Genomic DNA, 47,799 nt, shown 5'->3' with positions numbered 1-47,799 from the left:
TTCGATGCTGTGAGTGCCCACACAGATTGCTTGATTCAAATTGTTAAAGAGCAGGGTCTGAAACTATAACCCTCACTGGGTTGCTTTGCAAGCCAGACCAGCAGCGCACTGCGCCGTGCTGATGGAGGCGCATTATAGGGATCTGATTCTTTCTGACAAGCAAAAACTATGTTTTTTTTTGAGAAAGACGTTCAAGTGTTTAATCCGCAACCAGATCGTGCAAAACACCGTCGCCACAGGGCTCATAAGAGGTCACTTTCGGCAGCACCCGGGCCGCTCAGACTAGGCTGCCGGCTCTATATAGAGTGGGTTCATATATGAGGGAGAGATGCGCAAATAGAAAAGGGCCCTGCCGGACCCTTTCAAATGTGTGCTGCTGACCAATCAGATGGAGAAGCTGGAGCCGCAACCACAGGTGGTCGAGGCGTTGGGGTTGGTCACGGTAAAGCGGGAGCCTTCCAGACCTTCGGTGTAGTCCACGCTGCCACCAACCAGATACTGCAGGCTCATGGGATCGATCACCATGGTCACGCCGCTCTTCTCGACCACGGTATCCCCGTCGTTGATCTTTTCGTCAAAGGTGAAACCGTACTGGAAACCGGAGCAGCCCCCCCCAGTGATGTAGACCCGCAACTTGAGCTCGGGATTTTCTTCTTCGGTAATCAAGGTCTTTACCTTGTTCGCCGCCGCATCCGTCATCTGGATTGGCAACGGGGCTTCTGCTACTGCACTCATTACTGACCTCACAACCATTACATCCACAAACATGGAAACCGCGAAATTATCCAATACCCGACCATTTAGTTCAAGTATTCACCACTCTCTTACTGCACCACGGGCAAGGGGGCTGGTTGAGTCACCAGAGGCTTGAGTACCTCGCTCCACTCCGCCAGCAACTCCTGGGCCGGCTGGCGCCCCTCCTTGGCGATGATGATCCTCACCCGATCCGGCACAAAGCCTGTTGGCAGTTGCCAGTTGCCTTCGAGCAGCTGGAAGTAGCGCAGGGCATAGCGCCCCTCCCCGACCTTCATGCCAAGCTCACGCCCGCTGAGGATCCTGGGCTGGTCTGCCAGACTGCCTTCGACCCTGATTTGTACCTGGCCTCGGAACAGCTCCCGCTTCTTGGCGGGCTGGGTCAGGGCCAGACGATAGTGATAGCGACCCGGCACGCTGGTTTCCTGCAGGGTCAGGTTGTCAATGGTCACCCCTACCTGATCACCGGTAGGACGCATGATCCGCTCGAAGAAGGCCAGCTGGCGCTTCTGCTCCTGAACCTGGGCTTCCTGATCCTTGAGGGTCTTCTGCAGCTGTTCGAAGGCCGCCTTCTGGGTCGCCAGCAAGGTATCCTTGACCCCCAGATCCGTCTTGAGCTGGCCTATGGCCTTGCTCTGCCGCTCCAGGGTCTCTTGCTGCACCGTCAGCAGACTGCTCTGGGCCAGCTCTTGCCGATTCCCGATGAAATAGCCGATGCAGGCCCCCACCGCCAGCACCACCAATACCTTCACGATTTGGGACATAAGGCCTCTTCTATTAGCACGCCATACCACGGCCTGTCTCCCTTCACTATACGCGACCTTGCCGGATTGATACGGATAAACAAGGAGTTAACTGGCAGCCACGCTGCCGTCTCCCCGCTTTTGACGCGCAGCAAGCCGTAAAGTTCGCTCCAGGATCTGGGAGTAGATGGGACGCCCTCCCAACCACTGCGCCACCAGGGTGGCTCCTATGGTGGTGATCATCATGGGCAGGATCAGCTGATAGTTGTCCGTCATCTCGGTCACCAGCACTATGCCGGTGATGGGGGCCCGCACTGTGGCGGCAAACAGCGCTCCCATGCCGGCGATGGCGAAGGCGCCGGGCTCTATGCCCAGATCGGGAAAGGCCGCATGGAACAGGTGGCCGAAGACCACCCCGAACAGGGTGCCGAGTGCCAGGGTCGGGGCGAAGACGCCGCCGGGGGCGCCCGAACAAAAACAGACGAGGGTGGCGATCAGTCGCACCGAGAAGATGAGGAAGAGGGTCGCCATCCCATAGTCGCTCCCCACCAGATGAGGGATCAGCTCGGTTCCCCCACCGGTCACCGAGGGGGCAAACAGCGACAGCACGCCGAAGGTACCCGCCACCAGCATGCCGATGGCGACGAAGCGGTGACGCTTGTTCTGGTGCAGGGCCAGATAGCCGTCCTGACAGGCGAGCACCAGCTTGTTGAACACGAAGCCCAGCACGCCGAAACAGCCCCCCATGAAGAGGAAGAGCCAGAGCGCCTTCAGGGCCGGGGCGTCGTAGTGGGGCAGGCTGATGACAGGCGCCTGCCCCTTCATGTTCTGCAGCATCAGGGTCGCCATGACGGCCGAGATCCCCACCGCCTTGATGGCGAGGAAGGAGTAACGGAACTGCGGCCGCATCTCCTCCATCACGAAGAGTATCCCCGCCAGCGGCGCGTTGAAGGCGGCAGCCAGACCGCCCGCCGCCCCCGCCGCCAGCAGGGCATGGCCATGTTCCTTCGGCAGGCGGAAGATGTCCGCCACCATCTTGCCAAGGTTGCCGCCGATCTGTACCGAGGGCCCCTCCCGCCCCAATACCATGCCGGAACTCAGGGTACAGATGCCGCCGAAGAACTTGACCGGCAAGACCCGCCACCAGCGCACCGGACGCAGCTCGTCCATGGCCCCCTCGATCTCGGGAATGCCGGAGCCACCCGCTTCCGGGGCGAAGGTGTGAGTGAGGAAGTAGCCGACAAACCCCAGCAGGGCGCTGAAACCAAAGCCCAGCAGACCGAGTTGCCACCAGGGACGATCCGCCAGCAGCAGGACTCGCTGCTGTGCCAGCCAGTGCACACCGGATTCAAACAACCCGCAGACCAGTCCGGCCAGAACCCCGACCAGGGCGGCCAGCAAGAGCACCAGCAGCGGCATCTTGTCCCGCCGGATCAGACGCTGCAGGGCAGGAGGGCGGCCTTGTGTGGTCGCCTCGCGAGGGGGGATAGCTTGTTGCACCATGGGTATTCACGCTCATCTAACGAGGGTCGGAAAACACCCGGCCTCGGCTCGGCTGCCCAGCACAGGGCCTTTCTGCTATAGTCGGCCCGTTTCATTTATCACGGGTGCAGACCGGGAGTCCGGGTGGCGAGAGCGCAAAGCATACTCCTCCCACCACAGCCTGCCGAGCCGCAATCGACCGCCTGCGCCCGGGTGACGACCAAAATCCCATTAAGGATGATCCATGTCAAAATCAGATCAGCTGTTTGAACAGGCCCGCCAGACCATTCCGGGCGGCGTCAACTCACCGGTCCGCGCCTTCAATGGGGTCGGCGGCACACCCCGCTTCATCGAGAGTGCCGACGGCGCCTACCTCTATGACGTGGACGGCCAGGCCTATGTGGACTACATCGGATCCTGGGGCCCTATGCTGCTGGGTCACAACCACCCGGCCATCAAGGCCGCCGTCATCAAGGCCGTTGAGAAGGGGCTGAGCTACGGCGCCCCCACCGAGATCGAAGTGCTGATGGCCGAGAAGGTGCGCCAGATAGTGCCCTCCATGGAGCAGGTGCGGATGGTCAACTCCGGCACCGAAGCCACCATGAGCGCCATCCGCCTCGCCCGCGGCTACACCGGCCGCGACAAGATCGTCAAGTTCGAGGGCTGCTACCACGGCCACGCCGACTCCCTGCTGGTGAAGGCGGGTTCCGGCGCCCTGACCCTGGGCCAGCCCAACAGCCCGGGCGTACCGGCCGACTTTGCCAAGCACACCCTCACCTGCGTGTTCAACGATCTGGACTCGGTGCGCGAGGCCTTCACCCAGTACGGCAGCGAGATCGCCTGCATCATAGTCGAGCCGGTGGCGGGCAACATGAACTGCATCCCGCCGGTGCCCGGCTTCCTGGAAGGGCTGCGCGCCATCTGTGACGAGTTCGGTGCCCTGCTGATCCTGGACGAAGTGATGACCGGCTTCCGCGTCTCCCTGCGCGGCGCCCAGGGCCACTACAACATAGATCCAGACCTCACCACCCTCGGCAAGATCATCGGGGCCGGCATGCCGGTGGGCGCCTTCGGCGGCAAGAAGAAGGTGATGCAATACATAGCCCCGACCGGCCCCGTCTATCAGGCGGGCACCCTCTCCGGCAACCCGGTGGCCATGGCCGCCGGTCTGACCATGCTGGACCTGCTGCTGGAGCCGGGTCTCTACGAGCAGCTGAGCGCCAAGACGGCGCGGGTGGCGGAAGGGCTGAAAGCGGCCGCCGCCAGGCATGGCATCCCGCTCGCCATCAACTACGTGGGCGGCATGTTCGGCTTCTTCTTCACCGAAGAGAGCGAGATCACCCGCTACGAGCAGGTGACCCGCTGCGACATGGAGCGCTTCAAGCGCTTCTACCATCTCATGCTTGAGGAGGGGGTCTATCTGGCGCCGAGCGCCTACGAGGCGGGCTTCCTGTCCCTGGCCCACGGGGACAAGGAGATCGAACACACCCTGGCCGCCGCCGAGCGCAGCTTCGCCAAACTGGCGGGTTGATCCCTGCCAGCATGAACCAAGGGCCCGCGAAGGGCCCTTTTTTGTTACCTCTGTCGTCTCGCCTTGCCAGAGCCCCCTTCTGGTGCAGCCCCCTCTCTCTTCTCGCCGGCGTTTGCCACTTGCTGGTGCATCCGCGGCCACACTGGCGGTCATAAAGCGGGCCCACTATTTGCACTGCCTGACTCAGGAGCCCACTTGACCGAGGTCCATATGGCAGAGATGAGCCCCATCGACGTGCTGCGGCGCTATCAGGAGTACGAAACCGAGTTGACCCCCCTGTTACTGGGGCTGCTCACCCTCCCCCAGGAGGCCCTCAAGGGCTATCCCTTCGTGCTGAGCGTGCAGAGCCTGGGTCAGAGCCAGGCAAGCGCGAGGCTCCTGCCCCCCATTCCGGCCCCGCAGGGGCAGTTGCGACTGAGGGTGCAGGGTCATGGCCGCGAGCTTGAGATCAATCTGCACCAGCTGATCGCCTGGCTGATGGGGGACAGGGAGCGGCGCCGCGCCATCCCCTGGTTCAGGGCCGTCTACGTGATCCTGAGCCTGGCGCTGTTTCTCATCGTGGGAACCCTGATCTGGCATGGCCTCGAGCAGCTCTATCTGCTGCTGTGCGGCACCCAGCAGAACCGGCTCGGCGCCTTCAGCGCCATCATCTTCCTGACCCTGGCGCTGGCGGTGTTCGATCTCGGCAAGACCATACTGGAGGAGGAGGTGCTGCTGCATAAGGACATCTTCCGCCACAGCGCCATTCGCCGCACCATCACCCGCTTCATCGCCGCCATCCTGATTGCGGTCTCCATCGAGGGGCTATTGCTGCTGTTCAAGGGGTCCCTCGGCCAGAACGAACTGCTCTGGCCTGCGGTGGGGGTAATGGGCTGCGCCGTGGGATTGCTGCTGGCGCTGGGGCTCTATGTCTTCCTCGGGGCCAAGGCCGAGGCCGCCCTGGTCGCCTCCAGTCAGCGGCCCCTGACCAGTGGCGGCGAGTCAGGGGCAGGCCTTCTGCCTCGGCGACGCAGTGGCTTCAGACGGGCGAGATAACTCCTCGCCCTGACAGGCATCCTGTGGATTGGAGACGGCTAGCGGGGAGCCTCACTCAGCTGCGCTTGTGCTTCAACCTGGATGTCGGGCTGACGGCGCGCCGCCTGCCAGGAGGCGTACATGGTCCAGGAGGTGTAGATGACAATCAAAGCCGCCAACCATATCAGCATCTCCATGTCCATGGACTGCACCAGCAACTCCGGAACCAGTACCACAGCCCAGTCTATGTAGCTACGAGCTGGCGGCACCGGCCAGCCGGGACTCGGGCTGACGGCGCGCAGCCTGCCAGGAGGCGTACATGGTCCAGGAGGTGTAGATGACGATGAAGGCCACCAGCCATTTGAGCATCTCCATGTCCATGGACTGTACCAGCATGGCCGCCAGTACCACGCCGATGGGGCCGAAGAGGGCCACCGCCAGCACGGCCCTGGCATCGAAGGCCCCCTTGCGGATGAAGGTGCCCGCCGAGAAGACGCTGAGCACGGCGGTGGACCCCATCATGATGGGGAAGGCCGCCAGCGGGTTCATCCCCAGCAGATAGACCAGCGTCATGCAGGGGGCGAACAACCCTATACCCACATTCATCAGCACCCCGAACAGGAAGTTGCCGAGCAGGGCTATGCCCAGCTTGTAGCCACTGAGCCCCATGGCCTCGCCCCCGAGCGGGAACAGACCCAGCAGGCCGGCGAAGATGAGTCCGGCCACCACCAGCAGGGAGACCGCCATCACCAGCCTGATGGTCTGGCGGTCGAACGAGGCCACATGACGGGCCCCCCAGGCGGCGCCCGCGGCGGCGGCGGCCATCATGCTGATGAGGGTGAGCGGATCCACCTTGACCACGCCGATGAAGATGAGGGACTGGGTCACGGTCGGCAGCACGCACTGACCGTTGAGGGTGCCCGGCAGCAGGCGATCGTCGATCAGCTTGAACTGCTTGTAGCAGGCGGTCTTGACCGCGAAGCTGCCGACCCCAAGGGTGTCGAGAAAGTTGGCGACGAAGCCGATGGCCGCCACCGGCCAGAAGGGGGTGGACTCCAGCTCGCCCCGGCGCCGCTTGTGCCACCAGGCGTGGATCAGCATGAAGATAAAGACCAGGGCGCAACCGATAAACAACAGGCGTAGAAAAGTGACAAGCATAGGGGGACCTCCAGCAACGGGCGGCGATTCTAAGGCAGCCCACAGAAAAGATCCTGGTCTGGATCACGCTTTCATCGAGTGCAAACGTTTTGCCCCGTCAGTTTCTGATGGTAAAGCTCGAATGACTCTGCCAATACTTGTCGTTGAGGGCACAAGCCCGCACTCATCGGGCGTAGTCCTGGTCATTTCGCGACGACCACAGCACCGATGGGCATAAGCAAAAGAAGGCGGTCACCCGCCTTCTTTTTATTGCCCTCCGTTACTCAAGCAACAAGGCGTTCCGGCGATCCAGCGGGGCAGCCTGGGAGCCAGGCGGTCGATCAGCCGATCCGACAATGGGGTCAACAGCAAGGGCGGCAGGCAGATGAGGGCGAGGCAGAGGGCGCCGACATAGACGTCCGTCAGCCAGTGGGCACCGGCGAGGATGCGGGGAGCCGAGAACAGGGGCACCATCAGCACGGCGATCACCGCGGCCCGGCGCGGCAGGTAACGCAGGGCAAAACCGGCGAAGATCATCAAAAACAGCGCATGATCACCGGGGAAGCTGTCGCCCGCAGAGTCCTTGGTCGGGATGGTGCTGAGCTCGGTCAGCCGCAGTGCCCCGTCCACCATCAGGGTGGGGCTAGGGCGGCTGACCGGCAGCAGGTGACCGAGCTGATTGATCGCCAGGGCCCCCAGCAACATGACGATCCCCATGGCCACCAGACGACGGCGCCCCTCGCCCCGGGCCCGGAAGAAGCAGGTGGCCAGGATCAGCCCCATGCAGCCCAGGGCGGCCAGATCGAACAGGCGATTGTTGGTGATGGCCACCAGATCGGCCCAGCGGGCGGATTCACCCAGCCAGCCATTGACCAGCTGGAAGGTAGCGAGATCCCAGTGATCCCAGGGGCCATGACCCGGCAGGGTGGCCCAACTGAGGGCAATCAGGCCCCCGATCAGATAGAAAGGTATGAACTTGCTCATGCCGAGCCTTCCTTCAAAAAGCGGTGATTCTAGGCCAGCCTCCCGGTGACTTGAATCACAAAAATGTAAGAATTCATGTAACAAACAATGCTCTATTGAATCTTGTTTATACCCGCCCAGCTACCCCCGGATGCGGGAGCGGCCAGCACCACCTTGGCGCGCCAGGGGCTTGCGGCTAGTATGAGGCTCTTTTTACTCAGGATGATGGCTATGCGCAGCTACCTTCGCATGATGTTGTTTGCCCTCGGTTTGCTGGCGGGCGTGCAGATACCGGGGATCGTCGATCTCTACTACCAGCGGCTGGATGCGCGCCTGCAGCAGGCCGGCCTCAGTCTGGCCCCCTTCCAGCGCACCGCGGATCAGCACTTTGGCGGCGATCTCGATGCCCTGGTCGCCCATTACGGCGCCAGCCAGGATCCCGTCTTCACCCAGGATGCCACCAGCCTGCAGCAACTGGTGAGCCAGCAGCGCCACCTGCAGCAGGAGCGCGCCTTCCAGGATAGGCCCTGGTACCTGCAAGCCTCCCACCTGCTGTTGCAGGCGGACTCCCAGCTCTGGCAGGACACCCTGCGCAACTACGGCTATGTGGTGCCCCTCAAGCAGTCCGCCATCTTCTGCGGCGTGGCGGCGGGACTGCTCGCGTCCCTGCTGGGGGATCTGCTGCTCGGCCTGCTCCTGCTGCCCTTTCGCCAGCGCCAGCCCGTCCCCCGTCACGCCCTGCGCTGACCCCTAGCCGTCTCAAGCAACAGGGGCCAGTGGCCCCTGTTGTCGTTCTCCTGCCGAAAGGGGCTACTCGAAGGGTTCGAGGTAGGCCTCGATGGCCTTCTTCAGCCAGGCCAGCACCTTGCCGTGATGGGCATTCTCCGACAGATAGACCCCGTAATCGCGCCACTGCAGGCTGAACTTGTGCTTCAGGGTCAGCAGCTCCCCCTGGCGCAGCTGGCTCTGGATCAGCGGTGAGGGCAGCACCGCCCAGCCGAGACCGTCCAGCACGGCATCCCGCATCAGCTCGAAGCTCGACAACCCTATGTGCTGGCCGCCGATGGGGAGCAGGCTCCTGACCGAGAACTCGTCCACATAGGAGAGGGTGACCTGGGTCTGATCGGTGAGATCCTGCTGCAGCACCCGTTTCAACCCCGCCAGCGGGTGGCTGGGCGCCACCACCATCAGGGTGCGGATGGGGTTGAGCACGTCTATGTTGAGGCCGCTACGCTCCTGATCCTCGGTGATGAGGCCGAAGGCGGCATCGACGAACCCCTCTTCCACCAGGGCTGGCAGCTCGGGGGGCGAGGCCAGCACCAGGGAGATGCTGGTGCCGGGAAACTGGTGGCGCAGCGCCCCCAGCATCTCGCGCCAGACCGGTTCCGGGATGGCGTCGTCCCGCGCGACCCGCAGCGCCACCTCAGCCCCCGAGGCGTGGTGCTCGCACTTGAGCTTGAGGCTGTTGGCCGCCTGCAGCAGCCGCCGGCAGTCGTCCAGCACCTGCTCCCCTATCTCGGTGAGTCGGCTCTGGTTGGCCCCTCGTTCAAAAAGGTCGACGCCAAGCTCCACTTCCAGGGAGGCGATCGCCGTGCTGACGGCGCTCCGGCTCTTGCCAAGGCGTCTGGCGGCATTGGCAATCGAACCACTGTCTGCTGATTCTACAAAGAGTTGTATCTGATAAAGCTTCATGGTCGCGCTCTGGTGGCAGCTTGTTCCATCTTCACCTTACGCCGCCCCCCTTCCCCAAGGCAAACCCGTAGCGCCGAAATTATCGACGCTCAGCGATGCCCAGGTCTGCCCCAGCTGCGGCTATCCTCTCCCTCGTCGCAGCAACAGAAGGAAACCCCATGTCATTCAGTCCCCTGCTTTTGGCCCGCCTCTTCCTGACGGGGGCCATCCTGACCGAGGTGGCAGGCACCTCCACCATGGCCATGATCCCGGAGAGTGAGACCGGCTGGCTCCACCATCTGCCGATGTGGCTGCTCATCGCCCTCTCCTACCTGCTGCTGGCCAAGGCCGCCAAAACAATCTCCATTGGTATTGCGTTCGCGTTGTGGGAGGGGCTGGGAATCGCCCTGATCACCGCCGTCTCCGTGCTGTTCCTGGGCTACGAGCTGAGTGTGCAGGAGTGGATCGGGCTGGCGCTGGCAATAGTGGGCATTGTTATGGTGACCCTGGGGGAAACCCATGCCGAGCCGCTTGATGCAACTACGGCCAAGGAGCTTCCATGCACCCGTTGATCATCGTACTGGGCGCCGCCCTGCTGGATGTGGGGGCCAACATGGCCATCAACCGCTCCCTCGGTTTTCGCCACAAGGGCTGGGGCCTGCTCGGCATACTGCTGGTGCTCAGCGCCTTTACCCTGCTCAGTGAGGCGGTGAGCACCGGCAGGATAGATCTCGCCGTGGCCTATGCCACCTGGGGCGCCATCGGCATCCTGGGCACCGCCCTCGGCGGCCTGCTGCTGTTTGGCGAGCGCCTCAAGCCCATCGGCTGGGTCGGCATCCTGGTGATGGCCGTCGCCGTGGCCCTGCTGACCACGGCCTGACCCCATGAAAAAAGCCGCCCGGTGTTCGCCGGGCAGCTTTCTTGCGCACTCATGCTGATGCAAAGCCCGCTCATGCCGGCTCCGCATCGACCTCGTAGAGCTCCAGCGGCAGGCCGTCCGGATCTGCGAAGAAGGTGAAGCGACTGCCGGTCAGCTCGTCCACCCGTACCGGCTCCACGGCCACCCCGTGGCGCTCCAGATGGGCGATGACGGGATCGAGCGCCTGCACCCGAAACGCCAGGTGCCGCAGGCCGCACGCCTCCGGCCTGGAGGGGCGCGCAGGAGGGGCGGGAAAGCTGAACAGCTCAAGCTGGCTGCCATCCGGCAGCGCCAGATCCAGCTTCCAGGAGTGGCGGGCCTCCCGCAGGGTCTCCGCCAGTATGGGCAGCCCCAGCACCTGGTGGTAGAAGTGGCGCGAGCGATCATAGTCGCTGGCGATGATGGCCACATGGTGAATGCCGCCGAGCAGGGGAAGTGTCATGACAATCCTTGTAAAACGGGCAGCCAGGGCTGCCCGTTTTCGTTAGTTGAAGAAGCCGCCGAACCAGTCATCCAGCGCGTTGACCGGGTTGGAGACAGGGCTGGCGCAGCTTGCCGGAGCCCCGAGCCCCGCCAGCTTGGCCGGCACCTGCAGGCTGCCGGGACAGTCGCTGGCGACCCGGGCGCCGCTCGCGCGGGAGAAGCTGGCCCAGCTCACCCCTTCCGGCATCTTCAGCCCCAGGCTGTTGACGCCGCGCTGGCTCATGTAGCCGCTGAACAGCTGCAAGGCACCGCTGGCCCCGGTCAGCCCGGCGGGCTGGTTGTCATCCCGGCCGACCCAGACGCTCACCAGTTCGTTGTTGTCCATACCGGCAAACCAGGAGTCCCGCAGCTCGTTGGTGGTCCCTGTCTTGGCGGCCATGGTGGCACCGGGGAACTTGGCGCCGAGCGCCCGGGCCGTGCCCTGGCTCACCGTCTTGGTCATGGCGAACAGGGTCAGCCAGCTGGCCTGGGGATCCGTCACCCGCTTGGCGGTCTCGTCATGCTGATAGAGCTGGCTGCCATCGCCGTTCACCACGGCGCGAATGGCCGACAGCGGCTGGGTCAACCCCTGGTTGGCGATGGGCAGATACATCTGGTTCACCTCCATGGGGGAGAGCGCCACCGCCCCCAGCACCAGGGACGGATAAGGCTGGATCTCCTGCTGGACCCCCAGCTTGTGCAGGGTGTCCACCACCTTGTCGAGCCCCACCTGCATCCCCAGGTTGACGGTCGGCACGTTGAGGGAGCTGGCGAGCGCCTCCATCAGCGGCACGCTCTGGCGGAACTTGCGATCGTAGTTCTGCGGCGTCCAGATCTGGCCATCCTGACCGCGGATGCGGATCGGCTGATCTTTCAGCGGCGTGCCCAGGGTCAGGCCGTTGGAGAGACCGGTGAGATAGACAGCCGGTTTCACCAGGGAGCCTATCTGGCGACGGGCATCCAGGGCACGGTTGAAGCCGGCGTAACGGGGATCCCGTCCCCCCACCATGGCGACCACCTCGCCCTTGTGCCAGTCGGAGACCACCATGGCCGCCTCCAGCTTCTTCTTGCCGCGCTGCTTCTCTATGGTGGCAAGGCCGGTCTGCACCGCCTGCTCGGCGGCGTGCTGGGCGATGGGATCCAGGCTGGTGAAGATCTTGAGGCCGGACTGCTTGAGCAGATCCGGGCCGAAGCGGTTCTGGATCTCCCGCTTGAGCAGCCCCATGAAGGCCGGGGTGCGGCCATAGCTCATCTGGCCCCGGGTGATGATGCCAAGGGGCTGCTTGCTGGCCAGCTCATACTCGGCCTGGGTCAGGCTGCCGTGATCCATCAGCAACTTGAGCACCAGATCCCGACGCGCCTTGGCCCGCTCGGGGAAGCGCCAGGGATCGTAATAGGAGGGTCCCTTCACCATGCCCACCAGCAGGGCCACCTGATCGATGTCCAGCTCGTTGACCGGGATGCCGAAGTAGAAGTAGGAGGCGAGCCCGAAGCCATAGACCCCTTGCGAGAAGTTCTGCCCCAGATAGACCTCGTTGAGGTAGGCCTCCAGGATCTCGTCCTTGCTGTAGCGGTAGTCGATAAGCACCGCCATATAGGCTTCCTGTAGTTTGCGCCACAGGCTGCGCTCCCGGGTCAGGAAGAAGTTCTTGGCGAGCTGCTGGGTGAGGGTACTGCCCCCCTGCACGGTACGACCCGCCAGCAGGTTGGCCGCCATGGCGCGCATGATGGCCACCGGGGAGACGCCGCCGTGCTGGTAGAAGTCCCGATCCTCGGTGGTCAGCAGGGTGACCAGCAGGCTGTCCGGCACCTCGGAGAGGCGTACCAGCAGGCGATCCTCCCGATCCTCTGTGTTGAGGCGATCCAGCAACACCGGGTCCATCTGGGCATAACCTAGCTGACGCTGGTTCTCCAGGGACTGGATCCCCTCCAGCCGCGCCCCGTTGAAGGTGAGGCGCAGGCCACGGGCGCCGTCGGCGCCGTCATGGAACTCGAACGGACGGCGGACCAGCTCGATGCGGTTCCCGCTCACGGCATACTCCCCCGGGGTGTGGGGCTGGCGCACCTGCTTGTAGCTCAGCATGTTGAGCTCCCGCAGCATCTGGGTCTGGGAGAGGCGCTGGCTGGGGTAGAGCTCCAGCGGGCGACTGTAGACCATCACGGGCAACTGCCACTTCTCCCCGTCAAAACGCTCGCGCACCTTGGTATCCAGATAGATGCCGAACACCACCATGAAGGCCGCCACCACCAGGGAGAGCTTGAAGCCCAGCCAGAACAGGGTGCGCCAGATGGTGCGCTTGGGCGCCGCCTTCTTGGGGGTACGCTTGCGTTGTTGCGTTGCCATAATTCCTCTTTGCTTTCCTTTCTACTTGTGATGTCGCATGCGCGAACGTCCGATCGGGCTTAACCAATCGAACCTGGATCCTGGGTTTCGCTTCGCCAGACAAAGGGATGCCCCCTCATCCCCAACCCTTCTCCCCTGTCGTTGAAAAAGGGAGAGGAGCAGGGAGCAAACACCAGGCTCGCTCGGTTTCCTCTCCCCCAGGGAGAGGGCGAGGGCCGTCTGCTGGCGTTGGGCTTCCCCATGCCAGCCCCCACCTACAACCCCATCTTCTTCTTGGTGACCCGGGTCGGCATGGCCTCCAGGGGATTGTCCGGCCAGTAGTGACGGGGGTAACGCCCCTTCATCTCTTTCTTCACCTGCTCGTAGGAGCCCGCCCAGAAGGCGGCGAGATCGGCGGTGATCTGCAGCGGCCGCTGGGCCGGGGAGAGCAGCTCCACCACCAGGGGCACCCGGCCATCGGCCACGCAGGGGGTGGTGCCCTGCCCGAACATCTCCTGGATGTGCACCGGGATCACCGGAGCCTGCCCCGGCTGATAGCGGATCCGCACCCGGCTGCCGGTCGGCGCGCTGAAGTGGCTCGGCAGCGCCTCGTCCAGCCGCTTTGGCAAGGGCCAGGGCAGGGACTGGCGCAGCAGATCCGGGAGGTTGAGCCTCTTGAGCTGCTCCAGCCGGGTCATGCCGCTCAGGGCTGGCAAGAGCCACTCCTCCAGCCGGGCCAGCAGACTCTCGTCGTCCACGGCGGGCCAGCCCTCGTCCGGCAGCCAGTCGCGGGCGCAGCGCAATCGGGCCAGCAAGCCTTCACTGCCCTCGTCCCAGGGCAGCACGTGCAGCCCCTTGCGACGAATGCCCTGCAACAGGCAGCGCCCCTTCTGCTCGTCCGACAGCTCGGTCAGCGGCCGCTGGCCGAGCACCAGTTCGCCGATCACCTGCTGGCGCTCGGCCCGCACCCGCTCCTCGCGCTCGTCCCAGTCGAACCACTGGCGCTCGCTGACCAGCTCCGGCAGCTGGCGCACCAGCTCGTCCAGCGCCACCGGCTCGGCGATGAAGATGCGGCTGCCGCGATCGTTCTGCCCCATCTCGATGGCGATCAGGGCCCCTTGTCCCTGACATGGGTGACCTTCTACCAGATCGCAGCTGATCCCACCACTGAGTTGATAGCGGCTACCGCCGCGTAGCTTGCCTATCCTGTCCGGCCAGGCGAGGGCGCACAGCAGCCCCAGCCACTGCCCCTGGGCGCCGGCAGGGCGGGCCCCCAGCCGTTCGAACCAGCGGGCGGCCCCCTGACGCAGGGCCCCCAGACGGCGATGGAAGAGCACGGAAAGGCGCTCAGATCCTCGCAGATCTTCTTCCAGCAGCGCCACCAGGAATGCCGCATCGGCGACAATCCCTGTCAGACCCTCGGCCTCCAGCTCCCGGGCCCGCAACAGCATGCGCGCCAGCCGGGGATGAGTGCCGAAGGCGGCCATGGTACGGCCGGCCGGAGTGAGTTGTTGCTCAGCCTCCGGCTTCATTGCGCCAAGGGCCACCAGCAGGCGACGGGCGCTCGCCACCGCAGGGGCGGGGGGCATGTCCAGCAGCGGCAGATCTTCTACCTTGGCCCCCCACTGGGCGGCGTCCAGCAACAGGCCGGTCAGCTCCTGGGTGAGGATGTCCGGCGGGCTCTGCTCGGCGAGGCGCTCCTGCACCTCGGCGCTCCAGAGCCGGTAGCAGACCCCGGGACCGAGACGGCCGGCACGGCCCGCCCGCTGGGTGGCGGAGGCCCTGGCAATCTGACGGGTCTCCAGCCGGGTGACGCCGCTTCTCAGATCGAAGGTGGCGCGCCGCTCCAGCCCGCTGTCGATCACCACAGAGACCCCCTCTATGGTGAGGGAGGTCTCCGCCACATTGGTGGTGAGCACCAGCTTGCGACGCCCCGCCGGAGCGGGCTCGATGGCCGCCTGCTGGGCCGCCATGTCGAGACGCCCGTAGAGGGGGGCGAGGCGCACGTCATCCGGCAGGCGCCCCTCCAGCCACTGGGCGAGCCGCTCTATCTCCCCCTGTCCCGGCAGGAACACCAGGGCGCTGCCGGCGTGGGCCGCCAGCGCCTCCAGCACCACTGCGCCCACCTGGGGCTCCAGCCACTGCTGGCGATTGGCGGGGCGGTAGTGGTAGTCGATGGGAAAGCCGCGCCCCTCGGAGCGGATCACAGGGGCGTCCGGCAACAGGGCCTCCAGCGCCATGCCGTCCAGGGTGGCGGACATGATGAGCAGCTTGAGATCATCGCGCAGCCCCTGCTGGCTCTCGATGGCGAAGGCCAGGGCGGTATCGGCATGCAGGCTGCGTTCGTGGAATTCATCGAAAATGACCAGCGACACCCCGCTAAGCTCGGGGTCTTGCTGCAACATCCGGGTCAGCACCCCTTCGGTCACTATCTCGAGCCGGGTCGCGGCACTGGTGCGACTCTCGCCCCGCACCCGCAGCCCGATGCGCTCCCCCACCTTCTCCCCGAGCTGGCGCGCCAGAAAGCCCGCTATGTTGCGCGCCGCGAGGCGGCGGGGCTCCAGCATGATGATGCGGCCGGGCAGCCGGTTTCGGCGCACCAGCTCCAGGGGCAGCAGGGTCGACTTGCCCGCCCCCGGGGGGGCCTGCAGTATCACGCTGGCGTGGCTGTCGATGGCATCAAACAGCTCGGGCAGCACAGAGACGATGGGGAGTTGGGACAAAACGGCGAAGACCTTCTGTGATGACCATGAAAACGGCGCCCATTCTGCCACAGCCAGCCGCCCACCGTCAGCAGCCGTGCCGGGGGCGCGCCAACCGGTTGGGGCAGACCCGGGACGTCCCCACCGGTACGACAGCCACGCCCGGACAGACGCGAGACGCGACCAGGAGACATCCGCAGACGAGCTGCCATAGAATGGCCCTTTCATGTGAGTACCACGAGGACCGACGCTGCGCATGCCCAGACTCTTCTTTGCCCTGCCCCTGCACCAGCTTGCCCCCGCCCTGATCGACTGGCGCGAACGGCGCCCCTGGCCCGGCCTGCCGGTGCCCGAGCGCAATCTGCATCTGACCCTGGCCTTTCTCGGCGAGACCGACGAGGCCACCCAGACCAGGCTGATCGCCGCCGCCGGGCAACAGCGCTGCCCCCCTTTCAGCGTCCATCTGGATCAGACCGGCTGGTTTGCTCGCGCCAGGGCCGCCTGGGTGGGGCCGAGCGAGTGGCCAAACGAGCTGAACGTCCTCGCCAGGGCCCTGCGTCGCCACGGCGAGAAGCTGGGGCTTGGCAACGGGGAACAGGGCTACCGCCCCCATGTCACCCTGTCGCGCAAGGCCGGCGAGGCCCCGGAGGCGCTGCCCGCCCCCGATCTTGTGCTGCAGGCGGAGAGCTTCTGCCTCTACCAGTCCGTCAGCACCCCGCAGGGGGTCAGCTATGAACCCATCGCCTGCTGGCCCCTGCGTGCCCGCATCAAAGAGACCAACAGCGAGGAGCTGACCCCATGATTTTCGATCCCCCTTTACAATCCGGTCTGCTCATCGCCCGCTACAAGCGCTTTCTCACCGATGTGCAGCTCGACAACGGCGAGGTGATCACCCTCCACTGCGCCAATACCGGTGCCATGACGGGTTGTGCCGATCCGGGCACCCGGGTCTGGTACTCCACCTCAAGCAACCCCAAGCGCAAGCTGGCACACAGCTGGGAGATAGCCCAGAGCCCGGCGGGTCACTTCATCTGCGTCAACACCGCCCGGGCCAACCAGATCGCCCGGGAGCTGATCGAGCAAGGGGCGCTGGCACCGCTGGCGGGTTATGCCAGGCTGCGCACCGAGGTGAAATACGGGGAGGAGAACAGCCGCATCGACCTGCTGCTGGAGGATGATCACAGGCCAAGTTGTTACATAGAGGTGAAATCCGTCACCCTGCTCGACGAGCGGGAACAAGCGGGCATGGGCTACTTTCCCGATGCGGTCACCGCCCGTGGCGCCAAGCACTTGCGTGAATTGATGGCCATGAAGGCGGCCGGGCACAGAGCCGTGCTGCTGTTCATGGTGTTGCACTCCGGCATCGCGAGAATGCGCCCTGCAGCCCATATAGATCCGCACTATAGTCAGCTTGTTGAGCAGGCGATGGCGGCAGGGGTTGAAATTTTATGCTATCGCCCCCATGTTGGGGTGCAGGGCATGGTGGCTCAAGATTTTATTCCATTTGAATCTGACCATCTGCTACCCGAGGGCTGAGAATAAATGCTGGAGTGGGTAACAATATTGACAAGGCTTGTTTGCCTCCCGTTGACCCTTCTGCTATAGATACCGCCCTCAATTTATGGATGGCACGGGTAGCGTGCTGAATTAGGAGACAGGGCATGCCAACAGGCGAAAACAGGAAATCTCTGGGCCCCCTGGCCATTGCGGGTGTAGAGCCTTACCAGGTAAAAGCCGGTGAGGAGTACATGAATGACCAACAAAAGGTACATTTTCGCAAGATCCTGGGAGCCTGGCGCAACCAACTGATGCAGGAAGTTGACCGCACCGTCGACCACATGAAGGATGAGGCTGCAAACTTCCCGGATCCGGTCGATCGCGCCGCGCAGGAAGAAGAGTTCGCACTCGAGCTGCGCACCCGCGACCGTGAACGCAAGCTGATCAAGAAGATCGAGAAGACCTTGCTGCTGCTCGAAGAAGACGACTTTGGCTACTGCGAACATTGCGGTATCGAAATCGGTATTCGTCGTCTGGAAGCCCGTCCGACTGCCGACCTCTGTGTCGACTGCAAGACGCTGGCTGAAATCAAGGAAAAACAGATGGCTGGCTGATGCCGCCCATCGACATGGACAAAAAAGGGAGCTCGCAGGCTCCCTTTTTTATTGAGCTTTTCCCACGACCATCCCAGAATGCAGCCTCAATGCATCGTCTACCCGAATTCCCATGGCCATGACTCCCTCCTCCCCTGTCCGACCCCATGTGGGCCGCTTCGCCCCCTCCCCGTCCGGTCCGCTCCACTTCGGCTCCCTGGTCGCCGCCCTCGGCAGCTTCTTGCAGGCGAGATCGCAACAGGGGCGCTGGCTGGTGCGCATCGAGGACATAGATCCGCCGCGGGAGATGGCCGGAGCCAGCGAGCTCATCCTCCAGACCCTGGAGGCCCATGGCCTCGGCTGGGATGGGGAGGTGATGTACCAGAGCCGGCGCCATGGACGCTACGACGAGATCATCGAGGGGCTCTACCGGGCCGGGGATCTCTACTGGTGCCGCTGCACCCGGCGCGAGATCATGGCGGCGGGCGGCTTTTACAACGGCCACTGCCGCACCCTGGGGCTGACCGCAGAGGGTTGCGCCGCCCGCCTGCGCCAGCATCATCCGGTCTACCACTTCGAGGATCAGCTGCAGGGCCATATCGCTGTGCCTGCGGCGCTCGCCGAGGAAGACTTCATCGTGCGCCGCCGGGACGGGCTCTACGCCTACAACCTGGCGGTGGTGGTGGATGACATGGACAGCGGCATCACGGAGATAGTGCGCGGCGCCGATCTGCTGGAGCCCACGGTGCGCCAGATTGCCCTCTACCAGACTCTGGGAGCAGAGGTGCCCGACTGGGTGCACCTGCCGCTGGCGGTGCTGGCGGATGGCAACAAGCTGTCGAAGCAGAACCACGCGCCGGCGCTGGCACAGGATGACGTCAGGCCCGCCCTGTGGCAGGCCCTCGCCTTCCTCGGCCAGTGCCCGCCGCCTTGCTTAAGAGAGAATAGCGTCGACGAGATCATCGCCTGGGGCATTGCCCACTGGCAGCTGGCCCGGGTTCCCCGCCAGCAGAAGATAGTGCTGGGGGCCAGATAGGCAGACCCCAAGAGCAAGAACCGACTGCCGCGTTTCTGATGTCACCGGGTCCGGATCGGGGAAGCAGACCGCAGCGTTTCTCATTTGGTCGGGCCTGAGCTATGATAGGCCGCTATTTTTTGGCCTCCCGTCAATTTGAAGTCATGAAGAGGTGTACCATTTTTTCCCAGATCGCAAACTTTTGCCGCAAGGTGCTCGGCAAGGAAGACGGCGAGCAGTCGATGGAGTCTCCCATTCCAGCCCGTGTCGCCGGTCAACGTCGAACCTTGAGCCGTGACCAGCACCCCATCTCGCGCAAAGAGATCAGCGAGAATGCGCTCAAGGTGCTCTACCGCCTGAACAAGGGAGGCTACGAAGCCTACCTGGTGGGTGGCGGCGTCCGTGACCTGCTGCTCGGGAAAACGCCAAAGGATTTCGACATCGCCACCGATGCGACGCCTGAGCAGATCAAGGCCTTGTTCAGCAACTGCCGCCTGATCGGCCGTCGTTTCCGCCTGGCCCACATCGTTTTTGGTCGTGACGTGATCGAAGTGGCTACCTTCCGTGGTCACCACCATCAGGTCAATACCAGCAAGCACGTATCGGCCCAGTCGGATGAAGGCATGCTGCTGCGCGACAACGTCTACGGCACCATAGAAGAGGATGCCGAACGTCGCGACTTTACCGTCAACGCCCTCTACTACAGCGCCAAGGATTTCACCCTGCACGACTTCGAGGGTGGCATCGAGGATCTTGCCGAGCGCAAGCTGGAGCTGATCGGTGACCCCGAGACCCGTTACCGGGAAGATCCGGTGCGCATGCTGCGCGCCGTGCGCTTCGCCGCCAAGCTGGAGATGACCATCAGCCCGCGCACCGCCGCCCCCATCCGGGAACTGGCGCCGCTGCTGCAGGACATTCCGGCCGCCCGCCTGTTCGAGGAGACCCTCAAGCTGTTCCTGGCCGGTGATGGTCTCGCCACCTACAAGCTGCTGCGGGAATACGGGCTGTTCCAGCCCCTGTTCCCCCAGGTCGCCGCCCTGCTCACCCCCAACGGCAACTCCCCCTACGAGCAGTTCATCGAGCTGGCGTTGATGGATACCGATACCCGGGTCCGTGAAGAGAAGCGCGTCACCCCGGCCTTCCTCTATGCCACCCTGCTGTGGGGCGCCGTCGAGGCCCGTGCCCGGGTGCTGGAAAACGAAAGCGGCCTGCCCTGGCACGACGCCTTCATGCTGGCCATCAACGAGGTGCTGGATGCCCAGGTGCGGATCATCGCCGTGCCGCGCCGCTTCACCACGGACGTGCGCGACATCTGGGCCCTGCAACAGCGCCTGACCCGTCGCCAGGGTCGCCACCCCGAGCGCGCCATGGAGCATCCGAAGTTCCGCGCAGCCTTTGACTTCCTGCTGCTGCGCAACCGGGTCGAACGTGGCCTCGGCGAGCTGGCCAGCTGGTGGGAGCGCTATGTGGCCTCCAACCCGGATGTGCGTCCGCAACTGCAACGGGAAGCGACCCGCCGCCCGGCAAGCGGTGAGCGAGCCCCGGCGGCCGAGCCGCGCGGAGACGGTGAGAAACGTGGCAGCAACAGCCGCAACCGCCGTCGCCCCCGTCGTCGCAAGCCGAAAGCGGCAGAATAAAGGCCACCCGATGATCGAGGTCTTCGTTGCCGTCGGATCCAACCTGGGCAATCCCGTCGCCCAGGCCAGACAGGCCGTCGCCGCCCTGGGCAGGCTGCCGGAATCCGCATTGCAACAGGCCTCGCAGCTTTACGGCAGCCGCCCCATGGGCCCTGCGGATCAGCCGGACTACGTCAATGCCGTGGTGCGGCTTCATACCCGGCTCGGCCCCCTGGCTTTGCTGGATCAACTGCAGAAAATCGAGCGGGAACAGGGACGTGTGCGCAAGGACGAGCGTTGGGGTCCAAGAACCCTGGATCTGGATCTGCTGCTGTACGGCGAGCAAGTCATCCAGCATGAACGCCTGATCGTTCCCCACTACGGCATGAAGGAGCGGGAGTTCGTCCTGCTGCCCCTTGCCGAAATCGCCCCCGCCCTGGTGCTGCCCTGCGGCACCCCGCTCACCGAACTGGTTGCCCGCTGCCCGCGCAATGGTCTCGAGATCCTTGCCGATGCCACGGGTGAGTAGACGAGTAGGAGCAACGTAATGAGCAAGATCACCATCACCGACCTGCAGAAGATGAAGCAGGACGGACAAAAAATCACCGCCATCACCGCCTATGACGCCACCTTCGCCAAGCTGTTCGACGACGAAGGTGCCCAGGTGCTGCTCATCGGTGATTCCCTGGGCATGGTGCTGCAGGGAGGGGACGACACCCTGGCCGTCAGCATGGATGAGATGGTCTATCACACCCGCTGCGTGGTGCGTGGCGCCAGCAAGGCGCTGGTGGTCACCGACATGCCGTTCATGAGCTATGCCACTCCCGAGCAGACCTACCAGAACGCCGCCCGGCTGATGGCCGCCGGCGCCCGCATGGTGAAGATGGAAGGGGGCGACTGGCTGTGCGAGAGCATTCGCCACCTCACCCGCAACGGTGTGCCTGTCTGTGGTCACCTGGGGCTGACCCCGCAATCCGTCCACGTGTTCGGCGGCTTCAAGGTGCAGGGGCGCGACGAGTTCCACGCCCAGGAGATCTACCGCCAGGCCCTCGAGCTGCAGGCCGCGGGCATCCAGCTGCTGGTGCTCGAATGCGTGCCGGTCGCCCTGGCCGAGCGCATCAGCAAGGCCCTGCGCATCCCTGTCATCGGCATAGGCGCGGGCCCGGCCACCGATGGCCAGATCCTGGTGATGCACGACGCCTTTGGCATCACCTCCGGCTATGTGCCCAAGTTCACCAAGAACTTCCTGGCCGAGACCGGTGACATGCGCGCCGCCATCCGCCTCTATGTGCAGCAGGTGAGCGAGGGTACCTTCCCCGGTCCCGAGCACTGCTTCAACTGATCCTGGCCTCATGAACCGCAACGGGGGCTCGGCCCCCGTTTCGCCTCCCTCTCTGGCCCTTTCAATTCTTGTTTTCTTGACCTATCCGAAGGTGAACTGTTGGTGATGTTGCTCGTGAACTATCCCGTGCCATCCACACGGGCCCTTTCAATCCCTGTTTCTTTGACCTATCCGAAGGTGAACTGTTGATGTTGCTCGTGAACTATCCCGTGCCATCCACACGGGTCCTTTCAATCCCTGTTTCCTTGACCTATCCGAAGGTGAACTGTTGATGTTGGTTGTGAACAATCCTGCCGCTCTGCGTGAACAGATCGGCCAATGGCGCCGCGAAAGCCGCGCCATCGCATTCGTGCCCACCATGGGCAATCTGCACCAGGGCCATCTCACCCTGGTCGATGAGGCCCGCAGCCACGGCGAGAAGGTGGTCGTCAGCATCTTCGTCAACCCCTTGCAGTTCGACAAGGCCGAGGATCTCGCCAACTATCCCCGCACCCTGGAGCAGGACTGCGCCGCCCTCGAGGCCGCCGGCGTGGATCTGGTGTTCACCCCGACCCCGGAGCTGATGTATCCCCACGGGCTGGCCAGCCAGACCTTCGTCGAGGTGCCGGGTCTCTCCGGCCTGCTGGAAGGGGCGCTGCGCCCGGGGCACTTCCGCGGTGTCAGCACTGTTGTCACCAAGCTGTTCAACCTGGTGCAGCCCGACGTGGCCTGCTTCGGCCAGAAGGATTACCAGCAGCTGGCGCTCATTCGCAAGATGGTGGCCGACATGGCCATGCCGGTCGAGATAGTCGGCGTGCCCACGGTGCGGGCCGAGGACGGGCTGGCCCTCTCCTCGCGCAACGGCTACCTGACCGCCGCCGAGCGGGCCCTGGCACCCGAGCTCGCGCGCACCATGAACTGGATAGCCGAGCAGATTGAGGCGGGGAACCACCACCTCCCCTCCCTGGTGGCCCAGGCCAGCCAGCGTCTCGACAACGCCGGATTCAGGACGGATGCCATCGACATCGTCGACGCCGACACCCTCGAATCGGCCAGCGCCGCCAGCAAGCGGCTGGTGATCCTGATGGCCGCGTATCTGGGCAAGGCCCGCCTTATCGACAATAGTGTCGTCACCCTGCAGGGCTGAGACACGGCAAGGAGACAAAGATGTCCAAGAAGGTTTATTGCATCGCCCAGTTCCTGCCCAAGCCGGGCAAGGAGCAGGCCCTGTTCCAGGTCTTGCAGGGGCTGGAGCCCAACACCCTGAGGGAAGACGGCTGCCTGCAGTACAGAGTCACCCGCCACATTGCCAGCCCCTTCGCCGAGGGGGAGAGCTTCCCCATCGTCTTCAACGAGATCTGGCAAGACATGGCCAGCTTCGAGGCCCACTGCCAGCGCGCCGAGATCAAGGCCTTCTTCGAGCATTACTGTCTGGCCGAAGAGGGTCTGGCGGCCAAGTGGAACGTCTGCGTCTACAGCGACGAGCCGGCGGACTATGACGCCCCTGCCCTCTGAGGCAGATCTCAAGCACATAAAAAAGGCGCCCGAGGGCGCCTTTTTGCTGGCCGGCTTGCGCCTCAGTGGCGCAGCCCGGTACCCCGGGAAATCAGCCACCAGGCCAGCCCGTAGAGGGCGACGATGAAGCCGATGATGATGAGGTAGGCGGTGCCGAGCGGCACGTCGGAGATGCCGAGGAAGCCGTAGCGGAACGCATTCACCATGTAGATGATGGGGTTCACCTGGGAGACCCCCTGCCAGAACGGCGGCAGCAGGCTGATGGAGTAGAAGACCCCCCCCAGATAGGTGAGCGGCGTCAGGATGAAGGTCGGGATGATGCTGATGTCATCGAACGACTTCGCGAACACGGCGTTGATCAGCCCCCCCAGGGAGAACAGGATCGAGGTCAGCAGCACGGTGAAGCAGACGCTGAACAGGTGGTGGACCTGCAGCGGCACGAAGAACAGCGACACCAGGGTGACGATGAGGCCGACACACAGGCCCCGGGCCACGCCGCCGCCCACGTAGCCGGCGATGATGATGTAGTTGGGCACCGGCGCCACCAGCAGCTCCTCCACGTTGCGCTGGAACTTGGCACTGTAGAAGGAGGAGGCGACGTTGGAGTAGGAGTTGGTGATGACCGACATCATGATGAGACCGGGCACGATGAACTCCATGTAGCTGAAGCCCCCCATGTCGCCGATGCGCGAGCCGATGAGGTTGCCGAAGATGACGAAGTAGAGGCTCATGGTGATGGCCGGCGGCACCAGGGTCTGGATCCAGATCCGGGTAAAGCGGCTCACTTCCTTGGCCAGTATGCTCTTGAAGGCGATGTAATAGGTCATGGGGTTCATGCTTTGCGACCCTCCTCTACCAGGTTGACGAACAGCTCTTCCAGCCGGTTTGCCTTGTTGCGCATGCTCAGCACTTTCACCCCCTGGGCGGAGAGCTGCTCGAACAGGCTGTTGAGGGACTGGCTCTTGTCCAGCTCCACCTCCAGGGTGTGCTCATCCTGCATGCGACCGTTGAATTCGGGCAGGGTCGGCACCTGGCTGCCGGGCACCAGATCCAGCAGGAAGGTCTCGCGGCCCAGCTTGCCGAGCAGGTTCTTCATGCTGGTGTTCTCGATGAGGCGCCCCTTGTCGATGATGCCGATGTTGCGGCACAGCATCTCGGCCTCTTCCAGGTAATGGGTGGTGAGTATGATGGTGACACCCTGCTCGTTCAGATCCTTGAGGAAACTCCACATGGAACGACGGATCTCGATGTCCACCCCGGCGGTCGGCTCATCCAGGATCAGCAGCCTGGGCTCGTGCATCAGGGCGCGGGCTATCATCAACCGGCGTTTCATGCCGCCGGAGAGGGTGCGGGCCGCCATGTCGCGCTTGTCCCACAGATCGAGCTGGCGCAGGTACTTCTCGGCGCGCACCTTGGCCTCGGCACTTGGCACGCCGTAGAAACCGGCCTGGTGGGTGACAATCTGGCTCACCTTCTCGAACTGGCTGAAGTTGAACTCCTGGGGCACCAGCCCGAGCTGGGCCTTGGCCAGCTCCAGATCGGTGTCGATGTCGTAACCGAACACCTTGACCTTGCCGGCACTCTTGTTCACCAGCGAACTGATCACGCCGATGGTGGTGGACTTGCCCGCCCCGTTCGGGCCGAGCAGGGCGAAGAAATCCCCCTGCTTGACGGTGAGATCTATGCCCTTGAGGGCTTCGACGCCCCCCTGATAGGTCTTCTTCAGACCGCTGATTTCCAATGCGTTCATTGCAACCCCTGTGATGGATGAGCCCATCTCGAGACAGAAAAGGCGGCTCGAGCGCCGCCTGAAGACAGTCGATGGCGGGCGGCCAAGCTGCCCTGCCACGTCCGAGCCTTGCTTACTCTTGCGGAACTACCTTGCCGATGAAGGGCAGATTACGGTACTTCTGGGCATAGTCGATGCCACAGCCCACCACGAACTCGTCCGGAATGGCGAAGCCAATCCAGTCCACCGGCACCTGGACCTCACGACGGGACGGCTTGTCCAGCAGGGTGCAGATGGCCAGGGATTTCGGTTCGCGCAGGGAGAGGATCTCGCGCACCTTGTTGAGGGTGTAACCGGTGTCGATGATGTCCTCGACGATCACCACGTCCTTGCCTTTGATGTCATCATCCAGATCCTTGAGGATACGCACGTCACGGGTGCTGTGCATGCCGGAGCCATAGCTGGAGGCAGTCATAAAATCCAGGGTGATGGGCAGCTGGCACTGACGGCAGAGATCGGCCAGGAAGACGCAGGAGCCGCGCAAGAGGCCAATCATCACGACTTCATCGGAGCCCTGGTAACGGGCGGTGATCTCTTCACCCAGTTTGGCGATCCGGGCGGCGACCTCGGCCTCGGAGATCATCACCTCGACGTTGTGTTTCATCACATACTCCAATAATGGCCAAAGGGTTATTGGCCGTTCATTAACATCAAAACCGATGATTCTACCACTCCAACCGGAAGGCGTCAGGCATACGTGATGCTTTTATCGGCTTATTTTAATTGATAGAGTTAGCAAGCCTTCGGGCATTATCGGTGACAATACTATAAACACCATAATCAATAACTATTAGATGAAAAAACTATGGAACCACGCGCAGAAATAAGACGTCGGACCCGGCTGTCGCCGGAGGCTCGTCGTGATCAATTGATGGAATGTGCCATCGAGGTATTTTCCCGTCGCGGCATCGGCCGTGCGGGACATGCCGAGATTGCCGAGCAGGCCAAAGTCTCGGTTGCCACCGTGTTCAACTATTTCAACACCCGTGAAGATCTGGTCGATGAAGTGCTGGCAGAGATTGAAGGCTTTGTGCAGCAGATCCTCGAACAGGCCTACAACGGCCAGGGCTCGGTCAGGGACAGCATCCACCGCCATGTGAAGCTGTTCGTTGACGCCGCCTATGACAAACCGGACCACGCCAGCATCTGGCTGGAATGGAGCTCATCGGTACGGGAAGAGGTCTGGCCCCGTTACACCCGCCTGCTGGACAAGGCGCTGGAGCGCATCGCCCCCCACCTGCAAGCGGCCATGGACAGCGGCGAGATCCAGAGCGTGCTGTCCGCGCAGGATCTGGCCCGCTCCCTGACCGGGTTCGGCTACGTCATGATGCAGATGATCAATCAGCCACAGCGCCCGAGCCGGGAAGAAGTGACCGATTTTCTGTTCAAGTACGTGACGGCCCCCCTCCAGGTGGTCTGATCCTCCCTGCCAATAAAAAGCGGCGCCGGACTGTTCAGGTCGGCGCCGCTTTTGTTTGTCTCTCTTTCGTCTCGCTGACTCAGGACTTGGCATAGCCCCAGCGACTGGTCAGCTCATGCTCGACACCCAGATGATCGAGAATGCGGGCGACCATGAAGTCCACCAGATCCTCGATGCTTTTCGGCTCATGGTAGAACCCCGGTGCGGCAGGCATGATGGTCACCCCGAGCCGCGCCAGTTTCAGCATGTTCTCCAGATGGATCGCGGAGAAGGGGCTCTCGCGGGGCACCAGAATGAGCTGGCCGCGCTCCTTGATCACCACGTCCGCCGCCCGCTCCAGCAGGTTGTCCGAGGTGCCGTTGGCAATGGCCGAGACGGTGCCCATGGAGCAGGGACAGACCACCATCTGTTTCGGCGCCGCCGAGCCGGAGGCCACCGGCGAGAACCACTCCTCCTTGCCGCAGGCGATTATCTGCCCCTCTTTGGCGCCATACTGGCGACAGAGATAGGCCGACAGCTCTTTCGGCGAGCCGGGCCACTCCTGCTGCTGCTCGGTCTTGAGCACCACTCTGGCCGCCGATGAGGCGAGCAGGTAGACCCGATAGTCCGCCTGCACCAGACACTGGAGCAGGCGCAGGGCATAGGGGGCGCCGGAGGCGCCGGTCAGCGCCAGGGTGATCTGCTTGTTCATGATGTGCCTTGCCTGAGGCGGGCGATCAGCTTGTCGTGAATGCCACCGAAGCCGCCGTTGCTCATGATCAGAATATGATCCCCCGCGCGGCTCTCGGCCACCAGGGCGCCGATCAGGGTTTCCAGATCGTCAAACACTTGCGCCGGGCGGCTCATGTGGGCTGTCACCTCCCCGAGATCCCAGCCGATGTTGGACGGCTGGAAGAAGAACGCCTGGTCGGCGCCGTCGAAGCAGCCGGCCAGCTCTTCTTTATGCACCCCGAGCTTCATGGTGTTGGAACGGGGCTCCAGCACCGCCAGGATCCGGGATTCACCCACCTTGGCGCGCAGGCCGCCGAGGGTGGTCTCGATGGCGGTGGGGTGGTGGGCGAAGTCGTCATAGACGCTGATGCCTGCCACCTCGCCCTTGAGCTCCATCCGCCGCTTGGGGGACTTGAACTGGCAGAGAGCTTTGATCCCGTGTTCCACCATGACACCGGCATGGCGGGCGGCGGCGATGGCCATCAGGCCGTTGTTGACGTTGTGCTCGCCGATGCACTCCCAGTGCACCTCCCCCTGCTTGCTCCCATCCAGCCACACCTCGAAGGCGGAGCCGTCATCGGCCAGCTTGACCGCCTTCCACTTGGCGTCGTCCTGACCCACCAGCTCCACCTCGCTCCAGCAGCCCATCTTGCGCACGGCGGTGAGGTTGTCGTCGGCCTGGGGGAACAGCACCCGGCCATTGCTCGGCACGGTGCGCATCAGGTGGTGGAACTGACGCTGGATGGCGGCGAGATCCGGGAAGATGTCCGCGTGGTCGAACTCCAGGTTGTTCATCACCAGGGTGCGCGGGTGGTAGTGGACGAACTTGGAGCGCTTGTCGAAGAAGGCGCAGTCATACTCGTCCGCTTCGATGACGAAGAAGGGGGCTGCGCCCAGACGGGCGGAAACCGGGAAGTTGCCCGGTACGCCGCCGATGAGGAAGCCGGGCTCCAGCTTGGCGTACTCCAGCACCCAGGCCAGCATGCTGGCGGTGGTGGTCTTGCCATGGGTGCCCGCTACGGCCAGCACCCAGCGATCCTGCAGCACGTGCTCCAGCAGCCACTGGGGGCCGGAGATGTAGGGCAGATTGCGATCCAGCACATACTCCACGCAAGGGTTGCCACGGCTCATGGCGTTGCCGATCACCACCAGATCCGGCGCCGGATCGAGCTGGGACGGGTCATAACCCTCGGTCAGCTCTATGCCTTGCTGCTCGAGCTGGGTGCTCATGGGGGGATAGACGTTGGCATCCGAGCCGGTGACTCGATAGCCCAGCTGTTTCGCCAACACCGCCAGACCACCCATGAAGGTGCCGCAGATCCCGAGAATGTGAATGTGCATACCGCTGCCTTTTCCAGTAAAGGGAGTGCGCATTCTAGGGTCTGTTGACCCGGTGGCACAAGCCGCGACCATGGCCAGAGCGCAGTCAGGTCCGGCGAGGCGACAGAAATAGGGCGAACTCAGGCGGCGCGACATCCACCAGCGTGCTCCCCTGCCCGCGAAATATGGTCATTTGACGGGACATCGCTATAATGTCGGCCTGCAAACTTGACTCCAACACTCAAAGGAAACGTCATGAGCCTGAACCTGGTACCGGCTGGCAAGAGCCTGCCTGACGACATCTACGTCATCATCGAAATCCCGCAGAATGCCGACCCGATCAAATACGAAGTCGACAAGGACAGCGGTGCCATCTTCGTTGATCGCTTCATGTCTACCCCTATGTTCTACCCGTGCAACTACGGTTACGTGAACGCCACCCTGTCCCTGGACGGGGATCCCGTCGACGTGCTGGTGCCGACTCCCTACCCGCTGCTGGCCGGCTCCGTCATCCGCTGCCGCCCGGTCGGCGTGCTGAAGATGACCGACGAATCTGGCGAAGATGCCAAGATCGTGGCCGTTCCCCACTCCAAGCTGACCAAGCAGTACGATCACATCCAGGATGTGAACGACCTGCCCGAGCTGCTGAAAGCCCAGATCCAGCACTTCTTCGAGCGCTACAAAGAGCTGGAAGCAGGCAAGTGGGTCAAGGTGGAAGGCTGGGGCGACAAGGCCGCCGCCGAAGCCGAAATCCTGACTTCTGCCGAGCGTTACGCTGCCAAGTAAGCGTCTCTCTCGCAAAAAAAAGGCGCCTTATGGCGCCTTTTTTATCGGCCGTTGCGGGGACTGGTCGGGGGGATCCCCCTGGATATAGAGGTCGCGCCCGTTCTGTCGATAGGGGCGGTAATAGTTGTCGCCACAGCGATATTCCCGCCCGGCGCCCCCCACCAGATCGCAGTTGACCGGCAGCACCTCCAGCCACTTGACGGCCTGCTGGAACCGCAACCACTCCTGCCACTCATGTTCCCGTGCCAGCTGATCCCGCAGGGCGAAGGTATCTGCCGTGGACATGCCCTGATTGACGATCACCTGACCCGCCAGTGCCGGCAACGAGAGCAATATCAGCAAACACATTGAAACAGGCTTCATGGTTATTTCCCGCATGACTTATTTCCCTGATTAAATTTAAAGCTGGATCAGATAATTACCAATATCGTCATCACTAAACCAATCCAAATTCCGTCGGCTCACCTAGTTGTTTAGTATCACCCAAGCAGGATGCACACCATGAAACTGGCACAAGGCCTGTTGTGGAGTCTACTCTTCGGCTCCGCGGCTATGGCCAACGAGGTCAACCTGAGCTGGCAGTGGCAATCCGCCGACGGTCAACGCAAGCACCTGCAACTGAGCACGGACGAGCGGGTCCTCTCGGCCAGCCGCCACGAGATGACCCTGCTCGATACCTCTCTCAACTACCCGCTGGAGACCCTCTACTCCTACATCAGCCCCAGGCTCTACAACAGCATCAACCAGATCAACCAGCACAGCCCGGAGACGGCGACCAAGTTTCGCAATCTGGAGCAGGCCTTCACCCTGCATGACAACAGCTTAGAATCCACCCAGTTCTGGCAAGCCTACGAGCAGTATCAGGAAGATGCCTTCTACGAGATGCGGGTGCTGCCCTGCGTGCACCCGGCCAATCGCCAGCTCCCCTGCGTGAGACCCAACTACTCCCAGCTGTTCTACCAATTCAAGGGGGATCTCAAGCCCCTGGCCAGGCAGTTCTCGGCCAAGGATCTGGCCACCAGCGTCACCCTGTTGCAGGAGTGGCTGAGCGCCATCCCCACCCCGCCCGAGCAGATGGATCACTTCGCCCCGCCCCTGCAGGCCCTGCAGGACAACAAGGCCGACAGCGACGAGAAGGCGCTGCTGATGGCCAGCCTGCTGGCGGAGTTGGCACCGCAATACAACCTCAGCATCATCTATCCGGGCATCAGCATCGGCAGCGTCTCGCCGGCCTGGCTCGCCATCACCGCCGACAGCGGGCTGGAAGGAGATACCCTGGTGATAGACAACCAGCGCCACGTGCTGCTGACCGGCTCCCCCCTGCTGGCCCAGCAGATGACCATGGCCCAGATCCCCCTGGTCAGTGAGCCACTCTATTGAGTCCAGCGTCCAAAACATGGGCAACCAGTTGATTTTTATCGACTCAGTGCCATCCTTGCCGCCGTTGTTTGCAGATTCAGGGGCAGATTGATGCTGCGACCTGATCAACTCTCGCGTTTATTTAACACTTTTTAAACAGATCCGATCAGTTTAGGATGTGGGTTGTCCCATTCCCTCGATCCCAAAATCGTTATAACATAACAAAGGAGTGTCATACGGATGAAACATCTCGTACTTACCCTGGCGCTGCTGCCAACCCTGGTTCTGGCCCACAACATCAAGGAGTCGGCCCTGGTGCCGCTGGTCAACATCGGCGACAAGGGTGAGCTTGTGCTGAAGGATAAAGCGATCAGCTATCAGCCCTGGCAAAGCAAGGTACTGACCGGCAAGGTCTTTCTGATCCAGCATATCGCGGGTCGCTCCAGCGCCAAGGAGCTCAACGCCCCCATGATAGAGGCGATCAAGGCGGCCAAGCTGCCCCATGACAAGTACCAGACGGTCACCATCATCAACAGCAATGACGCCATCTGGGGTACCTCCGGCTTTGTGAAGAGCAGCGCCGAAGACAGCAAGAAAGAGTTCCCCTGGTCCGCCATGGTGCTGGATGCCAAGGGCATGGCCCGCAACGCCTGGGATCTGGCACCGGAGAGTTCGGCCATCATAGTGCTGGATAAAGAGGGCAAGGTGCTGTTTGCCAAAGATGGCCAGCTCGATGCCACCGAGATAACCAAGGTGATGGGGCTCATCCAGTCCCATCTCTGAATCAGAGAGAAGGGCGCTGATGGCGCCCTTTCCATAAGGGTCTATGGGTCGTTCCACGTTGACAATCTGGGTGTTGCTGCTGGGCTGGTTGTGGATGCAACCGGCGCTGGCACAGCACCCGCTCGAAGCCGACCTGCCCGAACATAGCCACGCCTGTTCCCTCTGCGCCCTGCATCTGGATGGCAAGCTGGCACTAACCCCGACCCCCGTCGTCCCCACCCCGTCCTCTGCCATAGCGCTGTTTATCGGCGCCACCCTGCCGAATGTCACTCCCACCACTGCTGGCCAGTGCCGCATTCGTGCACCACCACCGCTTCATCGCTTATCCGGATAAATCCATTTTTCAATAAATTTTTCAAAGGATTAACGATGAAAGCAGTCACCCTGTTACTGGCGGCCGCAGCATTCGGCGTGCAGGCAAACCACGATGAACACGACAGTCACGGCCACGGTGCCCACGAGCACGGCCACGGCCATCTCAATCTGGTGGTCGACGGCAACCAGCTGATGATCGAGCTGGAGGCACCTGCCGCCGATCTGGTGGGTTTCGAGCACGCCGCCAAGAGCGATGAAGAGAAGGCGCAATACGCCAAGGCGGTGGCCCGCCTCCAGCAGCCTGACGCCCTGTTCCGCCTGGACCCGGCCGCCGGCTGCAAGCTGACCCAGCAGGAGCTGCAAGCCGCCAAAGAGGATCACGATCATGACGATGACCATGACAAGGCTGCCAGCGACGAACATGAACACCATCATGACGAAGAAGGTCACGCCGACACTGGTCACGCCGATCTCGGAGCCATGTATACCTACACCTGCGCCACTCCGGCCAAGCTCACCGGCCTGGAGGCCACCCTGTTCAGCCTCTACCCGAGCCTGGAGAAGCTGAGCGTGCAGGGCATACTGCCCACCGGCCAGACCGCGGCCGAGCTGACCCCGTCCGCCAACAAGCTGAGCTGGTAACGCCATGAAAAACGCCGTGGTTGAGATCCGCGATCTGGCCTTTGCCTGGCCAGGTGGCGAGGCCGTGCTCGATCTGCCCGCCCTGCGCATCAGCGAGGGGGAGCGGGTGTTTATCAAGGGGCCGTCGGGCTGTGGCAAGTCCACACTGCTCGGCTTGCTGGCCGGGATCCAGACCGCCAACCACGGCACCCTGGAGGTACTGGGCCAGCCATTGGCCCGGCTCTCCGGCCGTGCCCGTGACCACTTCCGGGCGGCCAATCTGGGGTACATCTTCCAGCAGTTCAATCTGCTGCCATTTTTATCCGTGCTGGACAACGTCACCGCCGCCCTCACCTTCTCCCCCGAGAAGCGCGCCCGCCTGCAGGGGAGCCCGGAGCAGGAGGCGCGCCGCCTGCTAGGGGAGCTGCAACTGCCGGACGAGGCGCTGCACAGACCCGTCCACGCCCTCAGCATCGGCCAGCAGCAGCGGGTCGCCGCCGCTCGGGCGCTGATCGGCTCGCCCCCCCTGGTGATCGCCGACGAGCCCACCTCGGCCTTGGATACCGACAACAGAGCCGCCTTCATCCGGCTGCTGTTCGAGGAGTGCGACAAGCAGGGATCGACCCTCGTCTTCGTCAGCCACGACCCCTATCTGGAGCCCCTCTTCCCCCGAGTGGAGAATCTGCAACTGCTCAACCGGAGGGCCGCATGATGACTAACGCAAGCCAGGGCCTCTGCCCGGCCAGCCCCGTCGTACCGGGTCGATCACAAGCGTATAAACGGAGGGCATCATGCTGAAACTCGCCCTGCAAAGTCTCTGGGCCCGTCGCCTCACCGCCGGGCTCACCCTGCTGGCCGTCGCCATCAGCGTCACCCTGCTGCTCGGGGTGGAGCGGGTACGCACCCAGGCGCGCGAAAGCTTCTCCAACACCGTCTCGGGTACCGATCTCATCGTCGGCGCCCGCTCCGGTCAGGTGAACCTGCTGCTCTACTCGGTGTTTCGCATCGGCAACCCCACCAACAACGTGGGGTGGGACTCCTACCAGGCCATCAAGACAAAGCCAGGCGTCGCCTGGACCATCCCCCTCTCCCTCGGTGACTCCCATAAGGGGTTCAGGGTGCTCGGCACCAACGGCGACTACTTCACCCATCTGAAGTACGGCCAGCAGCAGTCGCTGCAACTGCGCGAGGGACGTCCGTTCGAGACGCCGTTCGAGGCGGTGCTGGGCGCCCAGGTGGCACAGAAGCTGGGCTACAAGCTGGATCAAGCCATCGTCATCGCCCACGGCGCCGGCAACACCTCCTTCAGCCAGCACGACAACATGCCGTTCAAGGTGGTGGGCATTCTGGCACCGACCGGTACCCCCATAGATCGCACCATACATGTGCCGCTGGCGGGCATAGAGGCGATCCACCTGGGCTGGGACACCGGCCGTCACAGCAAGAACGTCACCCCGGAGCAGGCGCTGGCGCTGGATCTCACCCCCAAGACCATCACCGCCTTTATGGTGGGCCTCAGTAATCGCATCTTGGCGTTCCAGCTGCAGCGCAGCATCAACACCTACCCCAGGGAGCCGCTGATGGCCATCCTGCCAGGGGCCGCCCTGCAGGAGCTGTGGAGCCTGATGAGCGTGGCGGAGACGGCACTCTCTGTGATCGCCGGCTTCGTGGTGGTGGCGGGCCTCATCGGCATGCTGACCACCCTGCTGGCGGGGCTCAACGAGCGGCGCCGCGAGCTCGCCATATTGAGATCCCTGGGCGCGGGACCCTCCCACCTCTTCCTGCTGCTGGCGCTGGAGGCGATGGCGCTGACCACCCTCGGCATCGCCCTCGGGGTGGCCGCGCTCTATCTCGGCCAGGGGCTTGCCACCCCCTGGTTGCTCAGCCACTATGGCCTGCAAATGAGCCTGGGGCTGCCGAGTGCCTATGAGTGGCAACTGCTGGGGCTGGTCTGGCTGGCGGGCATGGTGATCGGCCTGCTCCCCGCCGCCCGCGCTTACCGCTACAGCCTGAGCGACGGCATGAGCATCCGCGTCTGACCCCGGACGCATACGACCAAGAAAGAAGGACAGATGATGAAGTGGAAGATAGTGGCGCTGCTGGCCGGCCTGCTGGTGCTGCCTGCCATGGCCGCCGATTACAAGACCATCGACTGGGACGTCTTGATCCCGGAGGGGGAGAAGCTGCTGCCACCGCCCCAGGTCAATCACGAAGATCCCATGTCGGTGCCGCAGCCGGTGGGCGGGGTGAACAAGAAGCTGGACAACCAGGAGGTGCGGATCCCCGGCTTCGTGGTGCCACTAGAGGGGGATGCCAAGACCATCACCGCCTTCCTGCTGGTGCCCTACTTCGGCGCCTGCATCCACGTGCCGCCGCCCCCCACCAACCAGGTGATCTACGTGAGCTACCCCAAGGGGGCACCGGTGGACGATCTCTGGGACGCCATCTGGGTCAAGGGCAAGATGCACACCGTCAGCTCCAGCCACGAGATGGCGACCGCCTCCTACTCCATGGATGCGGTCGAGGTCAGCGTCTACGAAGAGTAAGCCACACCGATGGCCTCCTGCGGGAGGCCATTTTTTTATCCTGGGCCCGGTGACGCCGTCCCCGCCTGAGGGATTGTTCATGGGCCCGGTTGGAGTAACATTCAACACCAGACCCTGCGATCACGGAGCCAGCATGGCCGACCTGCCCCCCAAGAAAGAGAGTGCCATCCTGAGCAGCCAGGAGCAGACCCTGCGCCTGGCCCGCAGCCGTGGCATAGACGGCATGCTGACCCGCAACAGCGACAGCACCTTCGAACAGCGCGCCACCTTCCGCCATTTGGCGGATCAGGCTGCCCGCCAGCGCAATCTGGAGGCCATCATGGTGATGGCCGCCCGCCACTGTGAAGAGACGGCGGCCGGCGGCGAGATGGACAGCGACTGGCTGACCCGCTTCCTGCAACTGGCCGAAGACATCAGCATGGTGCCCATGCAGCAGCTGTGGGGGCGGATCTTCGCCCTGGAGGTGGCGACCCCGGGCCGCTTCTCCATCCGGGCCCTCAACACCCTCAAGGAGATGACCCAGCGCGAAGCCCAGCTGTTCCAGCGCATCTGCGCCCTCTCCTGCCACTACGAGGGCAGCGACGAGCAGCGCCTGCTGCTGGGCATGCACAAGGGGGCTGGCCTGCTCAGCCGCGCCAGGGTCACCCGCATGGGGCTGGGCAAATACCGGGTCCCCTACAGCGCCTTGCTGCTGCTGTGCGATCTCGGCCTGCTGCACCGCGGCGAATTGGAATCCGGTCCCCTGCCTGCGGACGGGGTCGAGCTGGCCTTCGGCAATCAGCGCTGGCGCCTGCGCCAGCGCCAGAGCAACCTCACCCTGCTCTATTACCGCCTCACCCCCATCGGCAACGAGCTTGCCCTGCTGCTGGAAGAGCCGCCTCTGGAGGAGTACCTGCAGGACCTGAAGACCCTGCTCTCCACCCACCTGCAGATAGAAACCCAGATGCCGGCCCCGGCCGGCGAGCCTGATCTCCCCAGCTGATCACGGCGGGCGCCCCCGGCCCCGCCTTGCCAAATTGCGAAACCCGTCCCGCCGTTGCCAAAACGGCTCCCAAAAAGCGAAACGATTCAGCAGGCGGAGACGCAGGCCCGGCTCGTTTTCGTCGATTCCCGGGTTTTGGGCAAACAAGATGCATTCTGCACACAATTTAAGCGCCTTCTGACACTCTGGTGCACGGCTTGCAATGGGACCACTAGTCCCAAATTGTCGGGACTCATCATCCCCTCCACAGCCGGACGCCGCCATGAGAGTCAATCAACCCGTTACCCAGCGTGAGCGCCTCTATCCAGTGCACCAGAACCTCATCTCCACCACGGATCTGGAGAGCCGCATCACCTATGCCAACGACGAGTTCTGCCAGATCGCCGGCTTCACCCTGGAGGAGCTGCAGGGAGCGCCCCACAACCTGGTCCGCCACCCCGACATGCCACCCCAGGCCTTCGCCGACATGTGGCGCCATCTGCGGGAAGGCAAGAGCTGGATGGGCCCGGTCAAGAACCGCTGCAAGAACGGGGATCACTACTGGGTCAGCGCCTTCGTGACCCCCATCCAGGATGCGAGCGGCAAGGTGGTGGAGTACCAGTCGGTGCGCACGGCGCCGGATGACGCAGTCAAGCAGCGGGCGGAGCGAGTCTATGAGGGGATACGCAGCGGCAAGACCCCGCGGGCCCTGCGCCTTCCCCCCTTCTCCCACACGCTTGCGCTCACTCTCTGCCTGCTGCCTTGCCTGGCGGCCCTGGTGGCTCTGGGCTATCAACACGGCACTGACTGGCCCCTTCTCCTCGGCGCCCTCTCCCTGATACTGGCGCTCGCCATCAACCAGACCCTCTCTCGCCGCCTCGCGCGGCTGGATACCCTGGCCCGCGACCGCTTCGACAACCCCTTGATGCAACTGCTCTACACCGGCCGGGTCGATCGCCTGGCCGCCGTCGAGCTCGCCATGCAGATGAACCAGGCCGAGTTCAATGCGGTGCTGGCCCGCACCCAGCAGACCTGCCAGCAGATCCTGACATCCGCCCAGACGGATCTGCGCAACGCCGAGACCATCACCGACAACCTGCAGCAACAGCAGGCCCAGACCAACCAGGTGGCGACCGCCATCACCCAGATGGCGGAGTCCATCCGCGAGGTGTCCCACAGCTCGACCGCCGCCTCCGATCGGCTCGATGAGACCGCCGATCTGTTCAGGGAGGGCAACCGCAGCGTACAGGAGACACTGGTCGAGGTGGGGGGGATGCACAGCGAGCTGATCGCCTCCCGCGCCGTGATAGAGGCGCTGGCCAGCCAGTGCCGGGCCATCGACGGCATCCTGGACGTCATCAACAACATCGCCAACCAGACCAACCTGCTGGCCCTCAACGCCGCCATCGAGGCCGCCCGGGCTGGCGAGGCGGGTCGCGGCTTCTCGGTGGTGGCGGACGAGATCCGCACCCTGGCCATCAAGACCCAATCCTCCACCGGCGAGATCCAGAAGATGATCACCCTGCTGCAGGGCAGCGCCGGGGATGCGGAACAGGCGATGGAGAAGGGAGAGCAGCGCTCCGCCATCTGCCGACTCAAGGCCGCCGCCACCGGGGACGTGCTGCAACAGATAAGCGATCGCCTGCTGCAGGTGGCCTCCGGCAGCAGCCAGATAGCCCAGGCGGTGCAGGAGCAGTCCCAGGTCACCGCCGACATCGACCGCAGCGTGCTCAGCATCAAGACCCTGGCCGACGACTCCAGCCAGGGCAGCCGCCACGCCGTGCAGGGCATAGTCCAGCTGGTACGCCAACTCGGCGAGCTGGAGCGGCTGGTGCGCCAGTTCCAGCAGCATCCCGCCGCCCAGCCAACCAGCTCGGCCCTGACCAGCGGCCAACCCCTGCTGGCCCGATGAGCCCTCACGGAGCAAACCAGACCCAAAGAGCGTGCGCTAATACAAAAAAACATGGGCCCCTGTCGTCACCGGCAGCGGGCCCCTCTTTTGTGTGGTGCATAGGAGTCTGAGCGGGTTTCAAATTCGAGTCGTCGACTGAACTCGCGGGTTTTTCGCCCTATCCCAACCACCTGCTCGCCCTTGTCAGGCCGACCCTCTCGGCTGCGCCACATGGCCCTCAGCAGGGCAATGGTCACGCTCACTTCCCCACTCATACGCCGTGAATCGTGAACCTTGAGCGTTGAGCGTTGAGCGTTGAGCGTTGAGCGTTGAGCGTTGAGCGTTGAGCGTTGAGCGTTGAGCGTTGAGCGTTGAGCGTTGAGCGTTGAGCGGGAAAGCGTCGCACCTTGAGCTCCCTCTTATCCAACCTGCCGCAGGCCCCCGCTGCCCCCTCAATTTATTGATCTTGTCCGAGAAATCACCCTGCCCCCCTTCCCTCACCGGCTCCGTTCGGTAACATAGTCATCAGGATCGCCTCTTGTCGGAGTCAGCCATGAACCAGACCAGAGCCATATCGCAGGGAAAGCGCAGCAAGCTGGAGGCTGAAATTCAGGGGCGGTAGCCTTGCCGATGCTTTCCATGACTGGCCCCATGGCTGTTTTTTATCCAGCTGCAATAGTGTCGCGATAAAGAAGAAGTCAAACAAATGCCTCCCCCAAGCCTGGCTGGCAATAGGCTGATTTAACATTGGCCTGTTTATGGCGGTTATCAGGGCGGAGCAGTGTCATATGGAGGGAAGCGTTTATGTCAGTGGAAGAAGTGGTAAGAGGTTTTATCGAACACGTTCGGTCAGGGAAAAAACCAGAGTTGGCCGTTCAATATCTAGCCCCGGTTGTCGTAGCCCATCAAATTGTGTCTGGCGTTTCGGAAGCAATAGAGCGAACCCCGGAAAATTATCGTCTACATGTAGAGGAGTTTCTCGAGGCTTATGGCGATTATGAGCTTTTCATTGACGAGTTTTTAGTCCAAGGTGAAAAAGTATATGTGCGTTGGCGTCAAGAAGGTCGACATCTAGGGAATATCCTGGGTTATGAACCCACGGGTTTAACGCTCTCGACAGTAGGCAGTGCGGTATATCGAGTTAGCGGAAATAAAATTGTTGAATACTGGATTCAGCAGGAAAACCAGGGGTTGCGTAATCAGCTCGAATTACATCTTGGGCAATTCAGCTAACAAACGCCTCAAGAGAGACTGTCATCGCGCGGCGTTTCCAACCCCATTGACCGAAATGGTTATTTTTGTTGCCGCTTAGTTTAGCGGTCGTATGTTATCAGCCCCCTGGTGGGGGTTACAAATTACAAGGACGTGTCATGAAAAAATCATATATTGGGGCCATTTTTTTACTTAGTTCAAGTGCGTTAGCCAACCCATATAAAAGTGAATTTGTTGAGGTGGCATTTCAAATACAAGAAGGCAAAAATACATTTCAACTGGTCTGTCAACCTAAGCTCACCATGGGGGAGCTGCCCAAAAACTGGGTTGATACGTGCAATGAGATTGGCAAGAAGTTTTTGGAGTTGGCTGTCGAAAGCGGAATGGAGGTCGATCCCATTGACAACGCGTTTGGTTTGGCTGGTGAACTTGCTCAAAAAATGTCGAGTGACTTACCAGAGAATGTTGTCCCCACACAAATTATTAGCCGTGAATTTGGTGGTTAATCGCTTATAGCAAGATGATATTGTCAACAGCAGCCAGGCTGGGGCGATTTACACTGCGCTTCAGCCGCCCCAAAGCCTGGCGTTAGGAATAGATTATGAAACATATTTTCACCCTTATGCTTTCTTTACTTTTTATAATCGCATGTGACGACATGTCTGTCACCACATCAACTGGAGAACATGCCTCCTCCAGCTCATCCACGTCATCATCTTCGGAGAGGGAAATCACGCTATCAGGTGAGAGCGGGCATGCCTTCATTGGTGAGGATGAACTCGTATTAAAAGACGAGATGGTTTTTATCAATGGCAAATCTTTCGCGAAGGCTCCTTCTGGTTCAACAGTCAGGTATGTTGTCAAAAACGATGTTAAATCACTTTATGTAAATGAAAAATCAATTCCTATCGGGAACTAGTTCCTTCCCGAAAAAATTAAATTGATTATTTTTTCATGAAGACGTGCACAAGGTCTTCCACCATAACTGAAACGTTAGGCTTTCAGGGTAAAATCGAGGCGATGAGTTATATATTATATTCGGTCACTGGTGGCTATTTATATCATTCCTGGAAAATGAATACTTCGGTAGCTATTGGGACACTCACCATTTCCTCATCACTATTAGGTCAAGAAAATGCAAATCCTGGTAATATTTTTGCTTTTGCTCTTTTTGACAGGTCCAGTGTGCGCGAAAGAGGTCATAACTCATACTACAAGCAGAGATGATGGCTCACCTATCTCGTATTATTTGGTTCCACATTCCTATGACGCAGATACGCTGTTATTGATTCTGCAAGGCTCTGATTGCAACAGCGTACTGAAAATTGATTCAATATTTTCTGACTATAAATATGTCTGGCCAGAAGCTGACCTGTTGCTAATCGAAAAATACAACATTGATAGTAAATTAAAATACAGTACCGATCCGGCACGCAAGGACTGCCCTGCTCAATACCTTGAAAAGGACAGCCCTGCCCAGCGAGTAGCGGATATCAAGGTTGTACTCGATATCATCCGAAAAGACGGCCAATACAAGAGATTTATCCTCTTGGGCGGCAGTGAAGGTGCCGTTATCGCCAACCTGGTTACCGCAGATGTTGACTATATCGATGCCACCATCTCCTTTAATGGCGGTGGTCGCCGGTTTATCGATGACGTCTCACACAGTATCGCTGCAAAGCATAAAAAAAACCCCGCAGAGGCGAGAAAAGAGATCGACGGTTTAAAAGGGTTTGCCGAGCATGTGCGGAGCAGCAAACCATTTGAGCTTGAAGTCAGCGGACACGGTTATCATTGGTGGCAGCAGATGCTCTCCATCGATCAGCTTGATACCCTGCAAGACGTAAAATCCCCTTTGCTGATCATTCAGGGAGGAATGGATACCTCGGTATCACCTCAAAAAACAGATGAATTGATGCAGCGTCTTAAAGAGCTCGGGAAGAAAAATATCGAGTATCGGCGTTATGAAGCGCTTGACCATGGATTGAAAAACAGTGACGGGAAAAGCCTGCGCAAAGAGGTCGTCGGCGATATGAATATGTGGTTGAAGTCCAAGATAGGCGACCCGGAGAAGCACAAAATTCACTGATTTAGACTTGCTGGCGAGGCATCTATTTAACGTTTTTTTATAACGATAGTCAGAGTGAAATGGATTTATAAAGGCAGTGGCACCAGCGAGTGCGCCCCCTCCTTCCAATCACGGTTATGCGAACAACTAATGGAGACATAGGAATGGTAATGGAACAGGAAAGTTTAGTTGAGATTGCGATTGAGTATTTCAAGAAAGTAGATGCAGGTGATCCCAGTTATCTTGACCTGTTCTCGGAGAATGTTGATTTTTTCTTCCCCAAATTTGGTCAAGCTAAAGGAAAGGATGCATTGGTTGAGTTTGGCAATAGAATTGGTAGCTCGCTCAACAGCATCTGGCACGACATAGATGGCTTTAAGATAACGACTGCTGGCAACACTGTGATTGTCGAGGGGCAAGAAGGGGGAGTAATGAGTGATGGTACCTCTTGGCCGGACAATAATATATCCATGGGCCGTTTTTGTAGCGTATTCGAATTTACAGGCAAGCTGATAAGCCGTATGTACGTGTATGTTGACCCTGATTTTCCGAGTAGAGATGTGGCCAGGATTTCTGTATTGTCAGGGACAAATTGACAGGTGTTATATGCTCGGAGTAGAAATGGACAACATTCTAGATTTGGCAATGGAAGAGCTGAAAGGGAAATATACACCTCGTACAATCATTCTTTATGGTTCTTATGCCCGCAATGAGGCAACCGAAACCAGTGATATCGACATAGCCTGTTTCTGTGATCACCCGAGTGAACAAAAGGATGCGAGGTTATTTCACGGCATTTATCTTGATGTATGGGTTTACCCAACCGAATATCTAAGTTCAATTCCCAAAGAAGCCCTTCGCTTCGGTGACGGAAAAGTCATTTATGATACACAAGGTTTAGGAAGCAGCTACCTGGATCGCGTTAAGCAGAAGCTCGCAGATGGCAAACCGGCAACGTCGGAGGTGGACAAGACACACCTTCAACAGTGGGTAATGAAAATGCTGGAGCGTGCGCATGATAAAGACATAGATAGTCATTATCGTCGTAACTGGCTTCAGCATGATCTTCTGGAGATATATTTTGAAATGCGCGATTTGTGGTACTTAGGCTCAAAGAAAAGCTTCCATTATTTGCAGCAGCATGACCAGCCCACTTTAAATCTATTCGAGGAAATGTATAAAGAACCGTTAAATATTGATCTGTTAGCAGCCTTGGCAAAGCGGGTCATACGTATATAGATATGTCCGAGAGCAATGTACCACGTGTGAAATTTTCACTATGAGTTTGTTTAAGCGCGATTGCCTCCGGCAGCAACCAGATAGCCCAGGCGGTGCAGGAACAGTCCCAGGTCACCGCCGACATCGACCGCAACGAGCTCAGCATCAAAACCCTGGCCGATGACTCAAGCCAGGGCAGCCGCCACGCCGTGCAGGGCATCATTCAGCTGGTGCGCCAACTTGGCGAACTGGAGCGGCTGGTGCGCCAGTTCCAGCAGCATCCCGCCGCCCAGCCAACCAGCTCGGCCCTGATCAGCGGCCAGCCCCAGCTGGCCCGCTAAGCCTTCACGGAGGTAAACAAACCCCATATAAAGACCGTGCGCTAATACAAAAAAGCATGGGCCCCGTCTCGCAGGAGACGGGGCCCATCGACATCATAAGGCTGAAGTAGTATCCCTAAAATCAGGCCTAGATCCCGCAGTGCACCAAGCAGCTTATCCGCCAGCGCTGCCACCGCTTGCCCTTGCCGCGCTTTGAATGGCTGCTGCACGACACTGGATTCAACAGGGTGGCAGTCTCGATTCCACTATCCCGCCCCGATACAACTGAGCCTTGAGAGAGTTAAGTCACCCCATCACCACACCATCCCTCGCACACAACCCGCTGACCACTCAATTTATTGATCTTGCCCGAAAAATGCCCATCTCCCCCCCTAAAAAGCACCATTCGGAATCCTCCTCGACGGAGTCACCCATGAGCAAAGCCATTGGTAGAGAATAGCAGGCTGGAAGCTGCCATTCAGGGGGTAGCCTTGTCTGTTGAAATAGATAGGCAAGTGTGATCAGCTGAGCGTTATTAATAATGGTGACAGCCCTGATTTCATTGACTATGCTTTGCACTATAAAAAATCAAGGGCAAAAAAAGAAAGTCAGGCTAATACGTTCAGATACCAGAGGTTGGCTGGTAATGTCATGATTTAAGATGAGTTTTTCCGTGGTGGTGATAATGAAGGTGCTGTGTTGTGTGGAAGGAACGATTATCACCTTAGTGCCGCCTTCCATCTAATCACTTTTAGACTAAGTATTTTTCACAACTAGCACAGGAGAAAACATGGATATAAATGAGAAGAAAGAGATTGCAATAAAAGAGCTTTCCAAAACATTCAAGCTTGCAGCCGAAGGCGTAGACATCAAGATGTTTAGCAAGTTCATTGATAATATTTGGCATGAAATGCAATCTGATAAAGAACAATATGAAAGGTTTTGCATAGATTCTTGCGGGCACATTATTCATCACTCAGGAGAAAGTGGAGCGGGACCTATCGATTTCGTCAGAATATATGAGGAGAAATATGGAAAGATGCCTGATGTTTGGTTTATGGATGCAGAAGGTAATTTAGATGCTGAAAACTTCATTAAGCATATAGAGGGCAGTACTGTTTCCACTGGATGGGATTGCACACCTACACATAACTGTCTGTAAAACCCGGGGGCTTCATTTTCTATGTTTCACGATTATTTTTATTTGAACCCGAATAGAGTTATTAAGGAAGTGAAGCTTCCCGAGAAAATTGGATCGATATATATAATTGAAGATTTATACCTTGAACCAGACAGGGTCGTTTGGCTCGCAAACCAACTAAACTATAGCGGATTTAGTAATAACGCTCAATTTAAGAGATACATAGGAGAGCGGGCTACTGTTTCAGTATTGCATGAAGATCTTAAAAAAATTGTTCACTCTTTAACCAATACTTCATTGCCACTAACTGCCTTCCGACCAGTAGAAACTCTATTCACAAAGTTCAATACTTCAGACATAAAAGATATGGATGTTAGGCAATTTGTTCCACATGTGGATAATGACTCAATTACGAGCTCCTTGATATATCTTTTCGATGATAGAAACTTGGAATTTGGAGGGACTGCATTTTACAAGCATAAGCCAAGCGGCCTAAGCGTACTCCCACACTTTCCCAATGAGGAAGTGTCTAGCTTAATGAAAAAAGAAAGCTTAAATCCCTCCTTAAAAGCTGACTTTGTAAAATATATAAAGAACATAATGTACTCTGAATTAGATGTTATGGAGCGGCATCCTGGATTTACTGGACTTCCTCAATCTAGCAAGTGCTGGGAGTTATTGTACATGACAAAACCAAAGTATAACTCTCAGATTGTGTTTCCCGCGCAAATATTTCATTCACCAGTAATTCGATCTACTGAACATAGGAAGAATGAAAGGTTGACTCAAAATATTTTTTTGAGGACTAAATGACAATGGATAACTGTGTGTGCCATGTAAATAAATTCTCGACACTCTGCCCTTACATCCTCGGGTCCGTTGACTCTAAATCGCTTATCTGCAAGAAAGTTGATGCAGATAAAATGGAGGTGGCACATTTATTTCAAGTTGCTATGCAGGCCTGTAAACACATTCTAACGTCGAACCATAAAAACAAACTACTAAGTTACGCAATTTTTATTAATGGAAATCAAAAAGACACTCTCTGGCTCAAGATTGAATGGATTCATTTTATATTGAAAATTCTTTTTTCTTATGAAAATTTGCTGTTCGGTAAATTTTCTCACATAAATTACCCATCTCTTTGCATTGAATCCGACCCTGTACTATTAGTAATTAGAAAGTTCGATAAAGTGAGGGATAAGGGTTTTATAGAGGGAAGACTCCGTGCACAACAAAAACTTGCCAGGTCTAATTTAAATTTTCACAAAACTAAGCTAATCATAGATTTTACAGTAGATGACATCTCTGCAGATTTGGATACATCGCGAAAGGTCTTTAACGCTCTGAAATACGAGTTTGGCCTAACAACTAGCTCCACTGGACAAAATACTCGTTACACTCACATTTCTCAGTGAGCTAGGTGTTATGAGTCAAAGGTAAACATCCATCTTTTTAAACACCAAGAACTGCGGTGCTATCACCCTGAATGGCATAGACAAAGGGACATTAGATATCATGATGCAGTTGCATCGAGCCCTCTCGACAGATAGGCCACCGCAAGGTTCGCGGTGTAATGTGCCATCCTCTTACGATTTCAACAGCACTCTGCGGGAAATGGCGGCGACAAGAGAATGGCTGAAAACAATAGACAAGGGGGCCAAAACCCCCTCGCTATCAATAATCGGTGGAGAACATCGACATCAGCCAACAAGCCCTCTCAGCCTTAGAGCGGTAAGCAACTCATCCACCAGCACTTCCACCGGCTTGCCGGCGTTCAGCAGGTGGATTTCCGGCTGTTCGGGTGCCTCGTAGGCGGAGTCGATACCGGTAAAGTTACGAATTTCCCCCGCCCGCGCCTTCTTGTAGAGCCCTTTGGGGTCGCGCTCTTCGCACACGCTAAGGGGGGCATCGACAAAGACCTCGACAAATTCCCCTTCACCCAAGAGATTGCGCACCAGATCCCGTTCGGCACGGAACGGCGAGATAAAGGCGGTCAGGACGATAAGGCCCGCATCCACCATGAGTTTCGCCACTTCGCCGACCCGGCGGATATTCTCCTGACGGGCGGCGTCGTCGAAGCCGAGATCCCCGCACAGGCCGTGGCGCACATTGTCCCCATCCAGCAGATAGGTGTGCTTGCCCGAGGCGGCCAGCGCCTGCTCCAGGGCCCCCGCCAGGGTGGATTTGCCCGCCCCGGAGAGTCCGGTGAACCAGATCACCAGGGGCTTTTGCCCCTTCTGTTCAGAGCGGCTCTCTTTGTCGACGGCATGGGCATGCCACACAATATTGCTCATTCAAACTCCTTGCGAGGCATCAGGGCCCCAAAACGAAGAGGGTTGCGCCTTAAAACGGAAACAGCAGGGGCACCATGACGATCACTCCGAGGCTGTAGGCCAGGGAGACAGGCACCGCCAGCTTGAGGTAATCCGGCATCTTGTAGTTGCCCGCCGCATAGACCATGAGGTTGGTCTGGTAGCCGTAGGGCAGTATAAAGCTGGAGCTGGCCCCGAACAGCACCGCCAGGATGAACGGCATGGTGGAGACGTCCATGCTGAGCGCCAGCTGGTAGCCCATGGGGAAGGCCAGGGCCGCCGCGGCGTTGTTGCTCATCAGCTCGGTCAGCACCAGGGTAAACAGGTAGATGCCGATAAAGGCGATGATGGGGCTGGAGCCGTTGAATTCCCCCATCAGCCAGTCGGCAATCAACCTGGCCAGCCCGCTCTTCTCCAGCTGATCGGCGATGGCCAGCGCCCCCCCCACCACCAGCCAGATGTCCAGGGGAAAGCGGCGACGGATCTCGTCCAGGGTCAGGATGCGGGTCAGCAGCAGCGCCACCAGCATCAGCAGCAACCCCTTGAACAGCGGCACCAGATCGAACACCGACAACGCCAGCACCCCGAGAAAGCCCAGCACCACGGCGGCGCTGCGCTTGCCATCGAGCCGGGTGGAGGCTTCCAGCCCGCTCACCACCACGAACTCCCGGGAGAGTGACTTGTTGCCCGCAAACTTGGGGCCGGGGGCCAGCAGCAGGGTGTCCCCCGCGTGCAGTTCAATCTGGCCGAGGCCGCCGGTGAGCTGGGTCTCGCCCCGGCGCACCGCCAGCACCACCGCATCGAAGTGGGTACGAAACTCCGCATCCTTGATGGTCTGCCCCACCAGCCGCGAGCTGTGGCTGACGATCACCTCCACCAGATGCTGGCCGTTGAGGCGGTGCTGACCGTAGAGATCCAGCCCCTTGAGCTCCTGCAACACGCCGACGCTCTCCACGTCGCCGCAAAACAGCAGCATGTCCCCTTCGTGCAGCTCGTGTTCCGGCTGCACCGGGCAGATCACCTGGTTGCCCCGGATGATCTCGGCAAGATAGAGGCTCTTCAGGCTGCGCAGGCCGTTCTCCTTGACGCTGCGCCCGGCCATGGGGGAGCCGGGGCCCACCTTGGCCTCGAGAAAGTAGCCGGATTCCCGGCTCATCTCGGTGTCCTGTTCCGGCAGGTGACGGGCAAACAGCAGCACGGCGACCAGGCCGGTCAGCAATGTCCCCGCCCCCACCATAAAGAAGTCGAACATGCCGAGCGGCGGCGCCCCCATCTTGATGAGGAAGCTGTTGACGATGAGGTTGGTGGAGGTGCCGATCAGGGTCAGCACGCCGCCAAAGGTCGCCGCGAAGCACATGGGCAGCAGCAGCCGGGAGGGCGCATGGTTGGGATTGCGCTTGACCGCCCCCAGCATGGAGGCCACCACGGCGGTGTTGTTGACGAAGGCCGACAGGAAGGCGGTGGAGAACCACACCTTCACCAGCACCTTGTTGAAGGAGCCGGTGCCCACCAGGTTGGCGAACCAGCTCATGACCCGGGTCTTCTCCACCGCAAGCGATACCAGCAGCAGCAACACCAGGGTCAGCAGGGCGCTGTTGGTGTAACCCGCCACCACGGCGTTGATGTCCGCCAGGCCGCTCAGATAGGTGATGAGCACGGCGCCCGAGAAGAGCAGCGCCGGCCGGAGTTTGCCCTGGATCAGCAGGGCGACGAGGGCAGCCAGCAGACCCAGCACCAGGGATTGTTGCCAGGTCATGGGCTTACTC

The 47,799-nt window shown here is 60.5% G+C and carries 52 protein-coding genes and 1 pseudogene (1 of these 53 running past the window's edge); 34 read left to right on the top strand and 19 right to left on the bottom strand.

Annotated elements, in window-relative coordinates; genetic code table 11:
• Positions 1–384: 384 nt before the first annotated feature.
• The 3 genes from erpA to clcA all read right to left on the bottom strand — a co-directional run bounded on the left by erpA (position 385) and on the right by clcA (position 2,999).
• Positions 385–735: an iron-sulfur cluster insertion protein ErpA gene (gene erpA / locus AAHB08_RS17355; protein ID WP_025328177.1), complete on the bottom strand. Its 351-nt coding sequence runs from the start codon at positions 733–735 to the stop codon at positions 385–387.
• Positions 736–824: 89 nt separating this feature from the next.
• Entirely contained in the window at positions 825–1,517 is a 693-nt protein-coding gene (locus AAHB08_RS17350; protein WP_342059619.1) for a DUF6776 family protein, read from the bottom strand.
• A gap of 87 nt (positions 1,518–1,604) precedes the next feature.
• A complete protein-coding gene (gene clcA, locus AAHB08_RS17345) occupies positions 1,605–2,999 on the bottom strand; it encodes a H(+)/Cl(-) exchange transporter ClcA (RefSeq protein ID WP_342059618.1) in 1,395 nt (464 codons plus the stop codon).
• A 223-nt stretch (positions 3,000–3,222) separates the two neighbouring features.
• Here clcA and hemL point away from each other — a divergent pair, with 223 nt between their 5' ends.
• Both hemL and AAHB08_RS17335 read left to right on the top strand, forming a co-directional pair.
• Entirely contained in the window at positions 3,223–4,509 is a 1,287-nt protein-coding gene (gene hemL, locus AAHB08_RS17340) for a glutamate-1-semialdehyde 2,1-aminomutase (RefSeq protein ID WP_265436841.1), read from the top strand.
• A gap of 210 nt (positions 4,510–4,719) precedes the next feature.
• Complete coding sequence (locus AAHB08_RS17335) at positions 4,720–5,544, top strand: hypothetical protein (protein ID WP_342059623.1); 825 nt, start codon at positions 4,720–4,722, stop codon at positions 5,542–5,544.
• Between the two features lie 38 nt (positions 5,545–5,582).
• Here AAHB08_RS17335 and AAHB08_RS17330 read toward each other — a convergent pair whose 3' ends face one another.
• From AAHB08_RS17330 to AAHB08_RS17320, 3 genes are all read right to left on the bottom strand, one after another.
• Positions 5,583–5,759, bottom strand: coding sequence for a hypothetical protein (locus AAHB08_RS17330; RefSeq protein ID WP_342059624.1), 177 nt, complete (start codon positions 5,757–5,759; stop codon positions 5,583–5,585).
• A 16-nt stretch (positions 5,760–5,775) separates the two neighbouring features.
• The gene (locus tag AAHB08_RS17325) at positions 5,776–6,681 is read right to left on the bottom strand and encodes a sulfite exporter TauE/SafE family protein (protein WP_342059617.1); all 906 of its coding nucleotides are present in this window, start codon (positions 6,679–6,681) and stop codon (positions 5,776–5,778) included.
• 246 nt (positions 6,682–6,927) lie between these two features.
• The gene (locus AAHB08_RS17320; RefSeq protein WP_342059616.1) at positions 6,928–7,644 is read right to left on the bottom strand and encodes a phosphatase PAP2 family protein; all 717 of its coding nucleotides are present in this window, start codon (positions 7,642–7,644) and stop codon (positions 6,928–6,930) included.
• A 210-nt stretch (positions 7,645–7,854) separates the two neighbouring features.
• On the opposite strand from AAHB08_RS17320, the gene AAHB08_RS17315 reads away from it, so the two are divergent.
• A complete protein-coding gene (locus tag AAHB08_RS17315; RefSeq protein WP_342059615.1) occupies positions 7,855–8,370 on the top strand; it encodes a DUF2937 family protein in 516 nt (171 codons plus the stop codon).
• A gap of 63 nt (positions 8,371–8,433) precedes the next feature.
• Here the strand turns inward: AAHB08_RS17315 and AAHB08_RS17310 are convergent, their stop codons facing one another.
• Complete coding sequence (locus AAHB08_RS17310) at positions 8,434–9,315, bottom strand: LysR family transcriptional regulator (RefSeq protein WP_319914134.1); 882 nt, start codon at positions 9,313–9,315, stop codon at positions 8,434–8,436.
• 158 nt (positions 9,316–9,473) lie between these two features.
• Between AAHB08_RS17310 and AAHB08_RS17305 the strand changes: the two genes are divergently transcribed.
• Together AAHB08_RS17305 and AAHB08_RS17300 are read left to right on the top strand one after the other, a co-directional pair.
• A complete protein-coding gene (locus AAHB08_RS17305) occupies positions 9,474–9,866 on the top strand; it encodes a DMT family transporter (RefSeq protein ID WP_342059614.1) in 393 nt (130 codons plus the stop codon).
• Complete coding sequence (locus AAHB08_RS17300; RefSeq protein WP_342059613.1) at positions 9,854–10,174, top strand: SMR family transporter; 321 nt, start codon at positions 9,854–9,856, stop codon at positions 10,172–10,174. The genes AAHB08_RS17305 and AAHB08_RS17300 overlap by 13 nt, the downstream gene beginning before the upstream one ends.
• A gap of 70 nt (positions 10,175–10,244) precedes the next feature.
• Here the strand turns inward: AAHB08_RS17300 and gloA2 are convergent, their stop codons facing one another.
• The 3 genes from gloA2 to hrpB form a co-directional block, all read right to left on the bottom strand.
• A complete protein-coding gene (gene gloA2, locus AAHB08_RS17295; protein ID WP_342059612.1) occupies positions 10,245–10,655 on the bottom strand; it encodes an SMU1112c/YaeR family gloxylase I-like metalloprotein in 411 nt (136 codons plus the stop codon).
• A 42-nt stretch (positions 10,656–10,697) separates the two neighbouring features.
• Positions 10,698–13,019 (bottom strand): penicillin-binding protein 1B, encoded by a 2,322-nt coding sequence (mrcB, locus tag AAHB08_RS17290; protein ID WP_139434074.1) that lies wholly within the window; start codon positions 13,017–13,019, stop codon positions 10,698–10,700.
• 254 nt (positions 13,020–13,273) lie between these two features.
• Positions 13,274–15,721, bottom strand: a complete 2,448-nt coding sequence (gene hrpB / locus AAHB08_RS17285; protein ID WP_342059611.1) for an ATP-dependent helicase HrpB — start codon at positions 15,719–15,721, stop codon at positions 13,274–13,276.
• 235 nt (positions 15,722–15,956) lie between these two features.
• Here hrpB and thpR point away from each other — a divergent pair, with 235 nt between their 5' ends.
• From thpR to AAHB08_RS17240, 9 genes are all read left to right on the top strand, one after another.
• Positions 15,957–16,502, top strand: a complete 546-nt coding sequence (thpR, locus tag AAHB08_RS17280; RefSeq protein ID WP_265436835.1) for an RNA 2',3'-cyclic phosphodiesterase — start codon at positions 15,957–15,959, stop codon at positions 16,500–16,502.
• Entirely contained in the window at positions 16,499–17,236 is a 738-nt protein-coding gene (gene sfsA / locus AAHB08_RS17275; protein WP_202047164.1) for a DNA/RNA nuclease SfsA, read from the top strand. The genes thpR and sfsA overlap by 4 nt, the downstream gene beginning before the upstream one ends.
• Before the next feature lie 125 nt (positions 17,237–17,361).
• Positions 17,362–17,811 carry an RNA polymerase-binding protein DksA gene (gene dksA, locus AAHB08_RS17270; protein WP_005329052.1) on the top strand — a complete coding sequence of 150 codons (450 nt, stop codon included), beginning with the start codon at positions 17,362–17,364 and terminating at the stop codon, positions 17,809–17,811.
• Positions 17,812–17,923: 112 nt separating this feature from the next.
• Positions 17,924–18,826 (top strand): tRNA glutamyl-Q(34) synthetase GluQRS, encoded by a 903-nt coding sequence (gene gluQRS / locus AAHB08_RS17265; RefSeq protein WP_446699541.1) that lies wholly within the window; start codon positions 17,924–17,926, stop codon positions 18,824–18,826.
• Positions 18,827–18,969: 143 nt separating this feature from the next.
• Positions 18,970–20,442, top strand: coding sequence for a polynucleotide adenylyltransferase PcnB (gene pcnB / locus AAHB08_RS17260; RefSeq protein ID WP_342059610.1), 1,473 nt, complete (start codon positions 18,970–18,972; stop codon positions 20,440–20,442).
• A 10-nt stretch (positions 20,443–20,452) separates the two neighbouring features.
• Positions 20,453–20,950, top strand: coding sequence for a 2-amino-4-hydroxy-6-hydroxymethyldihydropteridine diphosphokinase (gene folK, locus AAHB08_RS17255; protein WP_247625581.1), 498 nt, complete (start codon positions 20,453–20,455; stop codon positions 20,948–20,950).
• Positions 20,951–20,968: 18 nt separating this feature from the next.
• Positions 20,969–21,763 carry a 3-methyl-2-oxobutanoate hydroxymethyltransferase gene (panB, locus tag AAHB08_RS17250; protein ID WP_042648904.1) on the top strand — a complete coding sequence of 265 codons (795 nt, stop codon included), beginning with the start codon at positions 20,969–20,971 and terminating at the stop codon, positions 21,761–21,763.
• Between the two features lie 271 nt (positions 21,764–22,034).
• On the top strand, positions 22,035–22,889 hold the full coding sequence (gene panC, locus AAHB08_RS17245; protein ID WP_139434067.1) for a pantoate--beta-alanine ligase: 855 nt from the start codon (positions 22,035–22,037) through the stop codon (positions 22,887–22,889).
• Positions 22,890–22,909: 20 nt separating this feature from the next.
• Entirely contained in the window at positions 22,910–23,257 is a 348-nt protein-coding gene (locus AAHB08_RS17240; protein WP_342059609.1) for a putative quinol monooxygenase, read from the top strand.
• Between the two features lie 62 nt (positions 23,258–23,319).
• Here AAHB08_RS17240 and AAHB08_RS17235 read toward each other — a convergent pair whose 3' ends face one another.
• The 3 genes from AAHB08_RS17235 to hpt form a co-directional block, all read right to left on the bottom strand.
• The gene (locus tag AAHB08_RS17235) at positions 23,320–24,093 is read right to left on the bottom strand and encodes an ABC transporter permease (RefSeq protein WP_025328198.1); all 774 of its coding nucleotides are present in this window, start codon (positions 24,091–24,093) and stop codon (positions 23,320–23,322) included.
• On the bottom strand, positions 24,090–25,007 hold the full coding sequence (locus AAHB08_RS17230) for an ABC transporter ATP-binding protein (RefSeq protein WP_139434064.1): 918 nt from the start codon (positions 25,005–25,007) through the stop codon (positions 24,090–24,092). The genes AAHB08_RS17235 and AAHB08_RS17230 overlap by 4 nt, the downstream gene beginning before the upstream one ends.
• Positions 25,008–25,119: 112 nt before the next feature.
• Positions 25,120–25,650, bottom strand: coding sequence for a hypoxanthine phosphoribosyltransferase (hpt, locus tag AAHB08_RS17225; RefSeq protein WP_041205063.1), 531 nt, complete (start codon positions 25,648–25,650; stop codon positions 25,120–25,122).
• A gap of 201 nt (positions 25,651–25,851) precedes the next feature.
• Between hpt and AAHB08_RS17220 the strand changes: the two genes are divergently transcribed.
• A complete protein-coding gene (locus AAHB08_RS17220) occupies positions 25,852–26,466 on the top strand; it encodes a TetR/AcrR family transcriptional regulator (RefSeq protein ID WP_025328201.1) in 615 nt (204 codons plus the stop codon).
• Positions 26,467–26,545: 79 nt separating this feature from the next.
• On the opposite strand, the gene AAHB08_RS17215 is transcribed toward AAHB08_RS17220, so the two are convergent.
• Both AAHB08_RS17215 and mpl read right to left on the bottom strand, forming a co-directional pair.
• The gene (locus AAHB08_RS17215; protein WP_342059608.1) at positions 26,546–27,157 is read right to left on the bottom strand and encodes a flavin prenyltransferase UbiX; all 612 of its coding nucleotides are present in this window, start codon (positions 27,155–27,157) and stop codon (positions 26,546–26,548) included.
• Positions 27,154–28,518, bottom strand: a complete 1,365-nt coding sequence (gene mpl, locus AAHB08_RS17210; RefSeq protein ID WP_342059607.1) for a UDP-N-acetylmuramate:L-alanyl-gamma-D-glutamyl-meso-diaminopimelate ligase — start codon at positions 28,516–28,518, stop codon at positions 27,154–27,156. Before mpl ends, AAHB08_RS17215 begins: the two co-directional genes overlap by 4 nt.
• Positions 28,519–28,752: 234 nt before the next feature.
• Here mpl and ppa point away from each other — a divergent pair, with 234 nt between their 5' ends.
• Entirely contained in the window at positions 28,753–29,283 is a 531-nt protein-coding gene (gene ppa, locus AAHB08_RS17205) for an inorganic diphosphatase (protein WP_005329022.1), read from the top strand.
• A gap of 27 nt (positions 29,284–29,310) precedes the next feature.
• Here ppa and AAHB08_RS17200 read toward each other — a convergent pair whose 3' ends face one another.
• Positions 29,311–29,661 (bottom strand): hypothetical protein, encoded by a 351-nt coding sequence (locus AAHB08_RS17200; RefSeq protein WP_342059606.1) that lies wholly within the window; start codon positions 29,659–29,661, stop codon positions 29,311–29,313.
• Between the two features lie 123 nt (positions 29,662–29,784).
• Between AAHB08_RS17200 and AAHB08_RS17195 the strand changes: the two genes are divergently transcribed.
• The 18 genes and pseudogenes from AAHB08_RS17195 to AAHB08_RS17110 all read left to right on the top strand — a co-directional run bounded on the left by AAHB08_RS17195 (position 29,785) and on the right by AAHB08_RS17110 (position 44,531).
• Positions 29,785–30,663, top strand: coding sequence for a hypothetical protein (locus AAHB08_RS17195; RefSeq protein ID WP_202047168.1), 879 nt, complete (start codon positions 29,785–29,787; stop codon positions 30,661–30,663).
• A gap of 219 nt (positions 30,664–30,882) precedes the next feature.
• The gene (locus AAHB08_RS17190; protein WP_342059605.1) at positions 30,883–31,425 is read left to right on the top strand and encodes a YtfJ family protein; all 543 of its coding nucleotides are present in this window, start codon (positions 30,883–30,885) and stop codon (positions 31,423–31,425) included.
• Positions 31,426–31,468: 43 nt separating this feature from the next.
• Positions 31,469–31,759 (top strand): hypothetical protein, encoded by a 291-nt coding sequence (locus AAHB08_RS17185; protein WP_342059604.1) that lies wholly within the window; start codon positions 31,469–31,471, stop codon positions 31,757–31,759.
• Between the two features lie 35 nt (positions 31,760–31,794).
• Positions 31,795–32,382, top strand: coding sequence for a DUF2796 domain-containing protein (locus AAHB08_RS17180; protein WP_342059603.1), 588 nt, complete (start codon positions 31,795–31,797; stop codon positions 32,380–32,382).
• A 4-nt stretch (positions 32,383–32,386) separates the two neighbouring features.
• The gene (locus AAHB08_RS17175) at positions 32,387–33,073 is read left to right on the top strand and encodes an ABC transporter ATP-binding protein (protein ID WP_342059602.1); all 687 of its coding nucleotides are present in this window, start codon (positions 32,387–32,389) and stop codon (positions 33,071–33,073) included.
• Between the two features lie 79 nt (positions 33,074–33,152).
• Positions 33,153–34,400 carry an ABC transporter permease gene (locus AAHB08_RS17170; RefSeq protein WP_139434055.1) on the top strand — a complete coding sequence of 416 codons (1,248 nt, stop codon included), beginning with the start codon at positions 33,153–33,155 and terminating at the stop codon, positions 34,398–34,400.
• Positions 34,401–34,433: 33 nt separating this feature from the next.
• Positions 34,434–34,907, top strand: coding sequence for a DUF3299 domain-containing protein (locus tag AAHB08_RS17165; RefSeq protein ID WP_139434054.1), 474 nt, complete (start codon positions 34,434–34,436; stop codon positions 34,905–34,907).
• 133 nt (positions 34,908–35,040) lie between these two features.
• Complete coding sequence (locus tag AAHB08_RS17160; RefSeq protein ID WP_202047173.1) at positions 35,041–35,889, top strand: TIGR03899 family protein; 849 nt, start codon at positions 35,041–35,043, stop codon at positions 35,887–35,889.
• A gap of 262 nt (positions 35,890–36,151) precedes the next feature.
• Positions 36,152–37,780, top strand: a complete 1,629-nt coding sequence (locus AAHB08_RS17155) for a methyl-accepting chemotaxis protein (protein WP_342059601.1) — start codon at positions 36,152–36,154, stop codon at positions 37,778–37,780.
• Between the two features lie 783 nt (positions 37,781–38,563).
• The gene (locus tag AAHB08_RS17150; RefSeq protein ID WP_202047175.1) at positions 38,564–38,992 is read left to right on the top strand and encodes an ester cyclase; all 429 of its coding nucleotides are present in this window, start codon (positions 38,564–38,566) and stop codon (positions 38,990–38,992) included.
• A 137-nt stretch (positions 38,993–39,129) separates the two neighbouring features.
• Entirely contained in the window at positions 39,130–39,477 is a 348-nt protein-coding gene (locus AAHB08_RS17145; protein ID WP_202047176.1) for a hypothetical protein, read from the top strand.
• Positions 39,478–39,572: 95 nt separating this feature from the next.
• Positions 39,573–39,890 (top strand): hypothetical protein, encoded by a 318-nt coding sequence (locus tag AAHB08_RS17140; RefSeq protein ID WP_342059600.1) that lies wholly within the window; start codon positions 39,573–39,575, stop codon positions 39,888–39,890.
• 216 nt (positions 39,891–40,106) lie between these two features.
• A complete protein-coding gene (locus tag AAHB08_RS17135; RefSeq protein ID WP_342059599.1) occupies positions 40,107–41,060 on the top strand; it encodes an alpha/beta hydrolase family protein in 954 nt (317 codons plus the stop codon).
• Between the two features lie 149 nt (positions 41,061–41,209).
• The gene (locus tag AAHB08_RS17130; protein ID WP_342059598.1) at positions 41,210–41,635 is read left to right on the top strand and encodes a nuclear transport factor 2 family protein; all 426 of its coding nucleotides are present in this window, start codon (positions 41,210–41,212) and stop codon (positions 41,633–41,635) included.
• Between the two features lie 25 nt (positions 41,636–41,660).
• A complete protein-coding gene (locus AAHB08_RS17125; protein ID WP_342059597.1) occupies positions 41,661–42,278 on the top strand; it encodes a nucleotidyltransferase domain-containing protein in 618 nt (205 codons plus the stop codon).
• Between the two features lie 50 nt (positions 42,279–42,328).
• A pseudogene (locus tag AAHB08_RS17120) lies at positions 42,329–42,598 on the top strand (methyl-accepting chemotaxis protein); the annotation flags it as partial.
• Between the two features lie 769 nt (positions 42,599–43,367).
• On the top strand, positions 43,368–43,739 hold the full coding sequence (locus AAHB08_RS17115; RefSeq protein ID WP_342059596.1) for a hypothetical protein: 372 nt from the start codon (positions 43,368–43,370) through the stop codon (positions 43,737–43,739).
• Between the two features lie 69 nt (positions 43,740–43,808).
• Positions 43,809–44,531 (top strand): DUF6445 family protein, encoded by a 723-nt coding sequence (locus AAHB08_RS17110; protein ID WP_342059595.1) that lies wholly within the window; start codon positions 43,809–43,811, stop codon positions 44,529–44,531.
• 890 nt (positions 44,532–45,421) lie between these two features.
• Here the strand turns inward: AAHB08_RS17110 and cysC are convergent.
• The 3 genes in view from cysC to cysN are tightly spaced (at most 49 nt apart) and all read right to left on the bottom strand, a layout consistent with a single transcriptional unit that may run on beyond the window.
• Complete coding sequence (gene cysC / locus AAHB08_RS17105; protein ID WP_342059594.1) at positions 45,422–46,015, bottom strand: adenylyl-sulfate kinase; 594 nt, start codon at positions 46,013–46,015, stop codon at positions 45,422–45,424.
• Positions 46,016–46,064: 49 nt separating this feature from the next.
• Positions 46,065–47,789 (bottom strand): SLC13 family permease, encoded by a 1,725-nt coding sequence (locus AAHB08_RS17100; RefSeq protein WP_247625564.1) that lies wholly within the window; start codon positions 47,787–47,789, stop codon positions 46,065–46,067.
• Positions 47,790–47,793: 4 nt separating this feature from the next.
• Positions 47,794–47,799, bottom strand: the 3' portion of a protein-coding gene (cysN, locus tag AAHB08_RS17095) for a sulfate adenylyltransferase subunit CysN (RefSeq protein ID WP_342059593.1). The gene runs 1,422 nt beyond the window's last position; 6 of the gene's 1,428 nt are visible here — the last part of the coding sequence; the start codon falls outside the window, past its right edge; the stop codon is at positions 47,794–47,796.

The sequence above is a fragment of the Aeromonas sp. OTU364 genome, assembly GCF_038440395.1.
Lineage (GTDB): Bacteria > Pseudomonadota > Gammaproteobacteria > Enterobacterales > Aeromonadaceae > Aeromonas.
Note: the sequence above shows the minus strand (reverse complement) of the source record. Positions and strands in the feature narration are given on the sequence as shown.

Coding starts and splice junctions, on each gene's coding strand:
- erpA (WP_025328177.1), bottom strand. CDS start 735: ATGAGTGCAGTAGCAGAAGCCCCGTTGCCAATCCAGATGACGGATGCG.
- AAHB08_RS17350 (WP_342059619.1), bottom strand. CDS start 1,517: ATGTCCCAAATCGTGAAGGTATTGGTGGTGCTGGCGGTGGGGGCCTGC.
- clcA (WP_342059618.1), bottom strand. CDS start 2,999: ATGGTGCAACAAGCTATCCCCCCTCGCGAGGCGACCACACAAGGCCGC.
- hemL (WP_265436841.1), top strand. CDS start 3,223: ATGTCAAAATCAGATCAGCTGTTTGAACAGGCCCGCCAGACCATTCCG.
- AAHB08_RS17335 (WP_342059623.1), top strand. CDS start 4,720: ATGGCAGAGATGAGCCCCATCGACGTGCTGCGGCGCTATCAGGAGTAC.
- AAHB08_RS17325 (WP_342059617.1), bottom strand. CDS start 6,681: ATGCTTGTCACTTTTCTACGCCTGTTGTTTATCGGTTGCGCCCTGGTC.
- AAHB08_RS17320 (WP_342059616.1), bottom strand. CDS start 7,644: ATGAGCAAGTTCATACCTTTCTATCTGATCGGGGGCCTGATTGCCCTC.
- AAHB08_RS17315 (WP_342059615.1), top strand. CDS start 7,855: ATGCGCAGCTACCTTCGCATGATGTTGTTTGCCCTCGGTTTGCTGGCG.
- AAHB08_RS17310 (WP_319914134.1), bottom strand. CDS start 9,315: ATGAAGCTTTATCAGATACAACTCTTTGTAGAATCAGCAGACAGTGGT.
- AAHB08_RS17305 (WP_342059614.1), top strand. CDS start 9,474: ATGTCATTCAGTCCCCTGCTTTTGGCCCGCCTCTTCCTGACGGGGGCC.
- AAHB08_RS17300 (WP_342059613.1), top strand. CDS start 9,854: ATGCACCCGTTGATCATCGTACTGGGCGCCGCCCTGCTGGATGTGGGG.
- gloA2 (WP_342059612.1), bottom strand. CDS start 10,655: ATGACACTTCCCCTGCTCGGCGGCATTCACCATGTGGCCATCATCGCC.
- mrcB (WP_139434074.1), bottom strand. CDS start 13,019: ATGGCAACGCAACAACGCAAGCGTACCCCCAAGAAGGCGGCGCCCAAG.
- thpR (WP_265436835.1), top strand. CDS start 15,957: ATGCCCAGACTCTTCTTTGCCCTGCCCCTGCACCAGCTTGCCCCCGCC.
- sfsA (WP_202047164.1), top strand. CDS start 16,499: ATGATTTTCGATCCCCCTTTACAATCCGGTCTGCTCATCGCCCGCTAC.
- dksA (WP_005329052.1), top strand. CDS start 17,362: ATGCCAACAGGCGAAAACAGGAAATCTCTGGGCCCCCTGGCCATTGCG.
- gluQRS (WP_446699541.1), top strand. CDS start 17,924: ATGGCCATGACTCCCTCCTCCCCTGTCCGACCCCATGTGGGCCGCTTC.
- pcnB (WP_342059610.1), top strand. CDS start 18,970: ATGAAGAGGTGTACCATTTTTTCCCAGATCGCAAACTTTTGCCGCAAG.
- folK (WP_247625581.1), top strand. CDS start 20,453: ATGATCGAGGTCTTCGTTGCCGTCGGATCCAACCTGGGCAATCCCGTC.
- panB (WP_042648904.1), top strand. CDS start 20,969: ATGAGCAAGATCACCATCACCGACCTGCAGAAGATGAAGCAGGACGGA.
- panC (WP_139434067.1), top strand. CDS start 22,035: ATGTTGGTTGTGAACAATCCTGCCGCTCTGCGTGAACAGATCGGCCAA.
- AAHB08_RS17240 (WP_342059609.1), top strand. CDS start 22,910: ATGTCCAAGAAGGTTTATTGCATCGCCCAGTTCCTGCCCAAGCCGGGC.
- AAHB08_RS17235 (WP_025328198.1), bottom strand. CDS start 24,093: ATGAACCCCATGACCTATTACATCGCCTTCAAGAGCATACTGGCCAAG.
- AAHB08_RS17230 (WP_139434064.1), bottom strand. CDS start 25,007: ATGAACGCATTGGAAATCAGCGGTCTGAAGAAGACCTATCAGGGGGGC.
- hpt (WP_041205063.1), bottom strand. CDS start 25,650: ATGAAACACAACGTCGAGGTGATGATCTCCGAGGCCGAGGTCGCCGCC.
- AAHB08_RS17220 (WP_025328201.1), top strand. CDS start 25,852: ATGGAACCACGCGCAGAAATAAGACGTCGGACCCGGCTGTCGCCGGAG.
- AAHB08_RS17215 (WP_342059608.1), bottom strand. CDS start 27,157: ATGAACAAGCAGATCACCCTGGCGCTGACCGGCGCCTCCGGCGCCCCC.
- mpl (WP_342059607.1), bottom strand. CDS start 28,518: ATGCACATTCACATTCTCGGGATCTGCGGCACCTTCATGGGTGGTCTG.
- ppa (WP_005329022.1), top strand. CDS start 28,753: ATGAGCCTGAACCTGGTACCGGCTGGCAAGAGCCTGCCTGACGACATC.
- AAHB08_RS17200 (WP_342059606.1), bottom strand. CDS start 29,661: ATGCGGGAAATAACCATGAAGCCTGTTTCAATGTGTTTGCTGATATTG.
- AAHB08_RS17195 (WP_202047168.1), top strand. CDS start 29,785: ATGAAACTGGCACAAGGCCTGTTGTGGAGTCTACTCTTCGGCTCCGCG.
- AAHB08_RS17190 (WP_342059605.1), top strand. CDS start 30,883: ATGAAACATCTCGTACTTACCCTGGCGCTGCTGCCAACCCTGGTTCTG.
- AAHB08_RS17185 (WP_342059604.1), top strand. CDS start 31,469: ATGGGTCGTTCCACGTTGACAATCTGGGTGTTGCTGCTGGGCTGGTTG.
- AAHB08_RS17180 (WP_342059603.1), top strand. CDS start 31,795: ATGAAAGCAGTCACCCTGTTACTGGCGGCCGCAGCATTCGGCGTGCAG.
- AAHB08_RS17175 (WP_342059602.1), top strand. CDS start 32,387: ATGAAAAACGCCGTGGTTGAGATCCGCGATCTGGCCTTTGCCTGGCCA.
- AAHB08_RS17170 (WP_139434055.1), top strand. CDS start 33,153: ATGCTGAAACTCGCCCTGCAAAGTCTCTGGGCCCGTCGCCTCACCGCC.
- AAHB08_RS17165 (WP_139434054.1), top strand. CDS start 34,434: ATGATGAAGTGGAAGATAGTGGCGCTGCTGGCCGGCCTGCTGGTGCTG.
- AAHB08_RS17160 (WP_202047173.1), top strand. CDS start 35,041: ATGGCCGACCTGCCCCCCAAGAAAGAGAGTGCCATCCTGAGCAGCCAG.
- AAHB08_RS17155 (WP_342059601.1), top strand. CDS start 36,152: ATGAGAGTCAATCAACCCGTTACCCAGCGTGAGCGCCTCTATCCAGTG.
- AAHB08_RS17150 (WP_202047175.1), top strand. CDS start 38,564: ATGTCAGTGGAAGAAGTGGTAAGAGGTTTTATCGAACACGTTCGGTCA.
- AAHB08_RS17145 (WP_202047176.1), top strand. CDS start 39,130: ATGAAAAAATCATATATTGGGGCCATTTTTTTACTTAGTTCAAGTGCG.
- AAHB08_RS17140 (WP_342059600.1), top strand. CDS start 39,573: ATGAAACATATTTTCACCCTTATGCTTTCTTTACTTTTTATAATCGCA.
- AAHB08_RS17135 (WP_342059599.1), top strand. CDS start 40,107: ATGCAAATCCTGGTAATATTTTTGCTTTTGCTCTTTTTGACAGGTCCA.
- AAHB08_RS17130 (WP_342059598.1), top strand. CDS start 41,210: ATGGAACAGGAAAGTTTAGTTGAGATTGCGATTGAGTATTTCAAGAAA.
- AAHB08_RS17125 (WP_342059597.1), top strand. CDS start 41,661: ATGGACAACATTCTAGATTTGGCAATGGAAGAGCTGAAAGGGAAATAT.
- AAHB08_RS17115 (WP_342059596.1), top strand. CDS start 43,368: ATGGATATAAATGAGAAGAAAGAGATTGCAATAAAAGAGCTTTCCAAA.
- cysC (WP_342059594.1), bottom strand. CDS start 46,015: ATGAGCAATATTGTGTGGCATGCCCATGCCGTCGACAAAGAGAGCCGC.
- AAHB08_RS17100 (WP_247625564.1), bottom strand. CDS start 47,789: ATGACCTGGCAACAATCCCTGGTGCTGGGTCTGCTGGCTGCCCTCGTC.